General features: G+C 37.0%; 52 protein-coding genes, 1 tRNA gene, 1 other RNA gene and 3 pseudogenes (1 of these 57 running past the window's edge). 17 read left to right on the top strand and 40 right to left on the bottom strand.

Translation table 11 applies throughout. The features are described from left to right. The 4 genes from AC0IWE_RS04550 to AC0IWE_RS04535 all read right to left on the bottom strand — a co-directional run. A protein-coding gene (locus AC0IWE_RS04550) for a SusD/RagB family nutrient-binding outer membrane lipoprotein (protein ID WP_471792109.1) crosses the window boundary here: on the bottom strand, positions 1-1,245 show its 5' portion. 387 nt of this gene lie to the left of the window's left edge; 1,245 of the gene's 1,632 nt are visible here — the first part of the coding sequence; it begins with the start codon at positions 1,243-1,245; its stop codon lies beyond the left edge, outside the window. Between the two features lie 11 nt (positions 1,246-1,256). Next, positions 1,257-2,567: a SusC/RagA family TonB-linked outer membrane protein gene (locus AC0IWE_RS04545; RefSeq protein WP_471792108.1), complete on the bottom strand. Its 1,311-nt coding sequence runs from the start codon at positions 2,565-2,567 to the stop codon at positions 1,257-1,259. 19 nt (positions 2,568-2,586) lie between these two features. Further along, entirely contained in the window at positions 2,587-3,267 is a 681-nt protein-coding gene (locus AC0IWE_RS04540; protein WP_471792107.1) for a hypothetical protein, read from the bottom strand. 111 nt (positions 3,268-3,378) lie between these two features. Further along, on the bottom strand, positions 3,379-4,608 hold the full coding sequence (locus tag AC0IWE_RS04535) for a carboxypeptidase-like regulatory domain-containing protein (RefSeq protein ID WP_471792106.1): 1,230 nt from the start codon (positions 4,606-4,608) through the stop codon (positions 3,379-3,381). Between the two features lie 525 nt (positions 4,609-5,133). Here AC0IWE_RS04535 and AC0IWE_RS04530 point away from each other — a divergent pair. The 3 genes from AC0IWE_RS04530 (at position 5,134) to ssrA (ending at position 7,783) form a co-directional block, all read left to right on the top strand. After that, complete coding sequence (locus AC0IWE_RS04530; RefSeq protein ID WP_471792105.1) at positions 5,134-6,063, top strand: MBL fold metallo-hydrolase; 930 nt, start codon at positions 5,134-5,136, stop codon at positions 6,061-6,063. Positions 6,064-6,306: 243 nt separating this feature from the next. Further along, positions 6,307-7,110 carry a hypothetical protein gene (locus AC0IWE_RS04525; RefSeq protein WP_471792104.1) on the top strand — a complete coding sequence of 268 codons (804 nt, stop codon included), beginning with the start codon at positions 6,307-6,309 and terminating at the stop codon, positions 7,108-7,110. Between the two features lie 306 nt (positions 7,111-7,416). Then, positions 7,417-7,783, top strand: a transfer-messenger RNA (tmRNA) gene (ssrA, locus tag AC0IWE_RS04520). 267 nt (positions 7,784-8,050) lie between these two features. Here the strand turns inward: ssrA and AC0IWE_RS04515 are convergent. Together AC0IWE_RS04515 and AC0IWE_RS04510 are read right to left on the bottom strand one after the other, a co-directional pair. Next, complete coding sequence (locus AC0IWE_RS04515; protein ID WP_471792103.1) at positions 8,051-9,250, bottom strand: pyridoxal phosphate-dependent aminotransferase; 1,200 nt, start codon at positions 9,248-9,250, stop codon at positions 8,051-8,053. Positions 9,251-9,312: 62 nt separating this feature from the next. Then, on the bottom strand, positions 9,313-9,705 hold the full coding sequence (locus AC0IWE_RS04510) for a DUF1573 domain-containing protein (protein ID WP_055907329.1): 393 nt from the start codon (positions 9,703-9,705) through the stop codon (positions 9,313-9,315). Between the two features lie 171 nt (positions 9,706-9,876). Here AC0IWE_RS04510 and AC0IWE_RS04505 point away from each other — a divergent pair, with 171 nt between their 5' ends. Continuing rightward, the gene (locus AC0IWE_RS04505) at positions 9,877-12,297 is read left to right on the top strand and encodes an alpha-ketoacid dehydrogenase subunit alpha/beta (RefSeq protein WP_471792102.1); all 2,421 of its coding nucleotides are present in this window, start codon (positions 9,877-9,879) and stop codon (positions 12,295-12,297) included. Positions 12,298-12,549: 252 nt separating this feature from the next. Continuing rightward, positions 12,550-14,886 carry a tetratricopeptide repeat-containing sensor histidine kinase gene (locus AC0IWE_RS04500; protein ID WP_471792101.1) on the top strand — a complete coding sequence of 779 codons (2,337 nt, stop codon included), beginning with the start codon at positions 12,550-12,552 and terminating at the stop codon, positions 14,884-14,886. On the opposite strand, the gene AC0IWE_RS04495 is transcribed toward AC0IWE_RS04500, so the two are convergent. The 7 genes from AC0IWE_RS04495 to AC0IWE_RS04465 all read right to left on the bottom strand — a co-directional run bounded on the left by AC0IWE_RS04495 (position 14,887) and on the right by AC0IWE_RS04465 (position 22,105). After that, positions 14,887-15,642: a LytR/AlgR family response regulator transcription factor gene (locus AC0IWE_RS04495; RefSeq protein ID WP_471792100.1), complete on the bottom strand. Its 756-nt coding sequence runs from the start codon at positions 15,640-15,642 to the stop codon at positions 14,887-14,889. Between the two features lie 129 nt (positions 15,643-15,771). Continuing rightward, on the bottom strand, positions 15,772-16,377 hold the full coding sequence (locus tag AC0IWE_RS04490) for a DUF1684 domain-containing protein (RefSeq protein WP_471792099.1): 606 nt from the start codon (positions 16,375-16,377) through the stop codon (positions 15,772-15,774). Between the two features lie 2 nt (positions 16,378-16,379). Further along, positions 16,380-17,477, bottom strand: coding sequence for a chorismate synthase (aroC, locus tag AC0IWE_RS04485; RefSeq protein WP_471792098.1), 1,098 nt, complete (start codon positions 17,475-17,477; stop codon positions 16,380-16,382). Between the two features lie 140 nt (positions 17,478-17,617). Next, positions 17,618-18,907 (bottom strand): 3-phosphoshikimate 1-carboxyvinyltransferase, encoded by a 1,290-nt coding sequence (gene aroA, locus AC0IWE_RS04480; protein WP_471792097.1) that lies wholly within the window; start codon positions 18,905-18,907, stop codon positions 17,618-17,620. A 175-nt stretch (positions 18,908-19,082) separates the two neighbouring features. Then, a complete protein-coding gene (locus AC0IWE_RS04475) occupies positions 19,083-20,222 on the bottom strand; it encodes a chorismate mutase (RefSeq protein WP_057934078.1) in 1,140 nt (379 codons plus the stop codon). A 111-nt stretch (positions 20,223-20,333) separates the two neighbouring features. Next, positions 20,334-21,167 carry a prephenate dehydratase gene (locus AC0IWE_RS04470; RefSeq protein ID WP_463495922.1) on the bottom strand — a complete coding sequence of 278 codons (834 nt, stop codon included), beginning with the start codon at positions 21,165-21,167 and terminating at the stop codon, positions 20,334-20,336. A gap of 317 nt (positions 21,168-21,484) precedes the next feature. Continuing rightward, complete coding sequence (locus AC0IWE_RS04465; protein WP_471792096.1) at positions 21,485-22,105, bottom strand: hypothetical protein; 621 nt, start codon at positions 22,103-22,105, stop codon at positions 21,485-21,487. 787 nt (positions 22,106-22,892) lie between these two features. On the opposite strand from AC0IWE_RS04465, the gene AC0IWE_RS04460 reads away from it, so the two are divergent. After that, positions 22,893-24,200: a M12 family metallopeptidase gene (locus tag AC0IWE_RS04460; RefSeq protein ID WP_471792095.1), complete on the top strand. Its 1,308-nt coding sequence runs from the start codon at positions 22,893-22,895 to the stop codon at positions 24,198-24,200. Between the two features lie 211 nt (positions 24,201-24,411). Here AC0IWE_RS04460 and AC0IWE_RS04455 read toward each other — a convergent pair whose 3' ends face one another. The 3 genes from AC0IWE_RS04455 to AC0IWE_RS04445 are packed head-to-tail and all read right to left on the bottom strand — an operon-like array spanning position 24,412 to position 26,640. Continuing rightward, complete coding sequence (locus tag AC0IWE_RS04455) at positions 24,412-25,374, bottom strand: sterol desaturase family protein (protein ID WP_055907076.1); 963 nt, start codon at positions 25,372-25,374, stop codon at positions 24,412-24,414. Position 25,375: 1 nt separating this feature from the next. Continuing rightward, positions 25,376-26,434 (bottom strand): 3-dehydroquinate synthase, encoded by a 1,059-nt coding sequence (gene aroB / locus AC0IWE_RS04450; protein WP_471792094.1) that lies wholly within the window; start codon positions 26,432-26,434, stop codon positions 25,376-25,378. Further along, entirely contained in the window at positions 26,434-26,640 is a 207-nt protein-coding gene (locus AC0IWE_RS04445) for an RNA-binding S4 domain-containing protein (protein WP_131031553.1), read from the bottom strand. Before AC0IWE_RS04445 ends, aroB begins: the two co-directional genes overlap by 1 nt. Before the next feature lie 94 nt (positions 26,641-26,734). Here AC0IWE_RS04445 and AC0IWE_RS04440 point away from each other — a divergent pair. After that, a pseudogene (locus tag AC0IWE_RS04440) lies at positions 26,735-27,920 on the top strand (proline dehydrogenase family protein). 637 nt (positions 27,921-28,557) lie between these two features. Here the strand turns inward: AC0IWE_RS04440 and AC0IWE_RS04435 are convergent. The 5 genes from AC0IWE_RS04435 to AC0IWE_RS04415 form a co-directional block, all read right to left on the bottom strand. Next, positions 28,558-28,878, bottom strand: coding sequence for an Mpo1-like protein (locus tag AC0IWE_RS04435; RefSeq protein ID WP_471792093.1), 321 nt, complete (start codon positions 28,876-28,878; stop codon positions 28,558-28,560). 8 nt (positions 28,879-28,886) lie between these two features. Further along, on the bottom strand, positions 28,887-29,522 hold the full coding sequence (locus AC0IWE_RS04430) for an HAD family hydrolase (RefSeq protein ID WP_463495908.1): 636 nt from the start codon (positions 29,520-29,522) through the stop codon (positions 28,887-28,889). 274 nt (positions 29,523-29,796) lie between these two features. Beyond that, the gene (locus AC0IWE_RS04425; protein ID WP_471792092.1) at positions 29,797-32,505 is read right to left on the bottom strand and encodes a PQQ-dependent sugar dehydrogenase; all 2,709 of its coding nucleotides are present in this window, start codon (positions 32,503-32,505) and stop codon (positions 29,797-29,799) included. Positions 32,506-32,605: 100 nt separating this feature from the next. Next, positions 32,606-34,024 (bottom strand): PQQ-dependent sugar dehydrogenase, encoded by a 1,419-nt coding sequence (locus AC0IWE_RS04420; protein ID WP_471792091.1) that lies wholly within the window; start codon positions 34,022-34,024, stop codon positions 32,606-32,608. A 99-nt stretch (positions 34,025-34,123) separates the two neighbouring features. Continuing rightward, on the bottom strand, positions 34,124-34,306 hold the full coding sequence (locus AC0IWE_RS04415; protein WP_471792090.1) for a hypothetical protein: 183 nt from the start codon (positions 34,304-34,306) through the stop codon (positions 34,124-34,126). 213 nt (positions 34,307-34,519) lie between these two features. Here AC0IWE_RS04415 and AC0IWE_RS04410 point away from each other — a divergent pair, with 213 nt between their 5' ends. The 7 genes from AC0IWE_RS04410 (at position 34,520) to AC0IWE_RS04380 (ending at position 39,094) form a co-directional block, all read left to right on the top strand. Further along, the gene (locus AC0IWE_RS04410) at positions 34,520-34,744 is read left to right on the top strand and encodes a cold shock domain-containing protein (protein ID WP_055907098.1); all 225 of its coding nucleotides are present in this window, start codon (positions 34,520-34,522) and stop codon (positions 34,742-34,744) included. 84 nt (positions 34,745-34,828) lie between these two features. Beyond that, positions 34,829-35,011 carry a hypothetical protein gene (locus tag AC0IWE_RS04405; protein WP_471792089.1) on the top strand — a complete coding sequence of 61 codons (183 nt, stop codon included), beginning with the start codon at positions 34,829-34,831 and terminating at the stop codon, positions 35,009-35,011. A 245-nt stretch (positions 35,012-35,256) separates the two neighbouring features. Then, positions 35,257-36,159, top strand: coding sequence for a helix-turn-helix domain-containing protein (locus AC0IWE_RS04400; protein WP_471792088.1), 903 nt, complete (start codon positions 35,257-35,259; stop codon positions 36,157-36,159). Between the two features lie 118 nt (positions 36,160-36,277). Beyond that, positions 36,278-37,285, top strand: a complete 1,008-nt coding sequence (locus AC0IWE_RS04395) for an aldo/keto reductase (protein ID WP_471792087.1) — start codon at positions 36,278-36,280, stop codon at positions 37,283-37,285. Positions 37,286-37,474: 189 nt separating this feature from the next. After that, the gene (locus tag AC0IWE_RS04390) at positions 37,475-37,660 is read left to right on the top strand and encodes a cold-shock protein (RefSeq protein ID WP_055907107.1); all 186 of its coding nucleotides are present in this window, start codon (positions 37,475-37,477) and stop codon (positions 37,658-37,660) included. A 7-nt stretch (positions 37,661-37,667) separates the two neighbouring features. Further along, the gene (locus AC0IWE_RS04385; protein WP_055907110.1) at positions 37,668-37,865 is read left to right on the top strand and encodes a cold-shock protein; all 198 of its coding nucleotides are present in this window, start codon (positions 37,668-37,670) and stop codon (positions 37,863-37,865) included. Between the two features lie 452 nt (positions 37,866-38,317). Further along, a complete protein-coding gene (locus AC0IWE_RS04380) occupies positions 38,318-39,094 on the top strand; it encodes a helix-turn-helix domain-containing protein (protein ID WP_471792086.1) in 777 nt (258 codons plus the stop codon). Between the two features lie 776 nt (positions 39,095-39,870). Here the strand turns inward: AC0IWE_RS04380 and AC0IWE_RS04375 are convergent. The 5 genes from AC0IWE_RS04375 to AC0IWE_RS04355 all read right to left on the bottom strand — a co-directional run bounded on the left by AC0IWE_RS04375 (position 39,871) and on the right by AC0IWE_RS04355 (position 43,311). Next, positions 39,871-40,197, bottom strand: a complete 327-nt coding sequence (locus AC0IWE_RS04375; RefSeq protein ID WP_471792402.1) for an Hsp70 family protein — start codon at positions 40,195-40,197, stop codon at positions 39,871-39,873. Positions 40,198-40,243: 46 nt separating this feature from the next. Beyond that, positions 40,244-40,642 carry a hypothetical protein gene (locus tag AC0IWE_RS04370; protein WP_471792085.1) on the bottom strand — a complete coding sequence of 133 codons (399 nt, stop codon included), beginning with the start codon at positions 40,640-40,642 and terminating at the stop codon, positions 40,244-40,246. Then, the gene (locus AC0IWE_RS04365; protein WP_471792084.1) at positions 40,593-41,141 is read right to left on the bottom strand and encodes an Hsp70 family protein; all 549 of its coding nucleotides are present in this window, start codon (positions 41,139-41,141) and stop codon (positions 40,593-40,595) included. Before AC0IWE_RS04365 ends, AC0IWE_RS04370 begins: the two co-directional genes overlap by 50 nt. Positions 41,142-41,218: 77 nt before the next feature. Beyond that, positions 41,219-42,778, bottom strand: coding sequence for an HRDC domain-containing protein (locus tag AC0IWE_RS04360; RefSeq protein ID WP_471792083.1), 1,560 nt, complete (start codon positions 42,776-42,778; stop codon positions 41,219-41,221). A 56-nt stretch (positions 42,779-42,834) separates the two neighbouring features. Then, complete coding sequence (locus tag AC0IWE_RS04355; protein ID WP_471792082.1) at positions 42,835-43,311, bottom strand: AAA family ATPase; 477 nt, start codon at positions 43,309-43,311, stop codon at positions 42,835-42,837. Positions 43,312-43,548: 237 nt separating this feature from the next. Between AC0IWE_RS04355 and AC0IWE_RS04350 the strand changes: the two genes are divergently transcribed. Then, the gene (locus AC0IWE_RS04350; RefSeq protein WP_471792081.1) at positions 43,549-44,247 is read left to right on the top strand and encodes a DUF1826 domain-containing protein; all 699 of its coding nucleotides are present in this window, start codon (positions 43,549-43,551) and stop codon (positions 44,245-44,247) included. Positions 44,248-44,449: 202 nt separating this feature from the next. Further along, positions 44,450-44,523: transfer RNA gene (locus AC0IWE_RS04345), tRNA-Ile, on the top strand. A gap of 347 nt (positions 44,524-44,870) precedes the next feature. Here the strand turns inward: AC0IWE_RS04345 and AC0IWE_RS04340 are convergent. The 14 genes and pseudogenes from AC0IWE_RS04340 to AC0IWE_RS04275 all read right to left on the bottom strand — a co-directional run bounded on the left by AC0IWE_RS04340 (position 44,871) and on the right by AC0IWE_RS04275 (position 57,068). Beyond that, a complete protein-coding gene (locus AC0IWE_RS04340; protein ID WP_471792080.1) occupies positions 44,871-45,245 on the bottom strand; it encodes a carbohydrate binding domain-containing protein in 375 nt (124 codons plus the stop codon). A gap of 204 nt (positions 45,246-45,449) precedes the next feature. Continuing rightward, positions 45,450-45,776, bottom strand: a complete 327-nt coding sequence (locus AC0IWE_RS04335; protein ID WP_471792401.1) for a glycoside hydrolase family 16 protein — start codon at positions 45,774-45,776, stop codon at positions 45,450-45,452. Positions 45,777-47,104: 1,328 nt separating this feature from the next. Next, positions 47,105-47,740, bottom strand: a complete 636-nt coding sequence (locus AC0IWE_RS04330) for a carbohydrate binding domain-containing protein (RefSeq protein WP_471792079.1) — start codon at positions 47,738-47,740, stop codon at positions 47,105-47,107. After that, positions 47,698-48,357, bottom strand: a complete 660-nt coding sequence (locus AC0IWE_RS04325; RefSeq protein WP_471792078.1) for a glycoside hydrolase family 16 protein — start codon at positions 48,355-48,357, stop codon at positions 47,698-47,700. Before AC0IWE_RS04325 ends, AC0IWE_RS04330 begins: the two co-directional genes overlap by 43 nt. Positions 48,358-48,416: 59 nt before the next feature. Then, positions 48,417-49,910, bottom strand: a complete 1,494-nt coding sequence (locus AC0IWE_RS04320; protein ID WP_471792077.1) for a RagB/SusD family nutrient uptake outer membrane protein — start codon at positions 49,908-49,910, stop codon at positions 48,417-48,419. Between the two features lie 23 nt (positions 49,911-49,933). Continuing rightward, the gene (locus AC0IWE_RS04315; RefSeq protein ID WP_471792076.1) at positions 49,934-51,010 is read right to left on the bottom strand and encodes a hypothetical protein; all 1,077 of its coding nucleotides are present in this window, start codon (positions 51,008-51,010) and stop codon (positions 49,934-49,936) included. Continuing rightward, positions 50,898-51,797, bottom strand: coding sequence for a hypothetical protein (locus AC0IWE_RS04310; protein ID WP_471792075.1), 900 nt, complete (start codon positions 51,795-51,797; stop codon positions 50,898-50,900). The genes AC0IWE_RS04315 and AC0IWE_RS04310 overlap by 113 nt, the downstream gene beginning before the upstream one ends. A gap of 37 nt (positions 51,798-51,834) precedes the next feature. After that, positions 51,835-52,911 carry a SusC/RagA family TonB-linked outer membrane protein gene (locus tag AC0IWE_RS04305; RefSeq protein WP_471792074.1) on the bottom strand — a complete coding sequence of 359 codons (1,077 nt, stop codon included), beginning with the start codon at positions 52,909-52,911 and terminating at the stop codon, positions 51,835-51,837. A gap of 152 nt (positions 52,912-53,063) precedes the next feature. Then, the gene (locus AC0IWE_RS04300) at positions 53,064-54,440 is read right to left on the bottom strand and encodes a response regulator (RefSeq protein WP_471792073.1); all 1,377 of its coding nucleotides are present in this window, start codon (positions 54,438-54,440) and stop codon (positions 53,064-53,066) included. 69 nt (positions 54,441-54,509) lie between these two features. Further along, a pseudogene (locus tag AC0IWE_RS04295) lies at positions 54,510-54,590 on the bottom strand (hypothetical protein); the annotation flags it as partial. A 5-nt stretch (positions 54,591-54,595) separates the two neighbouring features. Beyond that, positions 54,596-55,177 (bottom strand): triple tyrosine motif-containing protein, encoded by a 582-nt coding sequence (locus tag AC0IWE_RS04290; protein WP_471792072.1) that lies wholly within the window; start codon positions 55,175-55,177, stop codon positions 54,596-54,598. Between the two features lie 151 nt (positions 55,178-55,328). Continuing rightward, positions 55,329-56,114: a ligand-binding sensor domain-containing protein gene (locus AC0IWE_RS04285; protein WP_471792071.1), complete on the bottom strand. Its 786-nt coding sequence runs from the start codon at positions 56,112-56,114 to the stop codon at positions 55,329-55,331. Positions 56,115-56,608: 494 nt separating this feature from the next. After that, positions 56,609-56,821: a hypothetical protein gene (locus AC0IWE_RS04280; protein ID WP_471792420.1), complete on the bottom strand. Its 213-nt coding sequence runs from the start codon at positions 56,819-56,821 to the stop codon at positions 56,609-56,611. Then, positions 56,733-57,068, bottom strand: coding sequence for a ligand-binding sensor domain-containing protein (locus AC0IWE_RS04275; protein ID WP_471792070.1), 336 nt, complete (start codon positions 57,066-57,068; stop codon positions 56,733-56,735). Before AC0IWE_RS04275 ends, AC0IWE_RS04280 begins: the two co-directional genes overlap by 89 nt. Before the next feature lie 407 nt (positions 57,069-57,475). Here AC0IWE_RS04275 and AC0IWE_RS04270 point away from each other — a divergent pair. Then, positions 57,476-57,559: pseudogene (locus AC0IWE_RS04270) on the top strand (VOC family protein); the annotation flags it as partial. Between the last annotated feature and the right edge of the window lie 112 nt (positions 57,560-57,671).

The following is a 57,671-nucleotide window of genomic DNA, read 5'->3' as shown; positions in this document are numbered from 1 at the left end:
TGGGAAATTGATAGTGATAACCTGTCCTTCTGTTAAACCATAGTTGGCCAATGACGCATTGATTCCCTTCAAATACCAGCTGCTGGCAGTTTGTCCTGTTACCCATCCTCTATTAACGGCTTCAGCAATGTTGAAACACATTTCTGGATAGCCGATAAAGATAAATGGTTCGGCATTTGCTCCAGTTTGAGAAACGTAATAACGGTTGTAATTTGCAAATGAATACATCCCGTTGTTAGAGTTGTTCAGCAGAACAGATTGGGCAAGGTTAATATCAGAACCTACGTAGGCAGAAAAATCACTCACGGCCTTACCGCCTGTTACCTGTGCAGGGGCAGGGGTGGAAGTAACCAGGATACGCGGATCCTTTGTTAGGGATCCTATTGAAAGATAGGTGCTACCGATATTGGAAAAGTTATTGTAAGAATTATAAAGCAAAGTATAAATTGGATATCTGTTTACCGCATTGTACACATAAACCATGTTGTCGCCATTACCCGTCATGATCGGATACTGCGTTGGGTTATTTACGATAGCCGCAAACTTCTGTAGCACTTGTAGATCTCCATTATCCTGCGCCCTTTTGCTTAAGCTGATCAGGGCGCGCAAAGTATAAGTATTGATCAGTTTTTGCCACTGTAAGTAGGTGAGATTAAAAATATCCCCACCCGCATCAACCTTTTGCGCAGCCAGAGTGGGTGTTGCTGCAATCAGGTTTTTCATTACCGTTGAGGCATTATCCAGCATAGCCAGCGCACTTTTGTAAACATCGTGCTGGCTGTCGTAACCTGGCGTTAAATTGTTCAGGTTTCCTGCCTGTGAAAAAGGAATGTCGCCAACTCTTTGTGTTAACCAGATGCCGGAATATGCTTTGAAAAACTGTGAAAGAGCAAAATAAACATTATTGCTACTGCCGCCAGCTTGTTTAACAGATTGTTGCTCTAAAGTTATAGCATATTTTAGGATATCGTAACTATCACTGGTATTACCGTAATTGTAGTTGTTTTTAAACCGATAGTATTGATAGTTGGACACACTATATTGTGCTCCTACAGACGATAATGCCCAGGGCTGTTCATCGGTACGGATCAAAGTAGAGGTTAAGTTGTTAAGCAAAAGCGATCTTGGAATAATGCCGTCAACACCCGCCACATTAGGATTTGTATCTAATTCTCCTTTTTGACAACCGATTGCCATTAAGCAACTAATGCTTAACAAGACGTGTGCTATATTTTTGAATTTCATAAATGGAAAGATTAAAAAGTTAAATTAATATTGAAGCCATAACGGCGAACTGTTGGGCTTGAAAGGTCACTCCCTGCTTTAGTTCCAACAAGGGTTCTGTCAGAAGCATTGTAACCTGAAGCAAACTGATCCAGATCAATGTCTTTACGCCCCGCAAAGTAAAGCAGGTTGCGGCCTACCAATGAGAAAGTTGCTTTTTTGATAAACGTACGGGCTAAAACTTTTGCTGGCAAACTATATCCCAAAGAGGCTTCCCGTAATTTGGCATAAGAGCGGCTGATGGTATAATTCTCATCGAAATTACCGCCAATACCACTGGAAATATAACTTTGGACAGATACAGGGAAATCGTTCGGCGCAAAGGTCAGATCTTTTAAATTGTCGATCTGCCCATTGGTGAAATGCGGTGTTCCAGATACGATTTTAACTCCTGGGCCTACATAAGATGGCGTTAATGCTTTTGTCCCGTTTGCGGTACTTGTCCATTCTGCCAAACGGGCAGCACCTAAATCACCGGTTGCGGTTTCTATTCCAGTACCACCGTTTAAAGTGTTGTAGTATACAAAATCGTAAATTTTACCTCCGATACGGCCATCAAACTGCACGCTTAGCGAGAAATTCTTATACCTGAAACTGTTTGTGATGCCGAAAGAGAAATCCGGGTTTGCATAACCTAAAAAACCATTGTTGGCTATGCCTCCAGGCGATTGCAACGGTAGGCCACCGGCAGAATTTACGATGTTCCCCTTGTCGTCTCTTACAAATTTAGTCCCATAGATAGCATCCAGTCTATCGCCTACCACATAATTGTGGCCATTCTGCTGCAAAAACTGTTCGTTGCCATAGATTTCTTTTAAGGTTTCCTTATAAGTAGAATAGTTTAGGTTGATATCCCAGTTTAAACCGTCGACACTTTTTAGCGCTGTCCCCATCAATTCTACTTCGAACCCCTTTTTCAGTGTAGTTACCCCATTAATAATACGGTTGGTAGATGTTGTAGCTGTAGAAACTGGTAACTGAAAAATATTCGGTCCGTTGGTGGTCGTGAAATAAGTAGCATTTAAACCTAATCTATTTGCCAAAAATTTTACATCAAAACCCGCCTCTATAGATTCTACGTTGAAAGGCTTTAAATTGGGATTTGCAATTGTATTTGATAAGGTAATAGAAGGCGTACCATTATAGAAGGTGCCTGATGCAACCGGTGAATCATTAACATAAGTTGGTCCATTGTACGGGGTGTAATTTTCTGTACCATAACCTAACAAGCCACCTGCAGCCGGCAATCCGGTAACAGGCCTGCTGTTCCATCCTGTTCCCAATGCGGTAGAGGTTAACGCATTATATGATGAGCTCGATTGTAGTAGAAGTTAATCCGCCCTTTACATCGGCATAAGATCCTCTCACTTTCAGAAACGAGATGAATTTCGGAAGTTTAGTGTAATCAGAAATCACCGAACTCAAGGCTACTGAAGGATAGAAATAGGTATTGCTACCTTTGGGTAAAGTAGACAGGTTATCTACCCGGTTGGTAGTATTGATGTTGAAATAGTTTTTGTAACCAATATCGAATGAGTAAAAGCCGCTATACACCTGCATTTTTGAAGAAAAACTGTAGATATATGGTTTGGCAGATGAATTGTTCAGATTATAAACTCCCGGCAAAGAAAGCCCTTGTGTAGTTCCCCAAGACGAATCATAAGTGAAAGAACGTTGGTTTGCACCCACCAGGGCATTGATATCCCAATCACCAAACTTGTGGCTATAATTTAAAATCAGATCAGTATTGTTTTCCAATAACTTACGGCGGTCTTCTCTGTAATCTCCATACCAGCCAAAGCTATACCAGGGCAAATAAAGGTTTAAGTTTGCAGACGCAGGTACATCTTCGGTATTTATTTGATCGTAGGTGTTTAGCGACTGTCTTAAAGATAAATCGATATCGCTATTAAATTTGTAGGTTGCTTTTAAAGACCCATAGATATCAGTTTTTTGTCTGCCCTTTAACCATTCGTTGGCCATAAACCAGGCATTGTTTAAGCGGCCATATTCTGGCGCATACTGGGTTAATCCAGGTACACCCTGCGGGCCTTTATAGTAATCTTTTAAATCATCGATATCATAATCAGAAGATCAATATACTTTAAACATATATACATAACTATTTGGGCTATATTGTACATCCGGTACATTTGGCGAATATTGCTGGCTTAAGTTAACATCAGCATCCACTCTTAATTTTTTGGTTACCTGATAACCGGCATTGATTTTAAAATTATCGATATTCAACTTAGTATTTGGAAAAATACCTTGTTGAAAAGTATGTCCATAAGAAACTCGGATGTCATATTTATCGCCGCTGGCAGCCAATCCAACACTGTTTGTGCTGACATAGCCATTTTGAACGAACTTATCAAAGTTATCTGCACCCCGGGAAAGCCAGGGTGTTTTTCCCCTTACTCCAGTTACGGGATCGTACGGGCTATCGTATTGTTGTGTCAAAAATCCTGAATCAAATCTTGGTCCCCATTCTGGTAAACGCTGGCCGTTATCGTATAGTTGATTGCCGTATGAGTATTGATAATTACTGCCACGGCCGTATTCTGTTTGGCTTTGTGGCAATACTACAAATCCTTTGTCCAATTCGGTAGTGCTATTAAAATCTATCTGCCAGCCTTCTTTTGCTTTTGTTCCTTTTTTTGTGGTGATAACAAGGGCTCCGTTTATTCCCCTAAATCCGTATAAAGCAGCTGCATTTGGTCCTTTTAGTACCGTGTAGCTTTCAACATCATCGGCATTGAAGTTATAGGTGTCCGAATTTACCGGCTGTCCATCCACTACGTATAACACATCTTTACTGCCACGCAGAACGACGGTCGGAGCGCCAAAAAACTCAGAGCTTGCACCTATCTGCAAACCTGCTACCTTGCCCGATAGTGAATTTAAAGGATTTGCATCCCGGGCAATCGTTAATTCTTCGCCCTTGATCTGTGTTTGGGAGTAGCCGAGTTTTTTAACCTCTTTCTTTATGCCAAACGCAGTTACTACAACTTCAGACAGTAATGCTCCATCAGGGTTTAAAGTGATCAATAGCGGCGTTTGGTTATTGATCAATACTTGTTGAGTACTGTATCCAATATACCTGAAAAGGAGTGATTTTCCAATACTTGCGTTGATAGTGAATCTACCATCCTTGTCAGTGGAAACACCGCTTTTGCTATCCGCAATCATAACGCTTACACCTTGCATGGGTTGTTTAGCCTCATCTAAAACCTGCCCCTTTAATATCACTTGTGCAAACACACTATTACATCCCAATAGGAAGAATAACAGCAACAATTTTCCTGATTTTTTTAAACTCATTTCTCATTTTTTTTCAAAAATAGAATGCGCATGTTAAGTTATTTGTTTAACTATATTAAACTTTGTTTAATAATTATGTCGGAAATGAAACTAGCAGTTATTATTTTAGATTGATTTTGAGACTGAAGTTAATTTTCTTCTTTAAAAAAAAATAAGGTTGAATTGCAACTTATATAGAAGAAAACAATATCGATTGATTTCATAAGGACTCGTACAAGTTTAACTATTTACAGAAACTGGAAGATGTCGCTAGCAGTGATCATGTAGAGCGGAAATTAGAATCAGTATATATTTATCAAAATCTTAACACATTTATAGCTGAGATGCTCGGGTTTCCCATTAATTTTTTGCGCTGATCAATTTGACCGGTAATCATCTGTCCAGATAACCGAATCTTCAGGTATCGCGATAACCTGAATGAACAGTTGGATAATTATAAGTTTCAGTCAAAGTGATTGCTTAGCTATTGTTAATACTGATATTTATGAGTTTTTGAATTAATAACGCAATTGGTTAACAACCAGTATGTTTGAAATTTTCTTATCTTGTGTTTCAATTGGTCTTATGAAAAAATTCATTTTATTAATTTCGCTGCTGGGTTCTTATTTGGTGTCGCCAGCGCAGACGCCGCACCACGTAAATAATTTAAAAATTACTATTCTCAGCACTATGCTGGCCCAAGAGGGTGTTGGCGACTGGGGCTTCGGTGCACTGATCGAATGCGATAGCAGCCGGATACTGTTTGATACTGGTGGTCGTGAATTTGTGGTGCGTGATAATGCCAGGGAGCTTCACATAGACCTGTCAGGAATTCATACTGTTGTGTTAAGCCACGGTCATCCCGACCACACTGCAGGTTGGCTTCCGCTGCGCCAAGGCATCATGAAAATCAACAAAAATGCTTTAGCGCTAACCTATGTTGCCCCAGGGTTTTTTAACCCGGTAATACTTGGCTCAGGTGGGAAATATGATTTAAGAGCAGATTCAGTTGCTTACATAGCCACTGGCGGGAAGATTGAAACGATAAGTACCTGGAAGGAAATTTTACCTGGCATCTATTTAACAGGTAAAGATGTGCCACGCATTTATCCGGAAAAAAATTATCCAGCGATGTTAAAGCGTCAGATACCTTCAGGAGAAGTCGTAAAGGATACGATCCCCGAAGACATGTCAATGGTAATCTCCACTGCCCAAGGCTTGGTACTCCTCACCGGCTGCGGGCATACTGGTACTGTGAACCTGCTTGAAGCGGTTAAAAAGCATTTTCCGGGTCAACGGATTTACGCCGCTATTGGTGGGTTTCATCTTTTGGCCGCAACCGACCAGCAGGTCAACTGGACTGCTAATGCCTTAAAAAATGCCGGCGTCCGATATTTCATGGGTGCCCATTGTACCGGCATCCAGCCGGTACAGCAGATCATGTCGATTGCCGGCCTTAACGCAACGAGTGTATAGTAGGATCTGTCGGCGCTACCTTCGATCCCGCTATTGGTTTTGTTGCAGGACAGCCTGACTATGGGGCTTGACAAAAATTCTTATTTTAAAAAATAAATATTGCTGCATGCAGTTGGAGATTTCGCCAACAGCGATCATAGCATTTCGGAATGCAAACAATCTGTTTGTGCTTGGTGTTAATCGTATATCATTAACCTTTGTTGCAAATTTCCTTATCTGGGTAAATTATATTTTAATTTTAAAATGGATCGCGCTAAAAAAATTCTTCCTTTTGCCAATGGACTTACTCTGGTTATTACGATATTGGTCAATTACCTTTCCAATGCAGGGCTGCTGAATGGTAATAGTATGAAAACGGTCTCTGATAGATATTTCAATTATTTTACGCCTGCAGGATATGCATTTTCAATATGGGGCATTATTTATCTCGGGCTATTGGGTTTTGTTTTTTATACCGGGGTCAATGGTAGAAGGGATCCGGTCAGATCTGATATTTTGTCCAAGATCAGCTGGTGGTTTGTTCTATCCTGTTTGTTAAATTGCTTTTGGGTAGTGTCCTGGTTGTATGATTACACTGGTATTTCGGTTATGATTATGGCCATTCTTCTTTTTTGCCTGCTAAAAATTGTCGTCAATACCCGTATGGAACTGGATGCTCATCCTTTGAAAGAATATCTTTTCGTATACTGGCCTTTTGCAATGTATTCTGGGTGGATTACTGTAGCTTTTATAGCCAATATTTCTGCTTATCTGACCAAGATAGGATGGGAAGGTTGGGGCATTTCTGATGTGAACTGGGCAATTACGATGATCTGCGTAGCTGGCCTTGTTAATGTTATTATGGTTTATACAGAAAACCTGCGCGAATTTGCAGTGGTTGGGATCTGGGCATTACTCGCTATGTCTGTTTCGAATAATACCGATCCTACCGGAAAAAGTATTGTTTATGCCTGTTATGCTGTGAGTTTTATTATCCTTGCATTTGTTGTTCACAGCGGGCTGAAAAACCGAAAACATTTCAATTCAGAAGTATGTAGTAGGTGTTAAATAGGTTTTTAATTTATTGCTTATTCGTCCAAACACTATTGTTATCTTGAACACACAAAATAGTGATTATCTTTTCGCTACAGATATGATCGACATTAGGCCTAACCATTGGATAAAAGGAGAATTTTACAAGGCGTTTAATAAAGTAGAAAAAACAATAAATAATGTCGGGATTGACATTATATTAGGTTTGTAGGTTACTGAAATTTAAGGTTTGTTTATATGATACAGCTATTATTTGGCATTTAATTTGTATATTTGCAGTTCGGTTTGCAAACTGGTTACTCAAAACTGCAAACTAAAAATGGGGCCGTTACTTGGATTTGACGGGGTGGCGAAGGTTATGTTAGCATGCAGTGCGTTGTTCGGAGAGCACTTAAAGTGAACGATCACATTTTAGTTGGCGAAAATACTTACGCCTTAGCTGCTTAGTTTAGAACTAACTAGCTTTTGTCCCTCTAACTGCTGCATTGTTGGGTTAGAATCCGGGGCATCGAAACAACAAAGCTGGCTTTAAGGAGATACGACTTAAAGTGAGATAAAGTATCTAAGGATTTAAATAAGGTCGGTTTTCAGCCCGTTTATTTCCCGAAAATCAATTGAAAAATAAGCATGTAGAAGGTATAATTTATCTCACAACTGGACAAGGGTTCGACTCCCTTCGGCTCCACTGGAATCAGTAACAAAATTCACAAAAAAACAAAAAAAGCCTGCAAATCAACGATTTGCAGGCTTTTTTTGTAAATTCTTTATGGAGTCAGGTGCGCTGAACTTATACTATCACCGCTTTACTTTTATTTAAGGTTTGTTTTTTTAATGCTATTATTCCTGATAAGTGTTTGTTTAAACGCATCCCTCTCCATACCCAACATAAAGATGATTGTAACAAATAATTGGATCTAATATTTGCCATCTAAAACTGTTAACTGAAAATTGCAAACTATACTTGTCTACCCGGATATTGCTGCAAAGCTACTTCCAAACAATCCATCGCAGCATTTAAATCATTAATATTTAATACGTATGCCATACGTACCTCGTTTTTGCCAGAGCCTGGTGTAGAGTAAAACCCTGTAGCAGGTGCCATCATTACCGTTTGGTTATCATGACTAAAATCTTCTAAAATCCACTGACAGAACTTATCCGCATCGTCAATCGGAAATTTAGCCACAACATAAAATGCACCACCCGGATTCGGACAAAATACTCCATCAATATTGTTCAATCTGCCAACCAAAGTATCGCGGCGTAAAGTATATTCAGTATTTACCTTTTCAAAATAACTATCTGGCGTATCTACAGCAGCAGCTCCTGCAATCTGTTCTACCATACCCGGACTCAACCTCGCCTGTGCAAATTTTAAACCTGAGGCAATAACTTCTTTGTTTTTAGTAATTAAACAGCCTAAACGAGCACCACATGCACTGTAACGCTTAGAAACCGTATCCATAATAACAACATTTTCATCCAAACCATCCAAATGCATTGGAGAAATAAATGCTCTGCCATCGTAACAGAATTCACGATAAGCTTCATCTGAGAATAAAAACAGGTCGTATTTTATACAAAGCGTTTTTAAAGCCTCTAATTCTTCTCTTGAGTATAAGTAACCAGTAGGGTTATTGGGGTTACAGATAATTATAGCTTTGGTTTTTTCAGTAATCAGTTTTTCAAACTCAGCAATAGGAGGCAGGGCAAAACCATTTTCGATATACGATAGGATCGGTTTCACCACCACATTGCTCATACATGCAAAACCATTATAGTTGGCGTAAAAAGGTTCTGGAATAATAATTTCATCTCCCTCGTTTACACAGGTTTGCATGGCAATGGTTATCGCTTCAGAACCACCCACGGTTACCAATATATTTTCTGGCGTAATATTATAGCCTAATTTATTGTAGTATTCAGTAAGTTTTAAACGGTAATCAAGAGTACCCTCTGATGGTGTATAGGCCCAAACATTAAAATCAATGTTTTTTATGGCATTTAACATTCCTTCGGGGGTTTCTATATCTGGTTGACCAATGTTTAAATGATAAACCTTTTTACCATCTTTTTTAGCTTGATCTGCAAAGGGAGTTAATTTTCTGATCGGCGATGCAGGCATCTGCACCCCTTTTTGTGAAATTTTTGGCATGGCACAAAAATAAAAAAGTCCCGATGAAAATCGGGACTTTTTAAATATTATCGATTAAAAAATTACTTTGATGCTGCGGCAACAGTTTCACCTTTAATGTAAAGCACTTTTATAGGTGTTTTAGCATTCGAAGTGATGGTTACAGCTTTTGAAAATGTAGATGGACCAGCAGCAGCATTAAATGTTACTGAAATTACACCTGTTTCACCTTTTTTTAATGGTGTAGAAGTATATTTAGGTACAGTACATCCACAGCTTGCTTCAGCTTTGGTAATAATTAATGGCTCTTCGCCAACATTGGTGTATTTAAAATCGTAAGTAACTGGTTTGTTTAAAACAATTTTACCGAAATCGTGCGTTTCAGCTTCAAATTTAAATTCAGCAGGTTTAGCTTGTGCATTTGCAGCAATACCAAAACCTAAAACAAAAGCGAATAATACTAAGATCTTTTTCATGTTATGTGGTTGTAATTTATTTTTAAATTCCTAAAACAAATTTAATGTTTTCAGATTAAAACAAAAACTATTCCAATTATTATTTTGCAAATCGATATATAATTTTACAATCGAGGTTAAAGGCAAACTTTTAATTTTGTATATATTTGCCGCAACCAATCTTTGATTACTATGCCGAATGAAAAATTGATGACCAACCCTATTGATGCTTCTGAATTAAGTTTTGATGATTTTAAATCAATTGTTATAAACGACTATAAAACAGCTTATGAAAGTAGGCAGGCGAGTGTTTTAGGCCGTAGAGAAGTATTGACAGGCAAGGCTAAGTTTGGCATTTTTGGTGATGGTAAAGAGGTTCCGCAGGTTGCCATGGCCAAAGCTTTTAAAAACGGCGATTGGCGTTCGGGTTATTACCGCGATCAAACTTTTGCTTTCGCAACAGGCATTTCCACTATAAAAGAATTTTTTGCACAACTTTATGCAAATCCCACCAATGGGGCCGATCCTTTTTCTGGTGGCAGGCAGATGAACTGTCACTTTGCAACCAAATCAATTAATGAAGATGGGAGTTGGAACGATTTAACACAGATAAAAAACTGTTCATCAGATATTTCGCCAACCGGAGGGCAAATGGCGCGCCTGGTGGGTTTAGCCTATGCATCTAAACTATTCAGGCAAAATAGAGAACTCGACTATTTAAAACATTTTTCTGTTAATGGTAATGAAGTTGCTTTTGGTACCATCGGCAATGCATCTACATCAGAAGGAGTATTTTTTGAAGCCATTAATGCAGCAGGGGTTTTGCAGATTCCGATGGCTATCTCCATTTGGGACGATGCTTATGGAATCTCCGTTCCGGCAAAATACCAAACCACCAAAGAAGATATTTCTGAAGTTTTAAAAGGTTTTCAACGAGAGCCAGAACAACCTGGATACGAAATCTATAAAGTAAAAGGCTGGGATTATCCCGCGTTATGCGAAGTGTATGAAAAAGCAATAAATGTTTGCAGAACCGAACACGTACCGGTTTTAATCCACGTAACCGAACTCACTCAACCTCAAGGGCATTCTACTTCCGGTTCTCATGAGCGTTATAAATCAAAAGATCGTTTATCCTGGGAAACTGAGCATGATTGTATTTTGAAAATGCGTGAATGGATGCTCGATTCTGCAATTGCTACAGAAGAAGAAATAGCAGAAATAGAGAAAGAAGCTAAAATATTTGTTCGTAATGCCCAAAAAGAAGCCTGGAATGAGTTTTTAGATAGCATTAAGCCAGAGCATAAGCAAGTTGTCGACCTGATCAGTGGGGTGGCTAAACATCAGCCCGAGCTGGCGAAAATCGCCGCCAATTTAGCTTCAATTGCTGATGCACAACGCAGAGAGGTTTTTGTTGCTGCACGCAAGGCGATCCGGTTATCAGTTAATAACAGCTCAGCAGAGCGTGATGACTTGTTAAACTGGTACAAAAACCAGGAAAAATTTAATTACGACAGGTACAACTCAAAACTACATACCGATGGTAAGGAAAGTCCTGCAAAAATTGCGGTTGTAGATCCAATTTATGATGACTTGTCTAAAATGGTTGATGGCAGGGAAGTACTTAACGCCTGTTTTAACGAAAATTTTGCCCGAGATCAGCGTTTGGTTGCTTTTGGTGAAGATTTAGGTAATATTGGTGATGTGAATCAAGGTTTTGCGGGTTTACAGGCCAAATATGGCGAATTAAGAATTACCGATACCGGGATTAGAGAAATGACCATTATGGGTCAGGGAATAGGCCTTGCAATGCGTGGTTTAAAACCCATTGCCGAAATACAGTACCTTGATTATTTAATATTTGCATTAAACGTGCTGAGTGATGATTTAGCCTCTCTTTCATACCGTACAAAAGGCATTCAAAAAGCACCAGTTATTGTGCGTACACGTGGCCACCGCTTAGAAGGTATCTGGCATTCGGGCTCGCCAATCAGTATGTTATTGGGTTCATTAAGAGGTTTACACCTTTGTGTACCCAGAAATATGACACAAGCTGCTGGAATTTACAATACCCTTTTTAGGGCTGATGAACCTGCTGTAGTAATCGAATGTTTAAATGGTTACCGTTTAAAAGAAAAATTACCTACAAACGTGGGCGAATTTACTGTTCCTTTAGGTAAAGCCGAAGTTTTGGAAGAAGGAAGTGATATTACCGTAGTTTCCTATGGTTCTTCGTTAAGGATAGTTCAGGAGGCAGCAGAAGAATTAAGTCTTTTAGGTATTTCTGTAGAAATTATAGATCCACAAACCCTTTTACCTTTCGATATAAACCATGTTTGTGTAAGTTCACTTTCAAAAACCAATAAATTACTGATTGTAGATGAAGATGTTCCTGGAGGCGCATCTGCATATATTTTACAAAAGATTTTAGAGGAACAAAAAGGATATTTCCACCTGGATGGGCAGCCAAAAACATTATCGGCAAAAGCACACCGTCCACCGTTCGGTTCTGATGGTGATTATTTTAGTAAACCATCTGTAGATGACGTGATTGAAACCATTTATCAAATGATGCATTATGCGAATCCGGCAAAATACCCTGCAATATTTTAACTTTTGAACTAAATAGCGGTCAATATTATTCCATCTGATTGCTACCTTCGGTTTATTAAAAAATTGTAGTCACATTAAGACGAAAATAATTGTTTTTTATAAATAAGGTAAAAATCCGGTTACTTAGTAATCGAATTTTTATATACTTTTATAAATCATAACATTTTTTTTATCTCAGTATGTTTTATATCATCCCAATTGTGAAACACTGTAATTATTTAGGCTTTTTGCATGCATTTTCCAAGAGTAAAAATGATTAGTTTTTACTGGGAAATGAAGCAGTATTGTGTTAATAAACAGATTAATTACACGCTCCGTATTTTTAAAACCGGTATTGTAATTTCGTTGTTTTTATTGCTTTGCAACGCTGGTTTTGCACAAATGAGCGCACCGCAGAAAAAACTAGACAGCCTTTTAAGTTTAAATCAAAAAAATACAAAATCCGATTCTACCAAGATAAAAATATTGACTGAGGTTTACCGTCAGTACATGAGGATGCGGAATATTGATAAATCTGAAGAATATTTAGATAAGACGATCCAGCTTGCCCATGAAAAGAACCTAAAGAAATTTTCTGCAATAGCCTTTTACCGTAGGGCACTGATGTACCATGGCCGTTCTGATTACCAAAAGGCAGAAGAAAACTATCTTAATGCAGTTGCTGAATTTGCTTCAATAGGTAATCAGGATATGGAAGCCGGAACCTATCTTAACCTTGGAGCGCTTTACGGTAGTATTCCGGATTATGTTAAATCGCTGGATGTAAATCAAAAAGCAATTGCGATTTATGAGAAAATGGGCAATGAAACCGACATGGCCAGTTGTTATACCAATATTTCTACCATATATCAAAATTTGGGCAATCAGAGTCAGGCTTTAGTGTATATGAAAATGGCATTAAAGGTTTTCCTCAAAGATGGTGAAAACACCAGGGGAGTGGCTGTGGTGTATGAATTAATAGGTTCCAACTATTTCGAAGCCTCAGATAAGGAGCTAATGGAAATGAATGTGTTGCCTAAACAGAAGGTTAAATTGGCTTTGGAGCATTATAATAAATCGCTTAAGGTAGCAGAGGCCATTAACGATATCGGTCTTGTGGCTACAGTGAAACGCGATCTTGCTGATATTTACAGCGCTATTGGTGATAATGATGCCGCATTACTTTCTTACCAAAAATCGGTTGAATTAAATAAAACGAGGGATGATAAGGAATCTTATGCTTCAAGTTTATATGCACTGGGTAATTTTTATCAAAAACAAAATGACCTTGATAACGCCTTAATCCTGCTTAAAAACAGTTTAAAAATAGCCGAAGACAATAGGTTTCTGGAAATTGAAAAGCAATCCAGTTTATGCTTAAGTGCTGTTTACGAAAAACAGAAAGATTACAATAAATCGTTGGCTTATTACAAACAGTATATTGTATTAAGGGATAAAATTTTTGACCAGGAAAAAGAAAAAGAAATCACCAGAAGGCAAATGCAGATTGATTTTGGCGTAAAAGAACGCGATTATTTAATGAAGCAAAAACTTACGGAAGGAGAGTTAAAAAGACAACAGCAAGAACTTATTCTGCGTAGGCAACAGTTGGCCTTAAGTGATAAAGAAAACGCCTTAGATTTATTAACGTTCCAAAAAGCAAAGGCCGATCTTGATATTCAGCGTTTGGCACAGGAAGGGAGATTTGCCAATGCTAAATTTCAGGCACAAATTGCGGCAAGTGTAAAAGATAAACAGATTAGCAAACAGGAGCAACAAATTAAATTTGATTGGCGCGTAAAAATATTTTTAACCATTGCCGCTACACTAATTTTAATAATAGCCGTGGTTATATTTTTTAACCAGAGAAAAACAACCAGGTTAAATAAAATTATCAATAACCAAAAACGCGAACTGGAGCAGTTAAGTAAGGTTAAAGACCGTATTTTTAGTGTGGTAAGTCATGATATGCGTACGCCGGTAAATTCCCTGATCTCCTTTATGCAATTGTTGGAAGGTGGTAATATTGAGCAAGAAAAGTTAAACCGTTATGCCGCTTCCCTTAAAAATAACCTCACCTATACCTCTACAATGATGGAGAATCTGCTCAATTGGGCGGCAAGTCAGATGCAGGGTTTCAATCCATATTTAGAGTCGCTTGATATACATTATTTGGTAGCTGAGGTGATTAATTCCTTACAGGATGTGGCCGGTCAGAAGCATTTAAACATCAATAACCTGGTACCCGAGAAAAGCATTTGTAAAGCAGATGAAAATATGCTTAGCCTGGTGCTTCGCAATTTAATAAGCAATGCAATTAAATTTACGCCCAATGGTGGTTTGATTGAAATTACTGCAGCCGGATTGGAAAATTATATGGAGCTAAAAATCTCTGATAATGGCATTGGTTTAACACAGGTGCAGGTAAACCATTTTAATAAACCCGGTTACCTTGGTGCTGGAGTGAGTACTTTGGGTACCAATAAAGAAAAAGGCACCGGTTTAGGTTTACTGCTCTGCCGAACTTTTATCGGTTTAATGGATGGCAAAATCAGTGCTGATGTTAATCCTTCAGGTGGTAGCTACTTTAAAATTATATTGAAGAAATAATTATTTTAAAAACCTGGATAAGATTTTTTTATCGATAGATTTCTCCAGCAATTCCTGACGGTTGGATGCACTGATGGGTACAAGGAAATTGTGCTCTAAATGCACCTCGTGGTTAGTTAACGTAGTAATATGGTTGATGTTGATAATGTACTGCTTGTGTACCCTTGAAAATATTTTGGATGGTAATTGTTTTTCAAGGTTTTTCAAACTAACCAAAATAATATGCTTGTCGGAACTTGTAAATAGTTTAGAAAAATCGCCCATACTTTCAATGTAAATCACTTGATCGTACCTTAATTTGGTAATGCCTTTGGTTTCTCTGAAAAAGAAGTGGTCGCCACCTTCCTCATTGGTAGAATTGTCATCATAGGTTTTTTCTTTTCCTACGAGTTTTTTCAATTCGAGGTATTCAATAGCTTTATTGGTTGCCTTTAATATGCGCTCAAAAGTTGCAGGTTTTACAATGAAATCTAACGCATCAAGATTGAAACTTTCTGCTGCATATTCGCTAAATGAGGTGATAAATATAAATAAAGGCTGTTGCTTAAGGCTTTTTAATAAATCCATACCAGATAGTTCGGGCATATCAATATCAGAGTAAACAATATCAACGCTATTGGTTGATAAAATTTGTGAAGCCTCGATACCATTATTACATACTGCTATAATGTTTAATGATGGGATTTTTTTAAGATGCATTTCAATTGCATCTCTTTCTATTTCGTTATCATCAACGATTAAGCAGCTATAGGTCATTTAGGGATAGGTTATTTTAATTTTAGTGAACAACAAAAAACTATACTTAATGTTTCTAATTTACACTAAAATGTAGATTATAATACATGTCAGGTATCAATTTTTTGATAAAGTTGGTATACACTTTTATTAGCGGTGTTTTTTTTCGCCAGTGTATAATTTTTCGCCGGCTTTTATGGCCAATTGAAGATCGTTCTCTTCTGGTGGCACGGGGCAGCGGTAGCCATCGCTGTAGGCGCAATAAGGATTATAGGCTTTGTTAAAGTCCAATTCAATCTGGTTATCCTTAATATCTTTGGCATCCAGATCAATATATCTGCCACCTCCATAAGTTTCTTTATTATTGGTTTCGTCGGTAAATGGAAGAAAAAGATGGTCTTTATAAATCGGATTGGTTGATAGCGAAACACTTCTATACAATGTCATTTGCATTTTAACACCATTCAAACTGAAATTTACATGTGCAAACCTGAAATAATCGCTACTTGTTCCGTTAAAAGTTGGCATTTTAAACACTTTTTCATTTTTAAGTATTTCTACTTCAGCCAATACCTTATAGGTGCTGTCTGCATCAAAAAAGTGTAGGTTCTGCAGGTCTTTCTTTTTAAGCGGAGAATTGTTATCCTTTATAAAATCTGCCTTGTAAGCTTCGCGGTGCTGTGCAATCTGCTCAGTATAGGTTTGGGCAAAAGTATTTATACTCACCAGCAGAAATAATATGGTAATGATTCTCATGTTTAAATTACACTTGCTTTATTTCTTAAAAACTGATCAGCTAAAACCAGGGCAGCCATCGCTTCTACAATTACCACAGCTCTGGGAACCACACATGGATCGTGCCTGCCTTTGCCTTTAATTTCTGAAGCTTCACCAGCGGCATTAATGGTTTGCTGGTTGTGCATTATGGTTGCAACAGGTTTAAAAGCTACTTTAAAAGTAATATCCATTCCGTTAGAAATGCCACCCAAAATACCACCGGCATAATTGGTAGTGGTTTTAAATACTTTAACATCTGCATTCTTTGGTTGTGGAATATCATTGTGTTGCGATCCTCTTAATTCGCTTCCTGCAAAACCAGAGCCATATTCAAAGCCATGTACGGCATTAATACTCAGCATTGCCTTGCCCAAATCGGCATGTAATTTATCAAAAACAGGCTCTCCTAAACCGGCGGGACAACCCTTTATAACACAACCGATTTTTCCGCCAACGGTATCTCCATCTTTACGAACTGAATCAATAAACTCAATCATTTCGTGTGCCGTTGCAGGATCAGCGCAGCGCACAATATTTTCTTCCCTGATTTGAAGTAGCGCAGCTAAATCATTGCTTTCTAAATTTGGTGCTTCGATAGTACCTACCGAAGTAACGTGAGCAAAAATTTCGATACCCTGCTGTTTTAAAAACAATTTGGCAATTGCCCCTGCAGCTACACGGGCAGCTGTTTCACGGGCAGAAGAACGGCCTCCACCACGGTGATCACGAATACCATATTTTGCATCATAAACATAATCGGCATGGCTCGGACGGTAAACATCAACATTGTGGCCATAATCTTTTGAGCGTTGATCTTCGTTCGGAATTAAAAGTGCAATCGGTGTACCTGTACTTTTTCCTTCAAAAATGCCCGACAAAATCTGAACGGTATCGCTTTCTTTCCTTTGTGTGGTTATTTTGGATTGACCCGGTTTACGTTTATCCAGTTCTGACTGGATAAAATCCATATCAATATCCAATTGCGCCGGACAGCCGTCAATAATTACTCCAATTGCTACGCCATGAGATTCGCCAAAGGTGGTGATGCGAAATAGTTGCCCGAATGAATTGCCTGCCATATTATTTAGATGTTAGATTTGAGATAATAGATTTGAGATTTACACCTCAAGCCCTACTCAAATCTAGTTAGCTTATTGTTTATTTGTCTTAATTTAATCTAGTGTTCAACCCTGGTATAGATTCTCTCAAATCTCAAATCTCATATCTCTTTCACATCAAATCCTGCTTTTTTCAAATCTTCCCAATAATATGGATAAGATTTTTCTACTACCTGCATTTCTTCAATTTCAACTTCGTTAATTAATAGTGCAAGTGGTGCAAAAGCCATCGCCATACGGTGGTCTTCGTAGGTGGCAAAGGTAACTTTATCAGGAAAATGAAGATTTTCGGTATTTAAAGTATATATCAGATTTTCTTCTGTAAAAGTAACCCCAATTTTAGCCAATTCGTTCTGAAGGGCGGCAACACGGTCTGTTTCTTTAATTTTTAAGGTTTCTAAGCCTGTAAAAGCCATATTTTTACCTAAAGCAGCCGCAATAACCACAATAGTTTGTGCTAAATCAGGGCAGGTTTTTAAGTCTAAAACTTCTATTGTATCTAAAGTAAGGCCTAAATTGCTAATGGCTATTCCTTTATCGGTTTTGCTGGTAGCGATGCCAAAAATCTTCATAATATTTTTGATCTGGCTATCGCCCTGCAAACTTTTCTCTTTTAATGCAGGTAAACTAATTTCTGCCTCATCAGCCAGTGCTGCAATGCTATACCAATAAGATGCTGCACTCCAATCAGGTTCAACAACCAGGGTGCCAGGTTTAAAAGCCTGTGGTTTAATGGTAATCGAATTTCCGTTCCAGGCATATTCAATCCCAACTTCGGCAAGCATATCCAAAGTCATATCTACATAAGGCTTGGAAGTAAGTTCGCCTTCAATCTCTAAAGTTAATCCCTGGGGCAGGATAGGGGCAATCATCAGCAAAGCTGAAATATATTGACTGCTGATATCGCCTTTGATTTTAACTTCGGCTGTTTTTTGGTTTAAAGGGCCAACAATGTTTAACGGTGGAAAACCATCTGCTTCCGCATAGGATATGTCAGCTCCGATTGTTCTCAATGCTTCGGCCAAAATCCCGATTGGGCGTTGTTTCATCCGTTCGGTTCCTGTTAAAAGGAAATTGCCATTTTTGGCGGAAAGATAAGCCGATAAGAAGCGCATGGCAGTACCGGCAGGGCCAACATCAACCAGTTCAGAGTTTGCAGTTTTCAGTTTAACTTCTGCTCCTGTATCACTAGTTTCAACACCCAACTTGTTTAAGATACCGTTTAATGTTACCGTATCGGCAGCATTGGAAAGATTTTCTACTTTAACCAGTTTTTTACTTAAAGCGCTAATAATTAAAGCCCTGTTGCATTCGCTTTTAGAACCTGTTAATTGGATTTCCGTATCAATATTCTTGGTTCCTTTAAAAGAAACTAAGGCGTTTTTCGACATTTTTATTCTGTTTTATTCTTAAATGTAGTGTCAGAGGTTTTCATCTGACACTACATTATATTGTTTAATATCAAATTGAGTTAATCGAAAACTACCGTAAGGTATTCAACATGCTCAAAATGACATCACTGATAAACTTAGCTTTAAGCTTTAGTCTTTCAGCTTTTAACCTCATCTATGCTTTAACCTCAGTATGTTGCTCAGCAGCAATACCTTGTTCAGCTTTGCCAGCATTCATAATTTCAGTTTGCTTACGGATTGATTCACCGTGCATCAATTCTAAGAATTTCTCAGTAAAGTTTAAGTCTAATTTTAAAGCTTTTGCAAAAGCGTGACCTTTTTTAATGATGGCATCCCAACGGTTAACCTGTAAAATAGTTACCTGGTTATCACGTTTGAATTCGCCGATTTTCTCAACGATAGCCATACGCTCACCTAATTTCTGTAATAAAATATCATCAATTTTATCGATTGATTTACGTAAGTCAGCTAATTTATCAGCAAAAGCTTCGTTTGGTGCTTCTGGTTCACGAACGGTTAAACGATCAACCAATTCAGCTAAAGCAGCAGGGGTAACTTGTTGTTTAGCATCTGTCCAGGCCACTGAAGGATCTACGTGAGATTCGATCATTAAACCTTGCATATCTAAATCCAATGCTTTTTGAGAAATGTAAGGGATTAACTCACGGTTACCGCAAATGTGGCTTGGATCGTTAATGATTGGTAACTCAGGGCAAAGTGTTTTTAATTGGATAGCCAGTTCCCACATTGGTTCGTTACGGAAAGAACTTTTCTCGAATGATGAGAAACCGCGGTGAATAGCACCAATTTTAGTAATTCCTGCGCCATTGATACGCTCAATTGCACCGATCCATAACTGTAAATCTGGGTTAACTGGGTTTTTGATCAATACCGGAACATCATGGCCTTTTAAAGCATCAGCAATTTCCTGAACGGTGAAGGGGTTTACAGTAGAACGTGCACCAATCCAAAGGATATCTACACCAGCTGCTAAAGCCTCTTCAACGTGTTTTGCATTTGCAACCTCTACAGCCGTTGGTAAACCAGTTTCTGCTTTTGCACGTTTTAACCACTCTAAACCGATACTTCCGATACCTTCAAATTCTCCCGGACGGGTACGTGGTTTCCAGATACCAGCTCTCAATACCGATACTTTACCAGTAGCAGCCAATAAATGTGCTGTAGTTAATAATTGTTCTTCAGTTTCTGCACTACAAGGACCAGAAATGATTAATGGTTCGTTGTTTACGTTTAACCATGTGTTTAATGGTTGGATGTTTAAATTAAGTTTCATGATGATGGTTTTGTTTAAATCCGTATTCCTTAAGCGGATGTCTGGAATTATATTTTAATTATTTTATATTATGAATTGGATGTTCTGCTATTTTGTTCGGGCTCCCGATTATTATACTTTATCATTCTTTTGGTATTCGCCAAGTATATTGAAGTTTGAAGTATATTTTAATGCTTTTCTAATTGCTTTATCATACTTCTCTGTACTTGGCCACTCTAAATCAACATAAAAGTAATATTCGTTTCTTTTACCCAATACCGGCATAGATTGTATTTTTGTTAAGCTTACATCCTGTTCGGCAAAGATGTTTAAAACGGTAGCCAGTGAGCCTGCTTTGTGGCCAACCTGAAAACAGATTGATGCTTTGTTTATTTTCTTTCCTTCGTCTGTTTTATCTTTTTTAAGGATCAGAAAACGGGTGTAATTTTTCTTATTCGATTCTACCCGGCGTTCCAGAATGTTTAATCCGTATAGTTCTGATGCTAAGCTGTTTGCGATGGCCATTGTATCCGTTAATTTTTCATCCTGGATACGTTTTGCGCAGGCAGCAGTATCATTGCTCTCTACAATTTTAATGTGCGGGTAATCGTAAAAGAAATCGATGCATTGGCGGATGGCGATCGGGTGGGAGGTAACCACTTTGATGTCTTCAAATTTTACACCCGGTAGTGCCATTAAGTGCAATTGAATAGGAAGGTAAACTTCGCCTACAACTGAAAATCCATAATCGCGGATTAAAGTGTAATTGGGTAATAAACTGCCTGCTATGGAGTTTTCTATAGCCATTACCACAAAGTCGGCTTCATTTTTCTCAAGCTTGTCGCAGGTTTCTTTAAAAGAATTACACTCAACAGTTTCGATGTTTTTACCAAAGAATTTGTAAGCGGCTTCTTCGTGGAAAGATGCTTTAATACCCTGAATTGCTACTCGTTTTGTCGTTTCCATTTTTGCGTTAAAACAAAAAAGTCCCGGCTGTTTGCCGGGACTTTTTTATACATTTTAATATTGTTATATATCTTTTTGCATATTAGCCCCGGCTCTCACTAAAATAGTAAAAGTAACCAAAGTAATATGTGTTAAAATTTTTCATTCTTTTTTTTGTTGAGCCAAATGTATGGAACAAAATTTAATTTGTCAATAGTAAAACGAAAATATTTTTAATAAAATTTAATTTTGTTAAAAATGATCTTAATGGGTTTTAGGTATAAATCGTGCTTTTTGATGTAACCAGGCAAAATTTAAAATGGTTTGAGGGGATGAATTTATTCTGCCATTTTTTTGGTAACCGCTAAGATTGCACTGGTCATATATTCGCCTAAATAGCTCACGTAATTGCCGTTTCTGTCAATCACCACAAAACTGCCGTAGGGATAATGATATTTGAAAAAATGTTTCTTGATGCTTTGTTCCGGATCTTTGATCCAGTTGATTGAAGAACCATATTGCCCGGTACCAGTTATTTCAGCGTAAATGTATATTGGCTTTATTTTATACTGCTTTAACAATGCTGTTCTCAATTCTTTGTGTTTGGCCTTAATGTAATCAGTATTTCCAGTGGAATTGGAACTGTCCTGTCCAGGATGATAAATTATTACAATTGGCTTTAGCGAATCAATTTTTTTATTTGATGCTGTTTCTAACAACAAAAGGAGTTTGGTTTTATCCTTTATTTTACCTTGCTCTTCTCTGTTAATCAGTTTGCGATGATTGGACGAATCGCCTGGAATATCTAAAAAAACATTAGTAGATCTTTTCTCATCAAATACAGATTTCTTGATTTCTTTATTATCTATATCAAAATACCTAATATTTTTAACTTCTTGGGCTTTGGTATTCAGTATTAGAATAAACAATGTTAAGGTAGAGAGCATTAAGTTTTTCATGGCAATATTATTTAACGCAATATGCTAAATACTGTGCTAAAAGGAATATGATGATGAAACTAATTCGTTAAATGATTATTTACTGCACGTAATTGCTTAAATTATAGTTAAGGCTTTAAAATTGCTGCATGCGTGAGAATGACGTTGATGTTGCAGACAGTGTTATAAATTTAATATCGGTGTTTTCCGTGTATCCGTGGCTAAAAAATAGAAGAAATCGTTAACAAAAATTGAGTTAAAAATTCATATTGTAATCAATACTTACTGGATTCTTCAATTAGATAATGGCACTTAATAGCAAACCGCTATACCCAAACCTTTGCTTAATTTCAATTTTTCAGTTGATCAAAATTTGTTGATCTGGAATAAAACACAATTTATTTGATATTTAATGCATTTATATTACAAATTGATTCGGAAAAGCCCTATAATTGTGTATAATTTTTAATTACTGAATGTCTGAATTATTCGTCTAATGTTTTGAATTAGTTATAAATTTGAGTATCATTATTTTACTTTAAACAACCTGAAAATTGAATATTCGAAAAGCATGTAAAATTTTTTTTTGCAAATATTCAATCGTCGCGTCGCTTTGGGTGAGTAAATCAAAATATTAACTATTTAGAATAAAAATACACTCAAATACTTGATAATCAAACGTTTAAATTTTTTTATTTTTGTCGTCTTTCGTGATAAATTTTATAGCTACTATTTCATTATTTGGACTATAAAGCACAGCCTATAAAACAACTGCCAAACCATTATAAATTTAAAACCTAATTTTCCTATGAAATCATTAATCAAAGCATGTGTATTGCTTCTTGTAGTTGCAACGCTCAATTCTTGTAAAAAAGAGATCAAAACAGACGACCCGGGCAACAACGATGCCATATCATCTGTAAAACAAGGTGATTCTACAATTCACAAACTGTCTATCAATGGAAAACCGACTTATATTGTTGAAGTAGACGGTATTTACAAATATGCTGGTGACATTACCATCAGCCAAGAACAGTTTAATATATTAAAAAAGCTTGCAAATAATATCTCTGCAAAAGAAAGAGCTACAATTATACAAGCTTTTTCAGCAACATGGCCGGGTTCAGTTGCTTATTACAACTATCCGGATCCAGCAAAAATGACGACGGCACAATACAACAGTTATGTGTCTACCATCGACGCAGGCTTAACAAATATTACCAATGCTACAGGCATTAAGTTTGTAAAAAGGACCAACCAGGCCGAATACATACAATTCGTATTGTCAGGTGGCAACAACTCTCCATTAGGCTGGCGGAAAAACAGGGTTAATACTGTAAACCTGTACAACTATAATTACGTTGGGATTTTGATGCACGAAGTAATGCACTCTCTAGGTGTAATGCATGAACAATGCAGGCCAGATAGAGATCAATATGTTATTATAAATTATGGTAACATACAATCTGGATTGGAGTACAATTTTAATACCGACCCGAATTTTGGAGGCCATGGCCCGTTTGACTTTCAGTCAGTAATGTTATATGGGGCATACTCTTTTTCTTCAAACGGAAATCCAACAATAACCAGACTGGATGGTTCCACTTTTAATGGACAAAGAGATGCGTTATCAATTGGTGACATTGAAGGCCTAAAAGCACTATATTTCCCAACAGATTATAGTGGTGTGTATAAAATTACACCATCTTATTTAGGAACAAAATCTTTTGATATTTTTGGAGGCAGTATCACTGATGGTACAAATATTATAATCTGGCCTACCCATGGCAATGCAAACCAAAGATTCATATTCAGGAAAGTTGAACACGGATATTACCAGATTAAATCTAGTGCAGATACCAACAAGGTTTTAACAGTGCGTAACGCTGGTACTACAAATGGTACTCAGGTAGAGTTGAGGACGAATGCTAATTTAAATAACCAGCAATTTAGCCTGAAAAATGGTGGCAACGCTGGTTTTAGTCTTTCGCCTAAGCACGCGCTTGGGCTAAATGTTGAAGTAAGTGGTCAAAGTACTAGCGATGCTGCCAACATTGTGGTAAATGCAGCTAACCAAACTTCTGCAGCGCAAAGATTCAACTTTACAAAATTGTAGATCACAAAAAATCCTACGCATTTGGCAATTGTTGCGTAGGATTTTCGAAAAACTGATTCATTTTGAACCCACAATATTTTTTGATCAAAATATTTCAATTTAATGCCCTATCAGAATAGTCAGTAAGTAAAAGTATAAAGGCTAAAGAGATATTTAAAAACCTGCTGTAATAAAGTAAAAACTCTGGTTAGCAAGTTTTGTTCAAAGGCTTTTACCCTGTAGAACTTAATTCTCCCCGGTCGTTAAGTCCTTTTACTTTTTGTTGCTGCAGTTCTTCATAATTTTGCTTTTCTGTTTCCCGCAATTCCTGCTGCATTATTTTAGCAATTTTAGTGCTTCCATCATGGCTCCATCCCGGTGGATTAACAATATACTTTATTTTATCAATAAAAGTGGGTGCCTTTTTAACATCAGCCTTTAAGGCAATAAATTCATGGAAAATAATATTTACAGCACCAGTATCCTGAGGTTGTGTAGTTAATCCATATTTAACCACATCTTCTGGCAATTCTTCCTGGAAAGTTCCGAACCACCTATCCCAAAGGATTAAAACCATACCCATATTTTTATCAAGGTAACGTACGTTGCTGGCATGGTGTACACGGTGATGAGATGGCGTTACAAAAATGTATTCGTACCATTTTGGAAGTTTGATATTGTATTGCGTGTGCACCAAATTACCATAAATTTGAGTAATGAGATAGGCAAAAAGTATATCAACAGCCGTAAAACCCATAAATGCCAATGGCAGGTAAAAGAAAACGCGGTACAAAGGTTCGAAAACGGTTGAACGGAAGCCAGTGGTTAGGTTGAAATGTTCTGATGAGTGATGGGTAACATGCATTGCCCAGAAAAAACGCACATAATGCCCAACGGTATGCAAAAACCAATACAAAAAATCCTGTGCTAAAATTAAAACTATCCAGTACACCCAAACATTAGATATTTGGAATAAACGGAATTGATAACAATAAGCCAGCAAGAAAAACGTAAATGTTTTTGTGCCCAAATTAATTACAACCGCCGCTGTCATCAGGTAAATATTTGTCCAGGTATCGCGCTTGGTGTATAGTTTTTTATCATGCTGGTAACTGAAATACATTTCAACCAGGGTTAAAACGATTACGAAACCAAAAAGCCCGACAACAGAAATATCACTTCCGGTAAAATTCATTTTATAAACTGTTATAATAATCCAAACTGCTTAAAATATCAGCAGTACTTACACGGCAGTTAAACGTGCATTTACCGGTGTTTTCCAAGAGCGAAAAAAGTATGTTTCCATCTTCATTTTTTTTATCGCTTTGCATCAATTCTAAAAGTGTATCAAAACTTTCTTTTTTGATGTGGTATTTTGGATAAAGTGATAAAATATATCCGCTAATATCATTCAGTTCTTCTTTTGTTAGTGTACTGTTTTTGATTGATAATGCTGCTTCGCACACAAAACCAATGGCAATAGCTTCTCCATGTGTTAATGGATTTTCATCATTTGCCAATGAATATCCTTCTACGGCATGCCCAATGGTATGGCCGAAGTTTAAAATTTTCCGAAAATTCTTCTCGTGCGGATCGATGGTTACCACTTCGTTTTTAATTTCTACCGAACGGTAAATATCTTCAGCCGATGGGCTAAGGTAATTGCTGGCTTTTAATTTTTCGTAATATGGTTTGTCGTAAATCAAACCATGTTTGATCATTTCGGCAAAACCTGATAAAAGCTCACGTTGGGGCAAAGTTTTTAGAAAGGCTGTTTCTATAAAAACCATTTGCGGCAAGGTAAAAGTACCTACCATGTTTTTAACATTATCAATATCAATGCCCGTTTTACCACCTACTGAGGCATCAACCTGTGATAAAAGGGTAGTGGGTACATTAATGAAATCGATACCTCTTTTGTAAGTAGATGCAATAAACCCACCCATATCGGTAATTACGCCACCACCTAAATTGATCATTAAACTTTTGCGGTCGGCTTCAAAATCCAATAAGGTTTTCCAGATTCCGATACAAAAATCAATATTTTTATTTTCTTCACCTGCCGATGTTTCAATGAGGTCAAACTCAGAAAAATCATCTAAAAGTGATTGAAAAAGTGGCAGGCAGATTTCGCTGGTATGCTCATCAGCCAAAACAAAAACTTTGCTGTATTTATTACTCTCTAAAAGCGTTTTAAGTGCTTCAAGGTTACTTTCGAAATATAGGGTGTGGCCTGCGCTTGTTAGTGGTTCCATTAAATAACTTCTATTTTATTTTCGCCAAAAGTAATAATATCGCCAACCCTAACCTTATAACGTTTGCGGAATTCGACTTCTCCGTTCGCTTTTACTAAACCATCTTCTACAACGGTTTGGGCATCACCGCCACTGCCAACCAATCCGCTTGCTTTTAACAGTTGGATTAATGGAATAAATTCGCCTTCTAATTTAAATTGTATCATTTTATGCAAAAATACGATAATTTAAAGGTTTTTAGTTTTAACAACCAATGCTTTTTATAATTTTGCACCAATCTGACTTATTATACTGATAAAAATGGATTTATCCCCCAACAAACAACCAAATTTCGATAACACGGAGATTGCTTTCCGTCAAAAATCTAACAATGAACTAAAAAAAGCCTATTGGCTTTTTAAAATGATCGGCAGTAATTTTTTAACCAAAGTTGGACCGGCCATTACCAATTTCTTTTTAAATATTGGTTTGCCAATTCAGGGAGCAATTAAAGCCACCATTTTTCAGCAGTTTTGCGGTGGCGAAACCATTGCCGAATGTAATAAAGCCATTGAGCAGCTGGATAAAGGCGGTGTAGGAACTATTTTGGATTACTCGGTAGAGGGTGAAGATGAAGAACAGGTTTTTGATGAAACCTGTGCCGAAATTATCCGCACCATTGTACGTGCAGATGGTGATTCAAAAATTCCGATTACTGTTTTCAAAATTACCGGAATTGGCCGTTTTGCCCTATTACAGAAACTGGATGCTAAGCAAACTTTAAATGACGCAGAAAAAGCAGAATTTGAAAAAGTAAAGCTTCGTTGCGAAATGATCTGTAAAACTGCCTTTGATAAAGGTGTGCCGGTTATGATTGATGCAGAAGAAACCTGGATTCAAGATACGATTGATGAACTGGCTTTAGACATGATGCGTAAATTTAACCGTGAGCGTATTATTGTTTACAATACCTACCAAATGTACCGCCATGATAAATTAGCAGATATGAAAGCCGACCATCTGATTGCAAAAGCGGATGGTTTTATCCTGGGTGTTAAAATGGTACGTGGTGCTTACATGGAAAAAGAACGTAAACGCGCTTTGGAAATGGGTTATCCTTCACCAATCCAACCAGATAAAGCAGCATCTGACCGCGATTATAACGAATCGTTACGTTATTGTGTTGATCATATTGATGAAATTGCCATTGTTGCCGGAACGCACAATGAAGATAGCAGCCGTTTACTGACTTATCTTTTAGAAGAAAAAAATATCAGCCATAATCACCCTCACGTATACTTTGCACAATTGTTAGGTATGAGCGATAACCTAAGTTTTAACCTTGCTGATTCTAATTACAATGTAGCCAAATATGTTCCTTATGGGCCGATTAAAGCTGTAATGCCTTACTTATTTAGAAGGGCGCAAAGAAAATACTTCTGTAGCCGGACAAACAGGTCGTGAGTTGGGTTTAATTGAAAGAGAATTAAAAAGAAGGAAACTATAATTCAGTTTCGGTAAAACATATAGTGGTTTAAAGTTAACCACGGAATCGTCATTTTGAGCGGATTGTAGCGCAGTCGAGAATTTTAAACAGATAAATCTCTCCATTTCGCTGCGCTTCAGTCGAGATGACGATTTTTTTTCATATCCTCATGCTGAATTTATTTCAGTAACTATATTGCTTTAAACAGACCCTGAAATGAATTCAGGGAGACGAATACTTGGGAATCGCCGTACTGAATTTATTTCAGTAACTACCTTGCTTTAAAAAGACCCTGAAATGAATTCAGGGAGACGTATCTTGGCAATCGCCGTGCTGAAATTTATTTCAGTAATTATGTTGCATTAAAAGACCCTGAAATGAATTCAGGGTGACGAATCTTGGGAATCGTCGTGCTGGATTATTTCAGTAATTATCTTGCTTGAAAAAGACCCTGAAATGAATTCAGGGAGACGAATCTTGGGAATCGTTGTTCTGTATATATTTCAGTAATTATGTTGCGTTAAAAGACCCCTGAAATGAATTCAGGGAGACGAATCTTGGGAATCGCCGTAATGAATTTATTTCAGTAATTACCTTGTTTTAAAAAGACCCTGAAATGAATTCAGGGAGACGAATCTTGGTAATCGTGATGCTGGATTTATTTCTTAACTACAAAAGATTGTTTGCCGCTGAGCAAATCGTAAAAAAGGATAAAATCGCTTACCAAACTATAACCTGGATATTGAAAAGTGGCGGGTTTGTTCTTTTCGAAGAAAAAATGCCCAATCCATGCAAAGCCATACCCTAAAACAGGTATTGCCAGGAAAAAATGCCAGTTATGAAAAAGAAAACCGGTAAAAAAGGCCAAGCAAACCAATCCAGTACCAATAAAATGTAAAATACGCGATGTGGTATTGGTATGTTCTGATAAGTAAAAAGGGTAGAACTCTTTAAGCGAATTAAACTTTTTTCCTGCCATGTAGTAATTTACAAAATTCCATTTGCTTTTAAAAAAGCACCCAATTGAGCTGGTTTTTCAGTCATTAACAAGGTATTTAGCCCAACTTTTTTAGCACCTTCTATATGTTGCGGACTATCATCAATAAACAAAGTTTCGGCTGGATTTAAATTATTGTCTTTTAATACCTGTTCAAAAATGTTGGTGTTTGGCTTACGCAATTTCATGTGCTGCGAGAAATAAGCTTTCTCAAAATAAGCATCGTAATTATTGATCTGGAAACTTGTTTTCAGGTAGTTAATTATCCAATCGTAATGGATTTCATTGTTGTTGCTCAATAAAAAAGTGCGGTATTTTGCTTTAACTTCAAGCAGCAAGTCGTGGTTTTCTTGTATTGTTCCAATTAATAAACTGTTCCATGCATCATCAATCTGTCCGTCGGTAAGTTCTGGTTTGTTTGCTGCATTTCTAATTCCTGCCCTAAATTCAGCTGGTGAGATGGCACCGGTTTCGAAATCGTCAAATAATTTATTGTGTCCTTTATGTGCGAAGAAGTTTTCAATATCAGTAATGCCCAGTTTTTGAAAAGAGGCTTGTGCAATTCTGAAATCGATATCAAATATTACGTTTCCGTAATCGAAAATAATGTTTTTAATGTTTTGCATGGAAATCATCAGGATTTGCTGCAAAGATATTATTGTTGATTTAATGAAAGGCGTTTAACCGTATTTTTTTACAATAAAAAGCCCGAAACACATTAGTATTGGTTTCGGGCGTGATATTTTAGCATAAGCGTCGTTATCATTCAGATAGCTAGCGGGGCAAATCATTAGCCACGAAGATTTTGTTTATGATAATCTTCATGTATTTATTTTTAATTTCTATTTGCATTAAGATTCCCGCCTGCTATGGAATAATAGCAACAAAAATTCTTGGTAATTACTTAGGTTCTACAGTAATCGATTGAATAATTGGTCGGTTCTTTTTGTCGCCAGTTTTTAGCTCTTTAAATACAAAATAGATACTATGAAATTTTCCATCCGATATCATATTTATAGGAATACTTTTTCTGAAGGTCGATTTTCCAATCATAATTCCTTTACTATCGTCCAATCTGATTTCGATTTCTCCATCAGCTCCCGGATCAAAGTTCAGAAATGAATAACTAAAGCCTGAAATACTGGTTAAATCGACATTTTTAATCGCTATCCATCCCATATCCTTAGTCAATACCAATTTTTCGCCACCAAAAACGTCTTTTCGCTGAAATCCTGAAAAATCTTTAAGGTCATCAGCATCAATTACACTGCTTTTAAGATTGATGGTATTGGTTGTGGTCAATGGTTTTAAACCTGCGGCACCTGCATCAGTATAAGTTGCCTTTAAGGTTAGTACCGATTTCTTTTTGTCAGTAGTTGCCGGCGGAACAATTTTACCCGAAGTTGGAAGTGAAGCTTTAACAGCCTCTTTATTACCCAATGTCATAATCCATTCTGTAATTTTTTTAACATCAGCCACTTTCATTGCGGTATGCGCAGGCATAGGTACTTCTCCCCAAACACCTTGACTACCGCCAATTACCTTCGAAGCCAGGTAATCCGAAGCTTTGCTGTCGTTCTTGTACTTGGCTGCAATTTTTTCAAAAGCAGGCCCGATAGAAACAGCAGATTCTTTATGGCAGGTGCTACAATCGGCTTTAAGCATTAAAGCCCTGCCCACCATGGTTTGTGCAGCCTGCTGGTGACCAAGTTGTGCACCTGCTAAATCTGTGCCTTCGGTATAGGTATGGGAAATATAAATGCGGCTGTTATTTACTTTGGCACCTTTATCACTCACTAATACCTTATAATCAACAGGTTTATTCGGGAAATAAAAAGTTTTGTTACCCGCTAAATCTATACTTACATTAGGATGTTCATTGCCGGCAAAAACAGAAATTACCTGGCTTTTTGCTGAAGCTTTGCTTTTATCCATTACAGTTACACTTACCGGATATTCGCCTGCTTTTGTAAAAGTATATTGTAAATTTGGTGTAGTGGTGGTTTTAATAACTCCTTTTCCAAGGTTCCACACATAGGTTAAGGCATCACCATCAGCATCTTTAGCCGAAACATTTGCGTTTAATTTGTATGGAAGTAAGCCACTGGTTTTGGTAATATTAAGGCTTTCTACCTTTGGTGGCCTGTTTCCTTTAAGGTAGTCGATTCTTGTTATTGCTGCATCCGGATTTTTCGTAAACCAGCCTTTACCATATTCTAGAACGTAAATTTTTCCGTCCGGCCCGAGTTCCATATCAATTGGTGCGGCCAAAGAAACATTCCCCATAAAAGGCTCCATGCTTACATAATCGCCCTGTGCATTCATAGTTACTGCTTTAACCCATCCACGAACCCATTCATAAATAATCAGTTTTCCATTATAATAAGCAGGGTATGGAGAATTTGCCGTAGCATAATAAACCGGGCCAGCCATTGCTGTACGGCCGCCTGCGCCCACCTGAGGAAACTCCTTCGATTCGCCATAAGGATACCATATATAAGCTGGTTGCGCTGGTGGAAGCTCTTCCAGTCCCGTATTATTTGGCGAGTTATTGATCGGCTTTGCAGGATCGAAAGCATTTCCGTTGGCTCCATTTGTATAATCGTAGGCTTTATAAGGATAGTTATTGCCAATAAATAAGGGCCAGCCAAAATTACCTGCTTTGCGCGCCTGGTTTACTTCATCATAACCCCTTGGTCCTCTTAAAGCATCATCGTTACTTGCATCAGGGCCAACTTCACCCCAATATAAAAAATTGGTTTTTTGATCAACAGAAATGCGGTATGGGTTCCGATCGCCCATTACATAAATTTCAGGCCTTGTTTTTGGATTGTCTTTCGGGAAAAGATTTCCATCCGGAATGCTATAAGTGCCATCTTCATTTACTTTTATTCTTAATATTTTACCCCTTAAATCGTTGGTATTACCGGCCGATCTTCTGGCATCATATTGTTCGAGTCCTTTTCTATTGTCAAGCGGGGCATATCCTTTATTTACATATTGCTGTTTTGGCACATCAAAAGGAGTGGAGTTATCACCTGTGGAAACATAAAGTAAGTTATCCGATCCAAACGCAATTGAACCACCTGTATGGCAGCATATTTCGCGCTGTGAATAGAATTCGAGAACGATTTTTTCAGATTCTTTAACGAGCTGATCATTCACCAGTTCAAATCTCGATAATCTGTTTACCGACTTATCAAACGGACTGTAAAAAAGGTAAATATATTTATTTACCGCAAATTTAGGATCTGCAGCCATACCCAATAAACCTTCTTCTGCATTAACATCAGGAGTGTTGGTTTTAAAGTAAACATCGAGTTTACCTGCCTCTTTAATTTTTTTGGTTTGATTCTTATAAATTAATAACTCGCCCCTACGCTGGGCAACCAAGATATCGAGGTTCGGAAGTACGGTCATTTCAGTGGGTTCAGTAAATTCGCCCTGTGCAAGGGTTACTTTAACAAACCGGTCCTGATCTGGCGTATCAATTTTATTTTTATTAAATAAATCGAAAGTTTTACGCTTGTAAATATTTTTGTTTAGAGTTGTTGCGGAAATAAATAAAACTGCAATTGCAGCTATCAATAGGATAAATCTTGTTTTCATCTATTTGGCTGAGGGATTTTTATAAATATAGAATATAGTTTTTTATCGAGCGGTATTGTATCAAAATTTATGCGAAAGATTGATTTAAATTCGCTAATCACTAATCAGTTTTTGATGTTTTCAAAATAAAATCGGCCAGGGCTTCTATGTCTTTTTTGCTAATGGCACCATTCCACGCTGGCATTCCTTTTTCTATAATTCCATTATTGATAGTATTTATAATGGCTTGCTTATCGGCTCCATGTTTAAATTTTTGCCCGATCAAACTGTAAACAGTTGCTGTGCCCTGTAGCTTATCGCCATGGCATGAAGCACAAAGCTGTTTAAAAAGATTGGCCGTTGTAGCCGCGGGGCTAGTATTTTTATTATTTGAAGAAATATTCTGAGCCAACTGACCGTTTTTCGCATTCGAAGGCCTTAGTCTGAGGATCATATCATATGGTCTTTCACCTTTGCTTTCGGGCAAATCAAAGTTTGATGTAGAAATGTATAGGTATCCATCGGGGCCAACCACCAAAGATCTGATTCTGCCATATTGTTTTTTCAATAATACTTCCTGTTTAATTATTTTGCCTTTATCCATTTCGATTCTTAAAATCGATTCACCTCTTAAACATGCAACCAAAAGATTATTGCTCAATTGTGGAAAAGCCTTTCCGGTGTAAAAAATGGCTTCTGACGGACCAATAGATGGTGTATATTCCACAAATGGCGTAATCATACCCGATTTAATTTCTTGGTGGTGGATAACAGGCCAGCCATAATTACCGCCTTTTTCAATAATATTTACCTCATCGCCACCGGTTGGCCCATGTTCTGTTGCGAAAAATTGTTTGGTGTTGGGTTGGAAAGTAAGTCCTTGGGGATTTCGATGTCCATATGACCAGATTTCTTTCCGTGCGGTATCATTTTTAACAAAAAGATTGTCGGGAGGGATGCTCCCATCATCATTTATCCTTAAAATTTTACCATTATACGTTTTCAGGTCTTGGGCTAAAATTGGTTGGTCTGCATCGCCGCTAGAAATGTAGAGCTTTTGGTCTGGTCCGAAAACCAACCTGCAGCCTGTATGGTTTCTTGCCGCGGGAATCTTTTCAATAAGTATTTTTGGATGGATAAGTGTATCATTTCTAAACTCATAACGAACCACACGGAGCCATAAACGATTGTTTTCTCCATAATTATGTGCAATGTAAATGAAATGATTTCTTGTAAAAGCAGGATGAATCACCATTCCAAGGAGACCGGTTTTGGTTTCTGCTTTGATATCATTAACCTGAAGGATTGGCTTATCGAGCAGTTTTCCATTGCGATAAAGACGAACTGCACCTGGCCTTTCGGTAAAAAGCATGGTACGATCGGGTAAAAAAGTAATCTGCCAAGGAACGGTGAGGTTTCTGGCTAAAGTATCTACTTTAAAAAACACATCATTCTCATTTATGGTAGATTTATAAGTAAAGCTGCTCACGAAAGCAAATGCCGCCATAAAAGACAGGAAAATAACATGTTTTGTTCTCATTAGCTGTAATGGATCTTATAAATCGTTTTACTCACCTAAATATAGGATTTAATATTAATAAGAAATAGGTTGATGTGAGTTATCTAATTAAAAGTAAATCTATTTGATAACGAGGATGGTCCCGTCGTTTTTAAGCTTGTAATAATATTGTTTTTCAGATTTTCGGCTCAAAATTTCTACCGCTGCAACTTCACCTTGTTTTCCTGTATCATCTTTAATGGTATCTCCGGCTTTTACGTTTTCTAAATCTTCTTCCGAACTGTTTTTGGTTAGCTTTTTCATATTAAGATGGTTAGTGTATAATTAATAACAGCATGTAGCAGTACTATGTTTTATTTTGTCGCTTAAAATCAATACAGGTTGTAAAGCAAATCGGTAATTTATCAACATAAAAGGGTATGTAATCTATTTATTGAGCAGTAATGTCTACTGGGTTTTTGGGATCGCTTTGGTTGTGTTAGTTTTATGTTAGACTAACTTTCTAAAATAATTTTTATGATTGGCGTAATTACAGCTTACAACAAACAAAGAGGATTTGGTTTAATCTCACAATATTTGGTTCAGGAAAGCATATATTTTGATATTGTAGATTGTAAAGCAAAAGGTTTATATATTGGCAGCACTGTTGAATTTGATACCGTAATTAATAAAAACGGGGTAGTGGCTAAAAATATTTTTGGTGTATCTTCACTAAAACTTAAATCCAAAAAATTAGTATAACATTCGATTATAAAATTTGCTTATCTCCTAATCAGGAGAGTCCCGTTAAGCTATTTAATTCAGTTATTAAATAATTGATTCATTATGGCAAAGGGAACAATAGTATCATTACATAAAGATCAGCCGATCTGTTTTGTAGAGGATGAAGAGCTTAAAGAAAAAGTTTTAATCCGTAAAACGAAATCACTTAATATAAACGATAAGGTTGTTTACCAACGCATATCTTCTCAAACCGGACTTGTAGGAATTAAGGTGAAAAAGATTTAGAAATAGAAATATTCGCCTAGGCCTATTAAATTTTTTTTAAATTATTTTATGTCAGCCTATTGTCATTACAAATTTTGTTTGTACATTACAGCATGGGCGATAAAATAAATATGATACTTGGAATAATTTTCCTTTTAGGTGGTTTTAGTGTTTTCTTTGTGATTTTCAGCGGTAAAAAGAGCTAGTTCAACTTCTGCAAACATTTTATTGCGTTATTTTTCGCTTTGAATTGTTTAATTTTGAACATGTATCAAAATTCAATATCCGGCAAAAAAGCAAATTCATTTACAGGTATTCACATCGATCCTATACAATTTAGGGTTGCGGGAATGAATGATGATAAATGTAAGCTGAACGCTTATAATAGGAGGGATTTTTACAAAATCTCGCTAATTACAAAGGGTTGCAGTACTTTGTTATATGCAAACCGCGATATTGAAATTAACAAGCCGGCTCTTGTTTTCACCAACCCATTAATTCCATATTCATGGGATGCAAAGGATGAAGAAACGGTTTACGATGGATATTTTTGTGTATTCAGCGAAGATTTTCTGCATACGGGCAGCCGTATGGAAAGCTTGCAGGATTCTACTTTGTTTAAAGCAGATGGAAATCCGGTTTATCTGTTAGAAGATGAACAGGTGACGTATTTGAAAAACATTTTTATCAGGATGCAAACAGAAATGGACAGTGATTATATTTATAAATATGATCTGATCCGTAATTTTGTGAATGTAATTATCCATGAAGCCGTAAAAATGCAGCCTGCCGTGGCTTATTTTAATCCTACCAATGCTGCATCACGAATTACCAACCTGTTTCTTACTCTTTTAGAAAAACAATTTCCTGTTGATTCTCCTCAAGCACCACTGAAACTCAAAAAAGCAGGTGATTATGCCGATAGGTTAGCGGTACATGTAAATCACTTAAATGCAGCAATACAGGAAATAACGGGTAAAACCACAACTTCTATTATTAATGAAGCTATTGTTGCAGAAGCCAAATCGCTACTGGCACAAACCAATTGGAGTGTTGCCGAAATAGCGTTTAGTCTGGGTTTCGAATACGCATCATACTTTAATAATTTTTTCAAAAAGCACACCGGCTATACGCCGATGAAAATTAGAAACAGCATTTTGCCTGCTTAACAGTTCCAATTCCATTATTTTTTTTCAGTTGATTTCTTTAATAAACACTTTGATTTGTTTAATCGGCAAAGCTTGCTGCAGCTATACCTTTGTTTATCAAAAATTAAGAATTTAAACGATGGAAATTAAAAAAATAAACTTAGGCAGCCAAGGGTTGCAAGTGCCCGATCAGGGTTTGGGCTGCATGGGCATGACTACAATTGCAGGTGGAGATATTTACGGCAAGGCAGATGAACAAGAATCGATTGCCACTGTACATAGAGCACTCGAACTTGGTATCAATTTTATAGATACTGCCGATCTTTATGGCCCTTTGTTAAATGAGCGTTTGTTGGCAAAGGCAATTAAAGGTAACCGCGATAAATATACCATTGCCACTAAATTTGGATACGAAATTGATGATCAGGAGCAATTAACCTGGGGCTTTAACGGTACGCCAGCATATGTAAATAAAGCGGTGGAGCGCTCGCTCAAAAATCTGGGTACCGATTATATCGATTTATATTATCTGCACCGGGTTGATCCTAATACGCCGATAGAAGAAACAGTGGGCGCAATGGCCGAACTTGTTAAAGCAGGCAAGGTAAAATACATTGGTTTATCTGAAGTTTCTGCTGATACCATTAAACGTGCGAATAAAATACACCCTATTACCGCTGTACAGAGTGAATATTCACTTTTTGAGCGCGAGGCAGAAACCAGTGGCGTATTGGATATCTTGAATGAGCTTGGAATTGGTTTTGTTGCTTATTCTCCACTGGGAAGGGGCTTTATTTCTGGAGATATTAAAAGCCCGGATGATTTTGCTGCGGATGATTTTCGTAGGAGTATTCCACGTTTTCAGGGAGAGAATTTTTACAAGAACCTGGAATTACTGAAAGAAATTCAATCCATGGCTGCCGAAAAAGGGATTACGCCATCTCAACTCGCACTTGCATGGGTAATTAATCAGGGTATTATAGCTATTCCAGGTACAAAACGGATTAAATATATCGAAGAAAATGCTGCAGCATCTCAAATTATATTGAGTACTTACGAAAAAGAAAAACTGGCATCAATTGTTCCGGTGGGTATTACAGCTGGCGGGCGTTATGATGCTTCACAAATGCAATTCGTAAATGCTTAGTGTATCAGTTAATAAACAAAGAAGTCGGGGCCTAGCCCATGACTTCCTCGTTTATGGCATTTTTTTTTAACTGGTTTATGTTTAAATCATCATTAATTATTCTTTAATCTATAGTTTTTACCCCGAAATCTATTTAATTGATAAACCTTTTTATGTTTTCGTATGTTTATGTTTTAAAATCTAAATCAAATGCAGGGAACAGTGAAATTTTATAATGAATCTAAAGGTTTTGGGTTCGTTATTACTGAAAACGGGGATGAAGTTTTTGTCCATATTACCGGTTTAATTGATAAAATAAGTCAGAACGATCGCGTAGAATTCGATATTGCTCAAGGCAAAAAAGGACCTAATGCTGTTAATGTAAAACTCATTTAACGGAAATATGAGGTTAGGTACAGTAAAATTTTATAATAACGAAGAAGGTTTTGGCGGCATTACCCCATCAAACGGAGGTAAAGAGGTTGATGTTTTTGCACATGGTGTAATTGGTGAGATCAAACCGAATAACATTGTTCAGTTCGATATCGAATTTACCCAAAAAGGGGTTGAGGCTGTTAAAGTAATCGTTTTATCAGCTTAGCAAGCTTTTTTTATTTTTCTCAAATATAACATCTTATCCAAAAACTTTGATGTTAATTTAATTGGTACTGATTACGTGATCTTAAAAAAGGATTAATGTAGATCGTGCTATTCTTGATTTTTTCATAATATAATTAAAAGGCTCTCCGCCTCTTAAGAAATTGCACTATTTGTAAATCTGTTTTCTCCACAAAAAACTGTCTTAATGATATTTTTTGAATGCATTTATATATTTAAGTTTCGTCTAATAGCTGGTTTTTCCACCTACAAATATTTTAATTTTCGCCAAAAATGATTAATATTTGTCTAATAAATTAGGCTTTATGGTGTTTTAGAGCACTTTTTTGCGATATTTGTGCCCTGACAAAATAATGTAAACCTGTAATAAGATTAACAAGCTGTAACCTGGTTGAACTATTTCTGTCTTACTAATGTTTATCCTTTAAGTTTATTATGATACAGTTAGAGCCAATTAGCGGGGTTTTTAATAGAGAGCGTGCGTTACAAGCGATATATCCGATGCGTATGCTGATCGTTAAAGAGGCGAGTGGTTCTTTGTGTATGAATTCTGGCGATTATGATTTAATGCCGCAAAGAATTTTTTTTATTCCTGAAGAAGGACTTGTTAGGCTCGAAGGAAAAATTACCTCAGGTTATTGGCTAAACTTTAGTAGTTTGTTATATGCAGAGTTTTTACTGCAACATTTAGATCCACTTGCAAAAAACCTTTTTATCAATTTATCTTATCGTGATTTAACACATCCGGAGTCTTCAAAAACTTACTCCTTACTTGATCAGTTAAAAGGGGAAATCAATGCTAAAAAAGACATTCGTTTTATGGCGCAATACTTATCTTTATTTTTAGGATTTACTGCTGGTTTAGACGGATACCTCGCCGCGTTAACTTTAGATGAATTGCAACACGTATTACGTTTCAGGGCTATTTTGGAACAATATTTTAGAACAGAAAGGTCTATTCTTTTTTATGCAGAAGGTATGGGCATGAGCACAGGAAAACTGAATAAATTTTTAGACCGGGTATTGGGAAAAAGCTTAACCGTACTAATTAAAGATAGAATTATGAGGGAGGCAGAAGAATTGTTAATTCAAAGTGAATTTAGTGTTGATGAAATAGCTGATATGCTGGGCTTTGAACAAACCACTAAATTTATGACGAGCTTTAAACGCCATAAGGGGATTTCTGCACTGCAGTTTAGTAAATTGGTTTAGCGAAAAATGAAAATTGGTGCGTCTGGCAAAGAAATGGCCATCAGTTTGATTTCATCTCTTCTAGAAAACAGGTTTCCGAACCTCACAACATCAATTGCTATTGCGCCTAACGCGTAAGGCCTTGTTTACTGTATCCAATGATCAGCCGCACCAATTTTACATCCGCTAAATTATAAAATCTTCGCTTAAAGAAGAAAATTATTCCTAATATTATTACGATGCTGTATTTTGCTATTTACAGTGCTGTATTTGAGGTGTTTCTATGCTTTTGTTTTTGGGGAAATTCAGTTTGGTAGATGCTGGGTAGATTGCATTGCTTACACATTGAAATTATTTTAACCACAGATAAAAAGGATTCACACAGATAAGGAAATCCGTGCTCATCTGTGTGAATTTATGGTTAAAAATAGAGTCTGGTCTGTGAGGACACAGACCAGGGTATTGGAAATGATTTATTTATATAATAATCAAATTTCGGTCGGTGAGACACCAACCGATAATAGAGTCTGGTCTGTGAGGACACAGACCAGGGATAGGGAATGATTTATTTTATATGTTAATCAAATTTCGGTCGGTGAAACGCTAGTTAATAGTAAATTCTGGTCTGTGAGGACACAGACCAGGGATAGGAAATAATTTCATTTGTACAACAACTAAGTTCTAGTAATTCAGGAACCAACCTATAACTTAACACATAATGGTTTTAGAAATCCGTGTTTATCTGTGTCTATCTGTGGTTAAAAAAAACTTAGTTTGACAATATTGATTGTCACCCTTTATTCTTCAAATAAATAGCCACTATATGCCAATCCTTTGGCTACACTTTTAAAATTATCACCAGAATTTAACGGTATGTGTGGAAATTTGCACTTAAACAGATTTTGTACTGCCGAAACCATCGATGTTCCTCCGGTTAAAAACAAACAATCGATATCTTGTGGATTTATTTTATAGGTTTCCATAAACTGATCGAGGTAAGCATCGATTTTGTTGATGTCTTTTTCGATAATTGAATTGTACTGATCGAGCGAAATATTTTCGTCAATCTCAATTTCCATATTGCTATAGGCAAATGTAGAAAGTTGTTGGTCGGAAAGTTCGATTTTTGTTTTTTCGATTGATCTGAATAAAGAATAACCGAGATTATTTTCAATCAGGGTGATTAGGTTTTTGAACTTCGGATCGTTTCCTGTAGTAATAATAGTATTCTTCTATCTCTTTCTGGATTTTTAAACCATTAAAGAAGTTCATTTTATCCCAGGTACAGATATTGGCGAATAGTGATTTCGGTACATTTAGAACTTTACCACGGGTGGCTTCATACATGGTGTTTTTGCCAAAATATGGCGTTCCTTTGTCCCACATAAAGGCAGAATCCAAACTATCGCCGCCAATATAAATGCCTCCTGAGGCAATCATATCGTTTTTTCTATCTTTGCTACCTACTTTATCCGGATCTAAAATCAGGTAAGTAAAATCTGTTGTACCACCACCTAAATCAGCTACCAGTACACGTTCTTTTCTTTTTAATTGTTTTCTCGTAGGCAAATGCGGCCCCAATGGGCTCAAACTGAAAGCGAACTTCTGTAAAACCAGCACTTTCTGCTGCTTTTTTTAACCGTGTTTGGGCAAGGGTATCTTTTTGGGTGCTGTCGTCATCAAAGAAAACCGGGCGACCAATAATGGCTTTTTGGCAATCTTCGCCGGTGATTAAGTCGGCTTTTTCTTTCAAATCTTGAAGGATCAGCGTAACCAGATCGGAGGCTGAGTACCTTTTGTTGTGAATACGGGTTTCGGTAAATGTTGTTCTCGAAAGAATCTGTTTAATGGATTTAATAAACCGGCCTTTCATGCCATCATTCAGGTAAGCATCTATTGCTTTTTCGCCTACAATGTGGTTTTCGCCATCAATCATGCTTTTTACTTCCGTAAAATAAATTAAGGAAGGAATCGAAATCGTATCTATAATTTCCTTTTTTTCTTCGTCATAGATAGAAAGAGCCGAGTTGGTTGTTCCAAAATCGATTCCGTATAAAAACTTACTCATGGGCTTGATGTGTTTGGCTTGTGGCGAATAAAATGGGGTTGCGAAAGTATTAAAAAAGCTTTATTGAACTAATTTTTCTAAAATAATTCACTTGTACCCAAATGGGCATTTACGATGCGGGTAATCTGTTGGCCAAGTTCTTTTGCATTGCCAATGCCTACACTTTTAAGTGCGGCAAGCTGATCGGTTGTTCTGGGCATGCGTTCGGCGATAGATAGTAATGCCAAATCGGATAATACTGCATAATCTTGCGTTCCGCGTTGTGTGGCTATGGTTTTACGCCATTCTACCAGGTTTTTATAAACTTGTGGATTGGAAATTTCTTTGGGTTTAATGCTCGATTTAACAGGTTTTTTAACAGGTTGCTTATTGCTGGCGGCATGTAAGGTGCTGATATAATCTTTAATGGAAAAAGGATTCCATGAAATTTTGAATAAAGCTAATTTAACCTGAAGGGCATCTTTACAGTCGTTTAAGGTGGTAAGCAGCTTATCTGAATGGGTATCGTTATAAAAATTAATGGCCACTATCCGTGCCATGAGCGTCATTACCTGTTCCAGTTTAGGTACGAAATAATCTGAGGCCTTCTGCAAACGTTCCATAAAAGCAGTTTCGGTTGCTGGATTTTCGTGTGTACTTATTTTTGAAAATTCTTTGGTTATAAAGTTTCTGGCAACTTTGAAAATTTCATGCTGAAGAATTTGATTTCCCTGCTCATAAATGGATAAAAAAGCATTTTTTTCATCTTTATCGATGAGTTTAGATCGCCCGAGTTTTTCCCAATCTTTGGCGATAAGTGAAAAATCGAGTAATTCGTGGATAAGGCCCCAGGCATATTGCTGGCTATAACGTTCTAATAGTTCGGGCGTAGGTTTAGCCTGGTGGCTGGCTTTGGTAAAACCGATTACCTTGGCATCAGTGATGATGTTTCCGGCAACTACCGGCGATTTTAAAATCAAGCCTTCTAAACTTCTGCAACGGCTGAGTGCCACATAGGCTTGCCCGTGGGTAAAAGCGGTGCTCACATCTACTATTGCCTGATCAAAAGTTAATCCCTGGCTTTTATGTACGGTAATGGCCCATGCCAGTTTAAATGGGTATTGAGCAAATGAACCGGTACTGGTTTCGTCGATTTTATTTTCGTCGTCGCTAAGGCTGTATTTTACATTCTGCCAAATTTCTTTTTCTACTTCAATTTCCCTGCCATCACTTGTAAAACTTACCTTGATCAAATCTTTATCAATTGCGGTGATTTTTGCAGCTTTACCGTTATAAAATTGCTTTTTACCCGAAGAATCATTTTTAATGAAGATTACCTGGGCACCAAGTTTTAACTGTAGTTTTTCATCGGTAGGATAGGCATCTTTCGGGAAATCGCCACTTACTGCTGCCTTGAATTCGAAAATTTCTCCGGGTAATTTTTCCAAACAGCCCTGGTTAATTTCGTTAACCAGTTGGTTGTGTGTTGTAAGCGTAATGTAATCGTCTTTCCATTCCTGATCCAATGACGGATCATAACGCTCATTCAGTTTTTCAAGCAAGCTGTTATCCAGGTTATTCTCTCTCATGCCGTTCAGGATATCCAGAAATACAGGATCTGATTGGCGGTAAACCTTATCCAATGCAAAAGTGAGCATTGGTGTGGAACGAAAAATTAAACTGTCGAAAAAGTACGGACTGGCATAATATGCGCCTAAAATGTGCCATGCATCATGAAAGATAGGGAGAGCTGATAAAGATCACCAATCATTAACACCTGAACACCACCAAATGGACGGGTAGAACCTTTTACGCGTTTTAAGGTACGATCAATAAAATCAATTATATCGACCCTCACCATACTGATTTCATCGATAATCAAAAGATCAAGGCAACGCAACAATCTGGTTTTTTCGTCAGAATATTTAAAATTAGTTTCTGCGTTTTCATCAACAACGGGAACCAACGGACCAAAAGGAATCTGGAAAAAAGAATGCCAGGTAACTCCACCAGCATTAATTGCAGCAACGGCGGTGGGAGCCACAACAGCAAAATTCTTTTTGGTGGTATCTCTAATTTTCCGCAAAAGTGTGGTTTTACCTGTTCCAGCTTTACCAGTTAAAAAAACAGGTTGGTTGGTGGTGGCTAAAAAATCTAAAAGGAGTTGGTTGTCCGGATCGGGGAAATTCATATCTAGCACAAAAATAACCTATTCGAAATTTATTTGGATACAGATTATGCCCTGTTTTATCCACAATTGCAATTGAAATTAAGATCCATATCCTGCTGAACCTTTAAAAACCATTGATATTTTAATGTAAATATGGTTATGTTTGAAGGCATTCGACAAATGGAACTTATTGTACTGTTTGCTCTGGTGGAGATTGAACTAACAATCAGTATAAGATGATTAAAGAGTTTTTAAGGTATGAATAATGGATTTGCTGATAACAAGCAGGTTAAAGTGGTTTCTACTTTTACTGAGCTTGTGGAAACAGATTTTTATGAAAACGTAAATGCAATTTGCTGGTTTAGAAACCTGGCAGGTGATTTTGGCGAAATTGTGTCTAAACTCGAACTGAAAGAGAACCTGACAGAAGTATCAGTGGAAGCACTTAATGCGCTTGAACTCTCTAAAGAAGGCAGTATAGCAAGAGCAATTATTTTAAATGACTATCAATTATTGGCCGGTTTCGGTGCATCGCCTTCACTCAATCTGCTTAAAAGTTATGAACGTGATGATGAATTTGATTTTATATCAACAGATGTATATTCTTTCCATGTAGACCGTTCGCCAATCGGGACAGATACTTTTTTATGTACCTACCATGGTGCCCCGAGTGAGATTTTAGCTAATGATGAGGCTGAGCAAAAAATTATGATTCCAGAAATCAGGCAAAAGCTTAAAGCATTACATAGTGGTACGGACGCAGAATTTGAAAACTTTTTAAAGGAGCATTATTTCGATCTGCATTATGAGGTCAAAGCCGGTGCTACGCCCATAAATTTAGGATTGGGCCATCTGTGGAGATTAGCGGTAGATCATCCTGAAAAAAAGGTTTTACCATGTGTTCACCGTGCGCCCACTGAAGATGATGGGTTGCTTAGATTGCTTTTAATCTGTTAAAGTAACTGCTTATATTATTTTAAAAATGGGCTTTGCTTGGTGATATAGGTAGGAAATACTCCAACATTATAAAACTAATAAAGATTAACGGCTTGAAAATGAGTTTGTATTTGTTTTTATATTAAAAATTGCAAAAAACATTTTCATAAATTCAATTCAATTTTGTAACATTGCACTCGCAAAAAAGGAATTCCTTTTTTCCGGGCCTATAGCTCAGCTGGTTAGAGTAGAAGACTCATAATCTTTTGGTCCCTGGTTCGAGCCCAGGTGGGCCCACTGCTTTAAACCCCTTTAAGGATAACTTGAAGGGGTTTTTTGTTACATTGAATTCGTATTTAAATAAGGAATTTAGCTAAATCAAATTGTATTTAATGAAGGAAGTTGGAAAAAGGATATTCCAAATCTGATATTGGATTTTACGCTGATAGGTTATTCAAAATTTAAATTATTGTTGAATATTTAATCCTCAGGTTTTAGCGTTAGCATTATATAGCTTTTTTGTTTTTACAGGTACCCATTTGCTATCACAATAGATCATACTGAAGCAGGCCCTACATAAAATGTAGCGCCTGCGCCCAAAAAAGTTGCCTAATTATGATTAGATCTTTTCAAGAAAAAAGTTATCACCTGTAGGCTGTGCCATTTACAGGTTTATAAAAGTATAAGGTTGCAGATGTGCTGGTAGGCCCGGTTTTAAAAGTAACTGAAGCTTGCCTGTACGCAAGATTGCCACTCAATGTCTGACAGATTGCGGGGCCGCCAAAGTTTTTTACACCTAATATTACACTTTGGTTTGTAGCGCTAAGTTTACAAAAGCCACCGAATGTATAAGTTGTGTTAGGAGTTAGTCCTGTAATTGTTTGTTCAATAGTTGTTTCTCCACCTTGTAAGCGAACTGCTTTTGATCCCAATGCTGCATCAGTGTTTACTATGCTGGCCGTGCCAGATCCCGTTCCATACATCCCAAGGTGCAAAGTTGCCACTTTCAAAATCGCCATTGGTTAAGCTGCTGTTTTTATAAACCCTCACATAATCTACCTGCATACTGAAAGGAAGATTTAAATTGTTAATGGCACCCGGCCATCCTGCCCCACCTGCCTGATTCAGGATTACATAAAATGGAACATCAAAAAGGATACTGTTGCCACCCTCCCGAGGTTAACTTACTGTAGGTATATTGGAGTGTACCGTTTAGATAAAACTTAACAGCTGATGGATCCCATTCGATTGCATACAGTATTAAATTCAGTTGCGTTATATCGTGCTGCTTTTGTTGCGGTACTTGAGCCATTTGCATTTGTAACCACGCTGTTGTGTATGGTGTGATGAATAAGGGCTTCGTTGTTTGCATGCTCCATAATGTCTATTTCGCCACAATCAGGCCAACTTCCCGAATGCGCTGTTGCGGGTTCGGGCATCATCCATATAGCCGGCCATGCAGTCCCTGCCCTTAGGGTAAACTTAGCCCTTACCTCAATTTTTCCAAAAGCAATACTAAATTTACCTAAAGAGCGAACCCCTCCTGAAATGATAAGGCACCAGGGTCTCCAGCAATCGTAGCATTATCCATCCTTAACTGCATGTTACTGCCTATCCTGTACAGACATAACTGGCAGATGAGGTGAGGTACTTATTTCCAGGCAACTGTTCCTGCGGGAAGCATATTCCCATTTATCAGCATCAAAGAGATCCCGTAGAATTAAATTCATCTGCCCAAACTAATGTATATGCTGCTGGTTTGTAGACAACACTGCGAGGGGTACGTCTCTCCAGTGCTTAAGTTTTCGTCTGCTGGCTTATCTTGTTTTTTACGGGATGTTACCGCTAATCCGATCAGGATTGCTGATAAAGCCAAATTTTGATGTAATGTTTTCATTTGATTTTTTTGGTTAATAAAAGGTTATCTAATTGGTTAATTAATTGTATCTATTTGTATTGTGCACTAACATCCTAATCCCCTATTTTTATATATGTAAACGGTTAATATGGGCTTGCAATAAATTTCTACATTGGAAATCATTACGTTTGAATTTGTTACCTTTTTTAATTGAGATATATTAAAATTGGCGTCTCAAACGGTTGACCTGATTATGGGTATATGTATTACTAATTCCTTCATGTAATGAATTAGATTTAGTAGTTTTTGTTTCTAAACTATAATCCTAGAATGGATAAATTATTACGAAGAGTTGTTTGATATTTAATTGTGACACCAACAAGGGTAATCCAGTTGTGTCGGATACTGTTCCTTTAATTAATTTTTAGCAAATGCTTTAGAACTAATAAGATACAGTACTATTAAGACGAGTGGTTTTTCTTATACATACCTCTGATTTTGTTTTTTGTTTAAACAAGATTACAAACACATCAAAGTATTGTAGAGGGGTAAAATTTTAAAAAATGGGGGACAAACTTACAAATACACCATTTTTTATTTCATAATATTATAAAGGAGTAGGCAAGCATTCATTTTTGAGGCCGGACTGGTTTGATTGTAAATCCTACAGAAACGTGTAAACATTAAAAATTACAGCTGTCTGTAATAGTTCAAAACTGGCTTAATTTTTTCTAATTCATATATGTTATGAAGTTTAGCTTTCTTAGTATCTGATACTTTTTGTGTCTTTAAAAGCCGTTTTAGGATAATTTCAATTATCTTTTTTCATTTTTAGTGGTTAGGTTCAGCAACTTTTGATTAATTTAGTTAGAAACTTGTGTAAATCATCAAAACTTAAGAAATACTTGAGAAATAATGATTTAAAAAGAATTAAATTCCTATTGCCATCACAATAGATCATACTGAAGCAGGCCCTACATAAAATGTAGCGCCTGCGCCAAAAAAGTTGCCTAATTGTGATTAGATCTTTTCAAGAAAAAAGTTATCACCGTAGGCTGTGCCACTTACAGGTTTATAAAAGTATAAGGTTGCAGATGTGCTGGTAGGCCCGGTTTTAAAAGTAACTGAAGCTTGCCTGTACGCAAGATTGCCACTCAATGTCTGAGATATTGCGGAGCCGCCAAAGTTTTTTACACCTACTATAACACTTTCATTTGCAGCACTAAGTTTGGCATAGCCACCAAATGTATATTCTGTATTAGGGGATAAGCCCGTAATCTCTTGTTCCATACTAGTTTCTCCACCTTGCAAACGTAACGCTTTTGTTCCCAGTGCTGCATCAGTACTTATAACACTAGCAGTTCCTGATGGATTCCACGCATACCATGGAGATAGGTTACCACTTTCAAAATCGCCATTGGTTAAACTGCTGTTTTTGTATAATCTGATGTAATCAACTTCTAATTTGTAGGGCAAGGCAGATTGTGTAATTAATGTGCCTTCTACAGATTGATTGAGAATTACAAAAAAGGGCTGATCATATGGCCATCTTCTCCAAGTATCTCCTACTTGCTTGGTGTAAGTATATGTTGAGACTCCATTTACAAAAAATTTTAAGTACGTTGGTGTCCATTCCAACGCGTAGGTATTATACACATTTTTGTTATAGCCAGGCCTAGCGCTTGAAGCCTGGGAACTAGGATGGTAGCATTTGAAAATACATTATTTCTTATCTCATTACTGGTGCCAAAATGCTCCATAATGTCGAGTTCACCCGAATTAGGCCAACCTCCATAAACACCTCCTCCATATGGTGCTGGCATCATCCAGAAAGCAGGCCAAGATCCAATACCTTCATTAAATTTCGCACGAATTTCAATCTTTCCATATTTAAAAAACATTTGCCCGCCCCCTGTATGTACTCCGCTAAAATGTAATGGGTCAGTATTTCCTGGAATAACAGCATTATCTGCTTTAATTACAAGGTTTCCGCCAACTTGATTTACATAATTTGGATCACTAATCATGTACTTTCTAAATCTAGAAGATCCGCGGTCTATATACTGCCAGTTATTCGCATCAAATGCTCCGTCGTTATTAAATTCATCTGCCCAAACTAATGTATATGCTGCGGGTTTGTAGACAACACTGCGAGGGGTAGTCTCTCCAGTGCTTAATTTTTCGTCTGCTGGCTTATCTTGTTTTTTACAGGATGTTACCGCTAATCCGATCAGGATTGCTGATAAAGCCAAATTTTGATGTAATGTTTTCATCTGATTTTTTGGTCAATAAAAGGTTTTATAATTGGTTAATTGTAAGCGTACATATTCGTTTAGTTTACCACAGGAATGGGTGCAAAATAATAGGTGTGGGTAGCATCATTTGGAATATTTTTCAGCGGTACTTCTGATGGATCGCGGTTTGCTAGTGTTTTTGCAACTGTTTCAGTTCTAATTAAATCAAACCATCTGGCAGCAGGTTCGCAACCTGCAAATTCCCAACCTCTTTCATCAATTACTGCATTTCTAAAATCCACCTGCGATAAGCCCGCAGCAAGATCTGGCAGACCAGCACGTTTTCTTACGTCATTGATTGCCGAATAAGCCGAACCATCTACTCCGGATGACATTGCAGTGGCTTCGGCATAGGTTAAGAGTACTTCAGCGTAACGAAGCACAAATACGGTATGGCTGCCCCACCAATTGCTCATGGAGTGGTTTGTTTGATTATAAAATACATCGTCGTTATACTTGGTAAAGTATGGATGTTTATGTAGCAACTGGGTATAATCTACAGGTTTGGTAACATCATTTTTCAGGTAATAAGTTTTTCTATAGGTAGCGTCTTTTCTTGGTCCTTCAGGGAAATTGTTGTAAAAGTTAATTTCGCCAAAAGCTTCATCCCAGCCACCTTCTTCACCCGGCATAAAATTAGCAGGCCCCATTTGGCTACCATTTTCCCAATTTAAACCAGGTGCCTGGTTATTGTAGTAGCATGCAAATACTGCTTCTTTATTAAATTTGCCCTCTTTGCTAAAAACTCCTGCAAAGCTTGGTAGCAGATCATAATTCCACTTGGCTTTATTATCTATTACTTCTTTAGCTTTTTTTGCTGCCAATGCATATTTATCTGTTTGCTTAAGCGGCCATCCGGCCATTGTGAGGTATACATTGGCCATTAAGGCTTTCGCCGATCCAATTGTTGGAAATATATTCACACCTCCATTATTCATTTTTCCCGACCAATTATCTGGCAGCATTGTTTCTGCTTTGCTGAGATCTGCCAAAATTAATTCATAAATTTTTCCTGGTTCGGCATTGGCTCGGGCACCATCTATAGTGGGGGTGGTAATCAATGGTACAGCACCCCAAGCCCTGGTAAGGAAAAAATAACTTACCGCCCTGTAAAAATAGGCCAGGCCAGCAGCATTGGCTCTTTGAGCATCTGTGGCACCTGTAGCCCCATTATAGTTTTGAATGAGTGCATTAGATGATTTGATTGTTTTGTAAAAATAAATCCACCAATTGGTCATTCTATCATTGGATGAGTTGGCCTGAAATGTATCGAAATCAGAAAAACCAATTTTATTTCCACCGCGGAATGTGGTAATGTCATCACTTCCAAACGTAATTGCCATTCCGCCAGTCTGGTTCCATGCACCATTAAACATCAGGCTTATGCCGAGAGAAGCCTGTTCCAGATCATTTCCGTTTTTATAAAAAGTTACTGGCAAAATGCTCCCTTTTGGGTCTTCTTGTAAGAAACTTTTTTTACAAGAGCCAGTTGCCAATAAAATGACAACCAATATTAAAATATACTTTTTCATGCGATTAGCTTTTTTGATGGTGATTAAAAATTAACTCCTAAACCGATGGTTAAGGTTTTTGGTGATGGGTAGGCGCCCATATCAATTCCAGCATCTGCATCGCTGGAAGCCGGGGTTGATGTTGCTTCCGGATCATACCCTTTGTATTTTGTAAAAGTGAAGTAGTTTTGCGCGCTGGCCGTAATTTTTAATGCAGAAATGTTGTGGATTAACCTTTTCGGTAGCGTATACGAAAGGCTAATATTCTTCAATCTAACATAGCTGCCGTTTTGCAGAAACTGAGTTGATTCTATATAATTGCGATTGGTTTTACTAGCCGGATTTGCCCAGATTGCCGACGTGTTTTGAGGCGTCCAATAATTCTTGGTTTCTTGAAGCGTAGGGTAGGCAACATCGCTACTCGGTATTGCCGCTGCGGCATAAGTGGCGTTAAAAATTTTATTGCCAAATGAACCCTGGAAGAACACATTGAGCTCCAAATTTTTGTAAGTGATATTATTATTAAAGCCAAGCTGATATTTAGGTGTTGCCGTACCAGATACCACACGATCTTCAAATCCTATACTGTTATTTCCGCTAACATCTTTATAATTATTATCTCCAGCTTTATATCCCATTTTGGCATTATCCTGGTTATAGATTCCTTGCCATGGAATTAAAAAAAATGTACCCAGCGGTTCTCCCACCTTTACCGCCTGAATATTTGTTGTAAGTAAGCCACCGCCAATATTACCTCTAAAAACGATATCATCTTTACCCAGGCTTACAACCTTGTTTTTATTAAACGAAGCCGTAAAACCAGTATTCCATGTAAAATTATCGGTTTTAATAGGTACGGCGTCAAAAGTAAATTCAAAGCCCTGGTTACTTACTTCACCAATGTTTTTAAGTAATGAACCTCCGCCATCATAATCGTTAATCCTGGTAAATAGAAGTAAATCGTGGGTATTTTTTTTATAGTAATCGGCAACAATGTTTATACGGCGGTTAAATAGGCTTAAGTCTAACCCAATATCCGTTTGATGTGTTGTTTCCCATTTTACATTTGGCGTTGGAGGACTTCCGAGTGTATATCCCTGTAGCATTAACTTGTGTACCATATGAGTAAAGTACGGGCGTTAATAAGCCAAGGGTGCTGTATGCGGCAATACTTTGATTTCCGATTATTCCCCATCCTCCTCGTAGCTTCAACTCTGATATAAAGCCAAGCTTTTTTATAAATTCTTCTTCTGATAATTTCCAACCTAAACTAAAAGACGGGAAATTCCCCCACTTATTTTGCTCCTGAAATTTGGATGAACCATCTCTTCTGACAGACGCTGTTAGTAAATACCTATTGTTGAAACTATAAGCAACACGCCCCATAAAAGATAACATAGCAGATTTTGAGTAACCTGAAGAGATACTTTGAGATCCATTTAGCCCTAAATTATAATAAGAATTCTTGTCAGTAGGGAGATTTGATCCTGTTGCATTAAAGCTAGTTGAAGTTGATGAAGTATTTTCAACAACAGCAGTAACCGTGATGTTGTGTTTTTCTTTAATGGTTTTATGAAACGTTAAAATATTACTATTTTGGAAAGTGTAGCTTTCTGAAAGCCCTTGTCCGGCACCCATATTTCCCTGGGAAATCCAATTATTCCTTAGATAGGCACTTTTCCCTATTGCACCATCCAAAGCTGCATTAACAGATAAATTTAACCAATCTGTTATGGCGTAAGTTAGTTTTCCGTTAAATAACCCGGCGTTATTTAAAGATAGGTTATTGGCTTCTTTAAGCATCATGATGGGATTTGCCCACAATGGAGAAATTCCATTTCTGTTGTACATGTTTTTCGCCTCATCGTCATAAACCTTCTCCGTTGGTGCCCAGGTTAAACCTGCCATAACAGGATTTCCTTTAAAGCCAATGTCTCCATTATTTTTAGAGTTGGTTCAGCTGCACCAGCATGTTTAAACCAAAGGTGATTTTATTGCTTATTTTGAATTCTAAATTACTCCGTAGGCCAAATTTTTCCTGGTTGCTGTTCAATAGCAAACCGTTTTGATTAATGTAACTTCCTGATATGAAGTATTTCGACTTTTCGGTTCCGCCAGACATTGAGAGTTGGTGGCTTTGGCTGATGGCATTGTTAAATATTAAATCTTGCCAGTCGGTTGTATTTCCAGTAAAAGATTGCGGATCAGGAAATACGTTGGCACCCATTCTGTAATTAACAGTTGTAGCATAAGTTTGCGCATCCATTAATTCATACTTTTTTATTGGCTTATTAAAACTGACAAAGCTGTTGTAAGCAATTTTTGCATCGCCTGTTAAGCCTTTCTTAGTTGTAATGATAATCACACCGTTTGCGCCTCTGGAGCCATATACAGCAGTTGCTGATGCATCTTTTAATAACTCGAATGATTCAATGTCATTAACATTAATATCCTGCAGGTTAATACTGGTTATGGCAATTCCATCTACTACATATAACGGAGAGTTTGCACCGTTTACTGAATTTGCCCCTCTAATCCTAATCTTAACCTGTCCTCCGGGAGCTCCAGAGTTATTGTTAACTGATACACCGGCTAATCTTCCCTGCAATGCAGATGAGATATTTAATACAGGCTGATCTTTATAGGCTTTTGCGTTTAAGGTGGCAATTGCTCCTGTTAAATCTGTTCTCTTTTGTGCTCCATAACCAACTACCACTACATTTTCTAATGTATTGGTGAGTTCATTTAAAACAACATTAATGTTTGAGCTTTTTAGCGTCGCTTTAGTTTGCGTTTCATAGCCAACGTAACTAAATGTTAGTAAGGTGCCATCTGGAACTTGGATGGAATAGCTGCCAGAATTATTGGTGCTGGTATTGTTACCTCCCTTATAACCAATTGTTACACCAACAAGGGGCAATCCAGTTTTGTCGGAAACTGTTCCTTTAATTAATTTTTGAGCAAATGCTATAGAACTAACAATGCACAGTGCTACTAAGACGAGTAGTTTTTTCTTATACATACCTCTGATTTTGTTTTTTGTTTGAACAAGATTACAAACACAATGAGGCATTGTAGGGGGGTGAAATTTTAAAAAATGGGGGACAAACTTACAAATACACCATATTTTATTTCATACTATTATTAGGAAACAGATGAGGTATTTCACTTCATTTAATGCGAAATTGTATGGTCTCTATTAAATGTGTTCCGGTATTTTTTGATGTAATCAGAAGGGACGAGACCAAACAACTTATAAAAATGTTTTCTAAAATACTTAACATCTGCAATACCAACTTCGAATGCTGCCTGATTGATATTTATATCGCTTGTTAACATTATTAAGGCTGCTTTTCTTATCCTAATGGAACGTATAAATCCATTAACGGATAATCCTGATATGTCTTTTATTTTAGTGTTTAGGCTTGAGTAACTCATCCCCATTTCTTTTGCCAGATGCTTAACCGTAAATTCATCATCATCCAGTTTGGTTTCTACCATGGTAATGCATTTTTCAAGGAAAGTTTTGTGTGTTACGGGTACTTTCGAAGTAGTTCTTTGTAAGGTAATTACCTCAAGGAAATAATGCTGCAATTTGGTTTTATTCTCCAACAGGCGTTCAACCTTAGCCACCAGTAATGTTTTATCGAATGGCTTTGTAATGTAATCAACAGCACCGCTTTCAATTCCGTCAAGCCTCATTTCATCAGTATTATTTCCCGTTAACAGAATTACCGGAATGTGGCTTATAGCTGGGTTATCTTTAATTAAACGGCAAAGTTCAATGCCATTCAATCCAGGCATATGTAAATCAGTAATAATCAGATCAGGTGCCAGTTCCTCTGCCATCGATAAACCACCTGTTCCATCTTTCGATTCGTAAATAACCAGGTTTTCGTAAAAAATATCTTTGATATACTTCCTAATCTCTTCATTATCATCAATAATTAATAACGATTTTTTTTCTGTAACCATTAAATTAGTAGGCATTGCTTTTTCTTCAGCTATTTGCTCATTCTCATAATTAAATGGTAAGGCATAATTTTCAAAAGGAAGGAAAGAATCAACATCGTTAAGCGTTTGATGTTCACATATTGGCAATAAAATTTCAAAGATGGTTCCTGTACCCAATTTGCTTTTGTATGAAATTTTACCTTGTTGCTGCTCAATGAATTTTTTAGCAAGATATAATCCTATACCAAATCCTGTATTTTTTCTGTCAGACTGAGGTTTTACCTGATAAAAATTTTCAAACAGCTTGTCGCCGATATCTTCAGCAATCCCAGGTCCACTATCATTTATGGTAACGATGAGTAATTGATCAATTTTTTCTATCTCGAACGAAATGTTTCCTCCTGTTGGAGTAAATTTAATTGCATTGGCCAGTACATTAAAAATTGCTATTTCTGTTTTTTCGCGGTCAATTTCCAATGTTAATTCATCAGCCTTAAAGCAAAATACATAATCAAATTGCCTATGCTTCGCCTGTTGCAAAAAGTAAGCGTAAATGTCGTAGCAAAACACTTTGAAGTTAACCGTTGATGTTTTCAAATCGTCAAATCCGCTATCTGCTTTTCTGATTAATAATAGCTGATCTACAAGACTCAGTAACCTTTTGGCATTGCGATAGGCAATATTAAGTTCATTTGAGGGGGTGGGATCATTTTCTTGTTTGATGAGTTCCTTTAATGGATTTAAAATTAAAGTTAGCGGTGTTCGGAATTCATGTGATATACTGGTAAAAAATGAGAGTCTCTTTTACATGAAGTTCTTTCTCTTTCTTTTTCGATTGTTACAAGCTTTATTTGATAGGCAGATTCCTGTTTACCCGCCTTATATTTATAAAATACAACTATGATTGTTCCTGCAATTCCGAAATAAAATATATAAGCCCACCAGGTATAGTACCAGGGTGGGAGAACCCTGATTTTTATCAGTTCAATGCTTTTATTCCAATCGCCGTTTCTATTGGTAGCTTTGGCTTCTAAAATGTATGCTCCTTCTGGCAGGTGCGTATAATTAGCTGTTCTTACGTTACCAGCGTAGTTCCATTGTGTATCTCTTCCTTTTAAGCGATATGCATATTGAATTTTATCGGGGGCTGAAAATTCGGGTGCTAAAAATGTAAAAGTTACTGTCGAGGTATTGTAGGGGATATTAAGCTCCAATTGCGAACCAAATTTGGTTTTTGATACATACTTTTTATAATTGTTAACGGTGAGGTTGTTTAATTTTACTTCATCTATAAAAAGAGACTGAGGAAAACCGGCAGGTTGCTGTTTATCCATTTTAATTGCTGATGGTTTGAATGCGTTAAATCCCTTAATCCCACCGAACAAAAAAATGCCGTTTGAACACGCAAGAGCTGCATTATAATTGAATTGATTGCTTTGCAGGCCATCTGATTGGGAATAATTGCGAAATTGCTTTTTTCTGATATTAAAGCAGCTTCAAGCCATTGTAGGTGCTCAACCATAAATTAAGTTCGTTATCTTCTAAAATATTTAAAATAGCATTATTTGGAAGGCCACTTTGTTCTGTAAAGCGTTGAAAATGCATGTTCGTTTGGTCGAAAAGAAGAAGGCCTCCACCTTCGGTGCCAATCCATAATCTTTGCATTTTATCTTCGTGAATTGTACGTACAGGATAACCAACATTAAATCGTTGAATCTTTCCGCTCTTTTTGTTAATTTTAATAAGAGAATTAAAATCGCCTGCCCATAACGCACCCATCCGGTCTTCTCCGAGGCTTATTATATCTTTAATGTTTACAAATAAATCAAACGCATCTTTCTTTTTGTTAAAGCGATACAATCCTCCATTAATGGCACTTACCCACAGTGTACCCGAAAGATCTTGGTAGAGTTTCCAGCAAAACCGGTCTTCAGTTTTTGTTTGCGTATTATAGAGTTTATACCGCTTAAAGTTTATAGCTCCAGTATTTTTGTCGTTGTAAACGTTAATGCCATTGCTCCAGGTACTTACCCATATTTGGTTTAAATTATCCCTGATCATTGAAGTCACAAAATTGCCGCTAAGCGAATTTTGATCACCTGGTATATTCTTTATGGTGGTAAAATTGCTTACTCGGCTATCCCATTCTTTTATGCCGCCGCCATCGGTGCCAACCCAAATCTTTCCATAAGTATTTTCACAAAAAGCCGTTATAATATCTACATTTCGGTTGTTTTTGATCGTGTTGTTGTGTGAAAATGTACTAAACAATGCCTTGTTTGGCTCAATAATTATAATGCCGCTTCTTAGGGTTCCAATCCATTTCCGTTTTTCACGGTCTTCATATATCGAATAAATTACAGGGTTTGTATTATCAGATAAAGTTCCGCCATAACTATATTTTCGCGGTATTGATTCTCCGGGGATATCGTGAAAATTCCGTTTCCATCAGATGCGATCCAGAGGATTTTCTGACTGTCTAGACTAATGTGATTAATTTTCTTTTGCGCCAGCATAACGGGCAACATCGATTGCCTGGTTAATGAATATTGATGCAGCCCCATGTCTGTCGCTATCCAAATATTGCCCAGTGATCTGCCACAATTGTACTGGCTTCAGTTATCAGCGTATTGCTTACTTCCAGCCTGTTTTTTTTGCTGTTGTATTTACATAGGCCAACATTTTTAACCATCGTCCATAATTCATTTTGGTTGTTTAAGGTGATGGCTCATGCAGCGTAATTAAAACTAATTAAATTTTTATGCTTATAGAGTGGAAATCTGTTCTGCTTTATTCGAAACAAAATTATAGGTCAATAATCCTTCTACTTCTGATGCGATGAACACATGGTGTAAAGCATCTTCTTTTATGGCGTTTATATTCCCTTTTTCAACCTGGCGTGATACCCTTGCCGGAAACACTTTTGAAATTGATATTAGAAAATTGGTTAATGGAATAGTTAAATCGACTAATCCCATTGCGTGTTCCAATCCATATTTGGTTAAGGTGATCTTGTGTTATACAGTTGATGCGGTTATTTATCAATGAATTAGGATTCGAAAGGTTATTTCGATATACAATAAAATGATATCCATCGTATCGGGTTAAACCATCATAAGTACCAATCCACATTAATCCACGTTTATCCTGGTAAATAGTCGTTACATCATTATTGGGTATGCCACTGTTAACATCAATAAACTTAAACGGCAGGAATTTGCGCATGTAGAAATAAATTTGGAATAACTATAAAGAAAAGTACAGCACTTAGGATGACATGCAGTTTCCGAAACATATTAGCGCGTAATTAAGCGTTATAAATAATAGAGTTAGGTATTAACGTACTATATGGTTTGTTTAATAGAATTAAAAGGAAGACAATAAATAGCATCATGTAATTTTAGTCATTATAAAAAGCCACGATGAAATTACAATATATTGTTTATTTAAGCTAAACATTTTAATTAAAAGTTTAGTTATGTTAAACATTTTGATGCTCTGATTCTTTGACAAATAATATTTTTCCATAAATTAATTTTGGCTATCATTAAAATGTTAGGCATTATTTTTATAAAATCTAATTGTCAATCATTATTTTAGTTTAGAAATTACAAGAAATAAAATAAGCAATTATGAGAGCAATTAATCCCTGGATCAACTTCAATGGAAATGCCGAAGAAGCATTTACTTTTTATAAATCAGTTTTTGGCGGTGAAGCGGCGCACGAAAAACGCGAAAGCGTTTCACGATAAATGCGAAAACCAGTGGTGTTAGCGAGGTAGACCTGGTTAATATCGGCTTGCATAACCGAACCAGTAGGTTACACAT

Source organism: Pedobacter sp. AC402 (genome assembly GCF_979252805.1).
Note: the sequence above shows the minus strand (reverse complement) of the source record. Positions and strands in the feature narration are given on the sequence as shown.

Coding starts and splice junctions, on each gene's coding strand:
- AC0IWE_RS04405 (WP_471792089.1), top strand. CDS start 34,829: ATGGCAAAGGGAACAATAGTATCATTACATAAAGATCAGCCGATCTGT.
- AC0IWE_RS04420 (WP_471792091.1), bottom strand. CDS start 34,024: ATGAGAACAAAACATGTTATTTTCCTGTCTTTTATGGCGGCATTTGCT.
- AC0IWE_RS04290 (WP_471792072.1), bottom strand. CDS start 55,177: ATGGATAAACAGCAACCTGCCGGTTTTCCTCAGTCTCTTTTTATAGAT.
- aroB (WP_471792094.1), bottom strand. CDS start 26,434: ATGGAACCACTAACAAGCGCAGGCCACACCCTATATTTCGAAAGTAAC.
- AC0IWE_RS04385 (WP_055907110.1), top strand. CDS start 37,668: ATGAGGTTAGGTACAGTAAAATTTTATAATAACGAAGAAGGTTTTGGC.
- AC0IWE_RS04340 (WP_471792080.1), bottom strand. CDS start 45,245: ATGGCGATTTTGAAAGTGGCAACTTTGCACCTTGGGATGTATGGAACG.
- AC0IWE_RS04525 (WP_471792104.1), top strand. CDS start 6,307: ATGGATCGCGCTAAAAAAATTCTTCCTTTTGCCAATGGACTTACTCTG.
- AC0IWE_RS04365 (WP_471792084.1), bottom strand. CDS start 41,141: ATGAGTAAGTTTTTATACGGAATCGATTTTGGAACAACCAACTCGGCT.
- AC0IWE_RS04530 (WP_471792105.1), top strand. CDS start 5,134: ATGTTTGAAATTTTCTTATCTTGTGTTTCAATTGGTCTTATGAAAAAA.
- AC0IWE_RS04415 (WP_471792090.1), bottom strand. CDS start 34,306: ATGAAAAAGCTAACCAAAAACAGTTCGGAAGAAGATTTAGAAAACGTA.
- AC0IWE_RS04500 (WP_471792101.1), top strand. CDS start 12,550: ATGATTAGTTTTTACTGGGAAATGAAGCAGTATTGTGTTAATAAACAG.
- AC0IWE_RS04380 (WP_471792086.1), top strand. CDS start 38,318: ATGATACAGTTAGAGCCAATTAGCGGGGTTTTTAATAGAGAGCGTGCG.
- AC0IWE_RS04535 (WP_471792106.1), bottom strand. CDS start 4,608: ATGAGTTTAAAAAAATCAGGAAAATTGTTGCTGTTATTCTTCCTATTG.
- AC0IWE_RS04275 (WP_471792070.1), bottom strand. CDS start 57,068: ATGCGCAAATTCCTGCCGTTTAAGTTTATTGATGTTAACAGTGGCATA.
- AC0IWE_RS04540 (WP_471792107.1), bottom strand. CDS start 3,267: ATGGCCAACGAATGGTTAAAGGGCAGACAAAAAACTGATATCTATGGG.
- AC0IWE_RS04510 (WP_055907329.1), bottom strand. CDS start 9,705: ATGAAAAAGATCTTAGTATTATTCGCTTTTGTTTTAGGTTTTGGTATT.
- AC0IWE_RS04395 (WP_471792087.1), top strand. CDS start 36,278: ATGGAAATTAAAAAAATAAACTTAGGCAGCCAAGGGTTGCAAGTGCCC.
- AC0IWE_RS04505 (WP_471792102.1), top strand. CDS start 9,877: ATGCCGAATGAAAAATTGATGACCAACCCTATTGATGCTTCTGAATTA.
- AC0IWE_RS04470 (WP_463495922.1), bottom strand. CDS start 21,167: ATGGAAACGACAAAACGAGTAGCAATTCAGGGTATTAAAGCATCTTTC.
- AC0IWE_RS04315 (WP_471792076.1), bottom strand. CDS start 51,010: ATGGTACACAAGTTAATGCTACAGGGATATACACTCGGAAGTCCTCCA.
- AC0IWE_RS04475 (WP_057934078.1), bottom strand. CDS start 20,222: ATGAAACTTAATTTAAACATCCAACCATTAAACACATGGTTAAACGTA.
- AC0IWE_RS04425 (WP_471792092.1), bottom strand. CDS start 32,505: ATGAAAACAAGATTTATCCTATTGATAGCTGCAATTGCAGTTTTATTT.
- AC0IWE_RS04445 (WP_131031553.1), bottom strand. CDS start 26,640: ATGATACAATTTAAATTAGAAGGCGAATTTATTCCATTAATCCAACTG.
- AC0IWE_RS04455 (WP_055907076.1), bottom strand. CDS start 25,374: ATGAATTTTACCGGAAGTGATATTTCTGTTGTCGGGCTTTTTGGTTTC.
- AC0IWE_RS04390 (WP_055907107.1), top strand. CDS start 37,475: ATGCAGGGAACAGTGAAATTTTATAATGAATCTAAAGGTTTTGGGTTC.
- AC0IWE_RS04435 (WP_471792093.1), bottom strand. CDS start 28,878: ATGGCAGGAAAAAAGTTTAATTCGCTTAAAGAGTTCTACCCTTTTTAC.
- AC0IWE_RS04320 (WP_471792077.1), bottom strand. CDS start 49,910: ATGAAAAAGTATATTTTAATATTGGTTGTCATTTTATTGGCAACTGGC.
- AC0IWE_RS04355 (WP_471792082.1), bottom strand. CDS start 43,311: ATGAATTTCCCCGATCCGGACAACCAACTCCTTTTAGATTTTTTAGCC.
- AC0IWE_RS04490 (WP_471792099.1), bottom strand. CDS start 16,377: ATGAGAATCATTACCATATTATTTCTGCTGGTGAGTATAAATACTTTT.
- AC0IWE_RS04310 (WP_471792075.1), bottom strand. CDS start 51,797: ATGGCAGGTTTAACCTGGGCACCAACGGAGAAGGTTTATGACGATGAG.
- AC0IWE_RS04325 (WP_471792078.1), bottom strand. CDS start 48,357: ATGAAAACATTACATCAAAATTTGGCTTTATCAGCAATCCTGATCGGA.
- AC0IWE_RS04430 (WP_463495908.1), bottom strand. CDS start 29,522: ATGCAAAACATTAAAAACATTATTTTCGATTACGGAAACGTAATATTT.
- AC0IWE_RS04465 (WP_471792096.1), bottom strand. CDS start 22,105: ATGAAAAACTTAATGCTCTCTACCTTAACATTGTTTATTCTAATACTG.
- aroA (WP_471792097.1), bottom strand. CDS start 18,907: ATGTCGAAAAACGCCTTAGTTTCTTTTAAAGGAACCAAGAATATTGAT.
- AC0IWE_RS04460 (WP_471792095.1), top strand. CDS start 22,893: ATGAAATCATTAATCAAAGCATGTGTATTGCTTCTTGTAGTTGCAACG.
- AC0IWE_RS04360 (WP_471792083.1), bottom strand. CDS start 42,778: ATGCTCACTTTTGCATTGGATAAGGTTTACCGCCAATCAGATCCTGTA.
- AC0IWE_RS04495 (WP_471792100.1), bottom strand. CDS start 15,642: ATGACCTATAGCTGCTTAATCGTTGATGATAACGAAATAGAAAGAGAT.
- AC0IWE_RS04515 (WP_471792103.1), bottom strand. CDS start 9,250: ATGCCAAAAATTTCACAAAAAGGGGTGCAGATGCCTGCATCGCCGATC.
- AC0IWE_RS04305 (WP_471792074.1), bottom strand. CDS start 52,911: ATGTATAAGAAAAAACTACTCGTCTTAGTAGCACTGTGCATTGTTAGT.
- AC0IWE_RS04350 (WP_471792081.1), top strand. CDS start 43,549: ATGAATAATGGATTTGCTGATAACAAGCAGGTTAAAGTGGTTTCTACT.
- AC0IWE_RS04410 (WP_055907098.1), top strand. CDS start 34,520: ATGATTGGCGTAATTACAGCTTACAACAAACAAAGAGGATTTGGTTTA.
- AC0IWE_RS04280 (WP_471792420.1), bottom strand. CDS start 56,821: ATGGGATTAGTCGATTTAACTATTCCATTAACCAATTTTCTAATATCA.
- aroC (WP_471792098.1), bottom strand. CDS start 17,477: ATGGCAGGCAATTCATTCGGGCAACTATTTCGCATCACCACCTTTGGC.
- AC0IWE_RS04400 (WP_471792088.1), top strand. CDS start 35,257: ATGTATCAAAATTCAATATCCGGCAAAAAAGCAAATTCATTTACAGGT.